Here is a 44,879-nt window from a genome sequence, read left to right on the forward strand (position 1 = left end):
AGAAGATCCGCCGCCGCCGGGTCAAGATGCTCTACCACTACGCCGCGGCGACCGGGAAGCAGGGCCAGTCGGTGCCCGGCCTCTTCAAGCGCTCCAAGGACGGCATCTCCTTCACCGGGTTCCAGCGCTTCCAGATCAAGGCCTTCAGCAACTACCTCAACGCCAAGCCGCGCTGACGGTCCGTCAGTTCACACGCCACCCGTTCCCAGAGAGAGTGACACCCGCCATGAAGATCATCCGTCAGCACGCCTACGGCGGCCCCGAGGTGCTGGAGCTGGAGGACCTCGAACTGCCCGAGCCCGGCCCGGGCCAGGTGCTGCTGCGCACCCACGCCGCGGCCGTCACCTTCTTCGACATCCTCAACCGGCGCGGCGACCTCGCCAAGCGCGACTACTACCGGGCCGACGCCGCGCTCCCGCTGGAGCCCGGCTACCAGGGCTCCGGCTACGTCGAGGCGCTCGGCCCGGACGTGACCGGCGTGCGGGTCGGCGACCGGGTCGCCTGGGCCCTGGCGGCCGGCTCGTACGCGAGCCATGTCATCGCCCCCGCCGCGCAGTTGATCCCGGTGCCGGAGGACATCGACCTCGGCGAGGCGGCCGGCCTGCCGGTGCAGGGCCTGCTCGCGTACAAGCTGACCCACGAGGCGTACCCGCTGGCCGAGGGCGACTGGGCCCTGGTGCAGTCGGCGGCCGGCGGCGTGGGCACGCTGATCACCCAGTTCGCCCGGATGCGCGGCGCGCGGGTCATCGGCGTGGTCTCCGCCGAGGAGAAGGCCGTCGTCGCCAAGGAGGCCGGCGCCGAGGCGGTGATCGTCTCCGGCGGCACCGAGGACGTGGCCGCCGAGGTCAAGCGGATCACCGGCGGCGAGGGCGTCCGGGTGGTCTACGACGCGGTCGGCAAGGACACCTTCGAGGCGAACCTCGACAGCCTGGCCCCGCGCGGCTACCTGATCAACTTCGGCCAGGCGAGCGGCTTCGTCCCGCCGCTGGACCTGATGACGCTGAACGACAAGGGCTCGCTGTTCGTCACCCGCTTCTGCCTGCCGCACTTCTTCGACGAGTCGTGGCCGCCGCTGAACTTCCTGGAGCGCTGCTTCCAGTGGATGCGCGAGGGGAAGCTGACCGTCCGGATCGACTCCCGCTTCCCGCTCGGCCAGGCCGCCGAGGCGCACGCCGCCGTCGAGGAGCGCCGCACCAGCGGCCGCGTCCTGCTCATCCCCTAACACCCCCCTACACCCCCTGAATTCCCCTCAGAACACGCTTCTCGCACCATATTCGGATCTGCCTCGCAGACCGGGACGGGTAGGCTCCGCACCATGAGTGACACGAGCGCGATTTCGGTCGCGCGCGCCACGATCGACGAATTCACCGGCTCGACCCCCGCCGAACTCGACGGCGTATTCCGCCGGCTCGCCGCGGAATTCCAGGCGGACGGTTCCCTCCGCCCGGACGCGCTCGCCGGAATTCCGGCCCTGCTGGACGCGCTGGACACCGTCCCGCCCGCACACCAGGCCAGGCTCGCCCTGCTGCTCGGGCTGCTGGCCGAGGCCGCCGGCCCGGACGGCGGCTTCCCCGCCCACGAGGCCGTCCGGGCCGGCCTGGACCGCTACCTCCGGCTGCTGTCGGACGGCGGGACGGACGCCGGCCGCGGCGCCGCCCTGTTCTTCCTGCTGGGCCACTTCCCCGAGGACGGCGAGCGGATCCTCGCCGCCCTCCCCGGCACCGGGGTGGACCGGGACGACCTGTCCCGGCTGGCCCGCTGCCTCCAGCCGTGGGAGACCGCGGACGCCGCGACCCGGTGGAACCTCGGCCGGGTCTTCCCCTCCCCCGCCGTCTGGGGCCTGACCGAGCAGGAGCGGGCCACCGCCCCCGCGCTCGACCAGTGGCTCGGCCTGCCCGCCGAGCGCACCGCCGAGCTGTGGGCGACCGAGACCCGGGCGCTGCTGGCCTACTCCGGCGCCAAGGCGGTCTGGGCCTGCGAGCACGGCGCCACGGTGTCCCCGTTCGTGGTGCCCGCCCCCGAGGAGGAGCGGACCGCCGAGCCGTCCCCGGCCGCGGACGTCCTGCGGGGCCACGCCCGGGCCGTCCGCTGCCCGCGCTGCCGGCAGCCGCTGACCGGCGGCGCCGAGGCCGCCGTCTGCACCGGCTGCGAGGCCGTATTCCCGTCGGTGGACGGGCTGTTGGACTTCCACGACCAGCCGTCCGGCCCGAGCGACCCGCTGCTGGCCGGCCGGTACGAGCGCGGCCTGCGGGCCGGGTTCGTCCGGATCATGGGCGCCAACTGGGGCGGCTGGGTGTCGCTCGACGACGAGGACGCCTACCTCAGCGAGCACGTCCGGCCGGTCGAGGGCCCGGTGCTCGACCTGGCGGCCGGCGCCGGCCGCTGGACCAGGGTGCTGGCCCGTTCGCTCGGCGAGGAGCGGGTGATCGCGCTGGACCTCTCCGCCGAGATGCTGGCCCAGCTGCGGGCCAAGCTGGACCGGGTCCTCACCGTCCGCGGCAGCGCCCTGGAGCTGCCGTTCGAGGACGCCTCGCTGGGCGGGGTGAACTGCTGGAACGCGCTGCAGGCCATCCCCGACCCGGAGCGGGCGATCCGCGAGGTCGGCCGCTGCCTGCGCCCGGGCGGCACCTTCACGGTCATGACCTTCCGTCAGGCCGCCGACCCGCTCTACCGACAGTTCCAGAGCCGGCTGGAGCGCCAGGCGCACCGCGGCTCCTTCGACCCGGAGCAGCTCACCGGCTGGCTGGCCGGCGCCGGGATGACCGTGCGCGACCTGTCCGGCCCCGGAAACTTCCTGTTCGTCACCGCCGTCAAGGCATAGTCCCGCACGAGGAGAGGCCATGCCCGTCAGCCCCGACCCTTCCCAGACGTACCTTCCGGGAATGGACAACAAGGTGGTGTTCCTGAAGAACCTGATCAGCTCGCCGCTGATCGAGGTGGGGGAATTCACCTACTACGCCGACATCGACGACCCGGCGGCGTTCGAGACCCGGAACGTGCTCTACAACTTCGGGCCCGAGAAGCTGGTGATCGGCAAGTACTGCGCCATCGGCACCGGCACCCAGTTCATCATGCCGGCCGCCAACCACCCGATGATCGGCTCCACCACCTACCCGTTCTTCATGTTCGGCGGGGACTGGACCGCGCGGACGGTGGACGCGCTGGCTACCGTCGCCAGCCGCGGCGACACCGTCATCGGCAACGACGTGTGGATCGGCCGGGAGGCCGTGATCATGCCGGGCGTGACGATCGGCGACGGCGCGATCATCGGCACCCGGGCCGTGGTCACCTCCGACGTGCCGGCCTACGGCGTGGTCGGCGGCAACCCCGGCAAGCTGATCAAGAAGCGCTTCGAGGACGCGGACATCGACCGGCTCACCCGGATCGCCTGGTGGGACTGGCCGGTCGAGGCCGTCACCGAGCACGTCCGCACCATCTTCACCGGCTCCCCCGCCGAGCTCGAACTGGCGGCCAAGGAAGCCGGTCTGATCAACTGATGTTTTCCCCGGTCCCCGGCCGCCCTCGGCCGGGGACCGGCGTACGTTCGGCCCGATCACCTGTGAATGGAGTAGCACCATGGACGCCGCAGTCCTCCACACGCTCGGCAAGCCGCCCCGCTTCGAGCGGTTCCCCGAGCCGACCGCGGGCGAGGGCGAGGTGCTCGTCCAGGTCCTGGCGGCCGCGCTCAACCCCTCCACCAAGGCGGTGGCCGGCGGCGGCCACTTCGCCAGCTCCGACAACCTGCCCGCGGTGGTCGGCCTGGACGGCGTCGGCCGACTGGAGGACGGCAGCCGGGTGTTCTTCGGCGGGGCCCGCAAGCCGTACGGCTCGATGGCGCAACTGACCGTCGCCCGCGCCCCGTTCACCTGGCCGGTGCCGGACGGCGTGGACGACCTCACCGCCGCCGCGCTGCCCAACCCGGCGCTCTCCTCGTGGATACCGCTGGAGCACGCCGCCAAGCTGCAGCCCGGCGAGACCGTCCTGGTGCTGGGCGCCACCGGCGCCGCCGGCAAGCTCGCCATCCAGATCGCCAAGCACCTGGGCGCCGGACGGGTCGTCGCCGCCGGCCGCAACCAGGAGGTCCTGGACACCCTGGGCTCGTACGGCGCGGACGCCACCGTCCCGCTGAACGGCACCCAGGAGGAGATGGCCGAGGCCTTCGCCGCCGCGGCCGGCGACACCGGGTACGACGTGATCCTGGACTACCTGTGGGGCAAGCCGACCGAGGCGCTGCTGACCGCGATGACCCGCAAGGACTTCCACCTGAAGAGCTCCGGCCCCCGGCTGGTGCAGATCGGCGAGTCGGCGGGCGCCACCATCGAGCTGTCGGCCGGCACGATCCGCAGCGCGGGCCTGACCATCGTGGGCGGCGGCTTCCCGCCGCCGCAGGCGTTCCTGGACATGTTCAACCGCCTGATGGCGGGCGCCGCCGCCGGTGAGATCCGGATCGACACCCGGGCGGTGCCGCTGGCGGAGATCGAGCAGGCCTGGCAGGCCGAGGACACCGGGCACAAGCGCCTGGTCGTCGTCCCGTAGTCGACGCGGTCACCGCACGACGACCGAGGCCGCCGCCGGATTCCCGGCGGCGGCCTCGTCGTTGCCGTCACTGTCGCGTCAGGTGCCGGTCCACTCCGGTTCGCGCTTCTCCAGGAAGGCCAGCGGGCCCTCCTCGGCGTCCCGGCTGTGCATCCGGCGCTCCTCCCAGACGTAGCGGGTGGCGAAGGACTGCTCCAGCGGCGTGGTGAGGGCCTTGGCCGCCGCCTCCTTGACCGCGCGGACGGACAGCGGGGCGCAGCGCAGGATGTCGCGCACCCAGCCGTCCACGCAGTCGTCCAGCTCCCCGGCCGGCACCACGTCGTTGACCAGCCCGTACTCCAGCGCGCGCCGGGCGCTCAGCCGGCGGCCCGTCATCAGGTGGCCCAGCGCGGCCCGGTAGGGCAGCTGCTGGGCCAGCCGGAACACCCCGCCGGCGCCGGCGATCAGGCCGAGCTTCGCCTCGGGCAGCGCGAAGACGGCGTCCTCGGCGGCGACGATGATGTCGCAGGCCAGCGCCAGCTCGAAGCCGCCGCCCATGGCGAAGCCCTGGACCCGGGCGACGACCGGCTTGGAGAGCGCGAACCGCTCGGTGAGCCGGGGGTAGCCCGGCTTGCCCCGGCTGCCGAAGGTGGAGGTGGCGGTGCCGGCCCTGACCCGTTCGGCCAGCTCCTTGAGGTCCTGGCCGACCGAGAAGGCCCGGTCCCCGGCGCCGGCCAGCACCACCACCCAGACCTCGGGGTCGGCCTCGACCTCGTCCCAGATCCCGCACAGCTCCTCGTGCATGCGCAGGTCCATCGCGTTCAGCACCTCGGGCCGGTCGAGGGTGACGTACCCGACCCGGCCCTTCCTCTCGTACCGCACCCGTGTCGGCTCGGCCATCAGAACGGGTACCTCGCCGGGGTCTCGCGGACGGTCAGCCACTGCCACTGGGTGTACTCGTCCCAGCTGTGCTCGGAGCCGTGCCGGGTGCCGTTGCCGGAGGCGCCGCGGCCGCCGTGCGGCACGTGGGCCTCGTCGTTGATGGTCTGGTCGTTGACGTGGACCATGCCGGTGCGCAGCCGGTCGGCGATCGCCCGGCCGCGCCGCACCGAGCCGGTCTGGACGGCGGCGGTGAGCCCGTACGCGGTCCGGTTGGCCAGTTCGACGGCCTCGTCGTCGTCGGCGACCACGGTGACCGGGGCGACCGGCCCGAACACCTCCTCGGTGAAGGCGGGCATGTCGGGGGTGACGCCGGCCAGCACGGTCGGCTCGAAGAACGGGCCGCGCCGGGCGCCGCCGGCCAGCACCACGGCGCCGGCCGCCACCGACTCGCGGACGATCCGCTCGACCCGGTCGAGCTGCCGCTCGCCGATGACCGGGCCGAGGTCGACCTCCTCGCGGAAGGGGTCGCCGAGGCGCAGCTTGCGGGCGCGGTCGGCGAGCAGCTCCAGGTACCGGTCGGCGACGGCGCGGTGCACCAGGTGGCGCCCGGCGGCCATGCAGATCTGGCCCTGGTGGAAGAAGGAGCCCCAGGCCCCGGACGAGGCCGCGGCGTCGAGGTCGGCGTCGTCGAGGACGATCAGGGCGTTGTTGCCGCCGAGTTCGAGCGAGACGCGCTTGAGCATGCCGCCGGCGACCGCGCCGATCCTGGCCCCGACCTCGCTGGAGCCGGTGAAGGCGATCATCGGCACGTCGGGGTGGCGGACCAGGGCCTCGCCGACCTCGGCGTCGCCGGGCAGGACCTGGAGCAGCCCGGCGGGCAGGCCCGCCTCCTCGAAGAGCCGGGTGATCACCCGGCCGCCGGAGACCGGGGTGTGCACGTCGGGCTTGACCACCACGGCGTTGCCGAGGGCCAGCGCGGGGGCGACCGCGCGCATCGCCAGCACCAGCGGCACGTTCCACGGGCTGATCACGCCGACCACCCCGAGCGGCACCCGGCGGGCGAAGCTCTCCCGGCCCGGCTCGGAGGCCAGCAGGTGGCCGTTGGGGCGGGTGGGCAGCGCCGCGGCGGACCACAGCTCGTCCAGGACGGCGCCGACCTCGAAGTCGGCCTTGCCGCGCACCGATCCGCCCTCGCGGACCAGCAGGTCGACGATCTCCTCGCGGTGGCGCTCCAGCACGGCGGCGGCGCGGCGCATGACGGCGGCGCGCCCGGTCGGCGGGGTCGCCGCCCAGCCGGGCTGGGCCTGCGCGGCGGCGGCCACGGCGGGGTCCACGTCCGCGGCCGCGGCCAGCGAGACCACGGCGATCGGGCGCCCGGTGGCGGGCTCCCGTACCTGGAGCTCGCCACCGGAGAGTGCCGGGTCGAGCCCGGCGTCCAGCTGAATGAGACCGCTCATCGCGGCCACCTCCCTTGTCAGTGGTTCGGCCCCGACGAACGGCGTACCGGGGCGTGTCCGTCGGGCACGCCCCCGGTTCAACGAGGCGGGGTGTGCCCGGTGATGGGCACGTCGACCAGGAGCGGCGCGGTCGCGGACGCCGACTTGGCGACGATCTCGGTGAGTTCGGCGGGGTGGGAGACCCGGACGGCCTCGATGCCGAAGAACTCGGCGGCGGCCCGGAAGTCCAGCCGGTGGCGGCCGCTGTCCGGGCCGAAGGCCAGGTCCAGGCCGAGGTAGCGCCCGCCCCGGGTGGAGCGGCTGTCCCAGGTGTCCAGGGTCTCCTTGAGGGTGCGGTACTCGCCGTTGTTCATCACCACGAAGGTCACCGGGACGCGGTAGTGGCCGGCCGCCCACAGGCCCTGGAGGCCGAACATCGCGCAGCCGTCGCCGAGCACGGCGACCACCGGGCGGCTGTCGTCGCCCATCCGGCGGCCGACGGCGGCGCCGATGCCGTGGCCGAGGCCGCCGCCGACGGTGTGCAGGTACGAGCCCGGGCGGTCCTGGCGGAGCACCTGGCGCAGCCGCAGGCCGGTGGTGATGGCCTCCTCGACCACCACGGCGTCCTCGGGCAGTCCGGCGGCCACGGCGTGGGCGGCGGCCAGCGGGTCGAGCGGGCCCGGTCCGTACGCGGCGAGCGCGGCGCGGTCGGTGGCGGCCCACCCGGCCGCCGCCCGCCGGCCGGCGGCGGCGGTCCGCTCGGCGGCCCGCGGGACGCGTCCGGCGAGCTGCTCCGCGAGGGCGGCCAGGGAGGGCCGAAGCGCGCCGTGCAGGCCCAGTCGGACGCCGAAGTTGCGGCCCAGTTCGGCGGCGTCGGCGTCCAGTTGGAGGACGGTGGTGGTCTCCGGGATCGGCGAGCCGGGGGTGTAGTGGTGGGCCATGAAGGCGTGGGTGCCGACGATCAGGACGGTGTCGTGGGCCGCCAGGGTCTCCCGGATCGCGGCGTGGGTGGCGCCCAGCATGCCGCCGTACAGCGGGTGCGAGGTGGGGAAGTCCAGGTTGTCGTTCATCGGCTGGTGGTACGTCACCGCGCCGAGCGCCTCGGCGAGCGCGGTCAGTTCGGCCACCGCGCCGTCGCGGCCGACGGCGTCCCCGGCCACCAGGGCGGGGCGCTCGGCGGCGGCCAGCAGCCCGGCGGCGGCGGCGAGTTCGGTGGCCGGGCCCTGCGGGGCGAGGGTGGAGCGGCCGGGCACCTCGACGTCGACGTCCTCGGTGAGCAGGTCCATCGGGATGGACAGGAACACCGGCCCGGCGGGGGCGCGCCGGGCGGCGGCGAAGGCCCGGGTGAGCATCAGCGGCAGGTCGTGGGCGTGCTGGACGTCGAAGGTCTGCTTGACCGCCGCCGAGGCCAGGCCGATCAGGTCGCCCGAGAGCATCGGGTCGCAGGCCAGGTGGCGGCGGTCCTGCTGGCCCGCGGTGACGACCATCGGGGTGCGCGAGCGGCTGGCGTTGAGCAACCCGACCAGGCCGTTGGCGAGGCCGGCCGCGATGTGCAGGCTGACGAAGGCGGTGCGGCCGGTGGCCCGGGCGTAGCCGTCCGCCATGGCGACCACCGAGCCCTCGTGGGCGCCGAGCACGTAGTCGATGTCCCCGGCCGCGCTGAGCGCGTCGGTGAAGGGCAGTTCGCTGGTGCCGGGGTTGCCGAAGACGGTGGTGACGCCCTCGGCCCGGAGGATCTCCAGCATCGCCTCGACCGGGCGCATCAGGCGTCCTTCGCCGGGCGGCGGGTCCACGACGCGCCGACCTTGGCGATCACGTCCAGCCCGTACAGCCGCAGGGCCTGCTGGAGGGCGAACTCGGCGAGGTAGTGGCGGAAGGTCTCGACGGGCTCCTCGGCGTGGTGGAGCATGTGCCGGTTGGCGACCACCGCGGGGCTGGCCAGCCGGGCGGCGGCGGCCTCCACGGCCGCGTCCATCGCCTTGGGCTCGACCACCTCGTCGAACAGCGCGGCGGCGTCGGGCTCGCGGGCCCAGATCTTGCGCCCGCCGAGGATGACCTGGCGGGAGACCCGGCCGCCGGCGAGCCGGGTGAGGCGCAGGTTGCCGAGGCCGGGGACGATGCCCTCCTGGGCGGCGGGCAGGCTGAAGTAGCTGTCGGCGGCGGCGATCACGTGGTCGAAGACCATCAGCAGCTGCGCCCCGCCGCCGATCGCGAAGGTGTCCACGGCGGCCACCCAGGGCTTCTCCAGCGTGCGCTGCGGCCAGGCGCGGTCGTCGTCGACCAGCAGGCCGCGGTAGATCTTGCTGATGTAGCCGATCTCGCGGCGCATCAGGAAGTCCGCGTACGAGATGGTGCCCTCGTGCAGCTCGGTGAGGTTGATCCCGGCGCTGAACACCCGGCGGCCGAGGTAGCGCCGGTGGGTCATCTCGCCGCCGCGCAGGACGCCGACCTCGGTGGCCGGGTCGAGCAGGACGAGGTCCACCGCGGTCTCCATGTCCTCGACATGGGCGTTGGTCTCGGCGTTCAGGCAGTGGTCGTTGTGGACGGTCACGTGGGCGGTGCCGTCGCGGCGCTCGATCCGGACCACGCCGAGGTCGGCGCTGCCGGTGCGGCTGAACTCCGGGAGCAGGGCCAGCGCCCGCTCGGTGGGGCGCAGCATCGCGTCGATCAGGTGCCGGCCGCACTCGGGGTGGGCGAGGACGGCCTGGAGGAAGATGCCCTGGTCGATCTCCAGGCCCTCCTTGTCGGCCTGCCGCAGCCCGTGCTCGGCGGCCAGCTGCGCCTCGCCGGGCACCAGGCCGGGGTGGCGTTCCCCGGCCCGGCGCAGCAGCTCGTCCAGTCGCAGGTGGACGGTGCGCTCCTCGGTGAGCGCACCGTAGACCTCTGCGACGTGCTCCCGCAGGAAGCGCTGCCGGGACAGCCTGGCCTCCGGGGCGGTGTCCACGCTGCGCGCGGTGTCCAGGGTGAAGACTGGGACGGTCATGACAGCTGTTTCCCTCGGTGGATCGGGTACGGGTCGGGTCGGGCGCCGGCCGGCCCGGGCGCGGGACGGTCGGGCGCCGGACGGGTCAGGCCCGGTCGGCGGACTGGTTGCGGAGCGTCCGGTCGCAGGCCGCCAGGTGGGCGCCGAGCGACTCCTCGAAGCTGGTGGTGGTGGCGTCCAGCAGCAGCCGGCGGCGGATCGCCAGTTCGCCGCCGACCAGCCCGCCGAGCAGCGCGCCGGCGCTCTCGACGGCGGCGGCGACGCCCGCGCGGTCCTCGACGACCCGGTCGAACAGGCCCAGCTCGGCGCCCTCCGCCGCGGTGACCTCGGTGCCGAACAGCACCAGGCGGCGGGCGCGGGCGACGCCCAGCTGCTGGACCAGGCGGTGGACGGCCATGCCGGGCCACAGCCGGCCGGCGGTGACCGCCGGGCTCAGCCGGGTGTCCGCCGTGGCGATCCGGTGGTCGGCGGCCAGCAGCAGGTCCAGCGCCGGGCCCGCGCACTCGCCGGCCGCGACGGCGAGGACGCCGGCCGGGACGCGCTCCAGGCGGCGCAGCGCGCGCTCCCACTTGTTGACCAGGTGGATGCCGACCTCGCCGGGCCAGGCCTGCTCGCGGACGCCGGCCGTCCCCTCGACGTGCAGCACGGCGAAGGTCGCCCGGTCGGCGTCCTCCAGTTCGTCGCAGACCTCGACGACCTGGCCGATCAGCTGCTCGGTCAGCGGCGCGGAGCAGTCGATCAGGACGTGGCGCCCGGCCGACCCGGTGCGTTCGGGAAGCAGTTCGCTGACGGACATGGGAATTCCTCTTTCGGAAGGTGCGGGCTGTGTCTGGTGCATTCCGGTCAGTACCGGACGAGGGCCGTCTCGATGGTCGATCCGGGGCCCATCGTCATGAAGACCCCGAGGTCGCCGGGCCGGACCTGCCCCTCGGCCATCAGCCGCTCGTAGGAGAACAGGAACGAGCCGCTGGAGAGGTTCCCGTAGTCCCGCAGCACCCCGGTGGTGTGCCGGACGTCGTGCCGGGTCAGTCCGAGGTTGATCTGGACCGAGTCGATGACCTTCTTGCCGCCGGAGTGGACGATCCAGTGGGCGATGTCGCTGCGCCGCAGGCCGGTGTCCTCCAGCAGCCTGTCGACGACGAGTTCGGCGTGCGCGCCGACCACGTACGGCACGTCGCGGTCCAGGAAGAAGCTGAACTTGCCCTGGTCGTCGTCCCAGTCGTAGCGCATCGCGTCGACGGCCTCGGGGATGATGCGGCTGGAGAACTTGAGGACGGTCGGGCCCTCGGCCCGCACGCCGCTCTCCGGGCGGTCCAGCTGGCCGTCCGGGTCGGCCATCAGGATCACCGCCGCGGCGCCGTCGCCGAACAGGCTGTTGACCACCGCGGTGCGCATGGTGCCGTCGAAGACGTAGGCCGCCGAGCAGGTCTCGACGCAGACCATCAGGGCCGGTCGCCCGGGGTTGGCGGCGGCCCAACCGGCCACCGCGGTCAGGCCGTTGAGCCCGGCGTTGCAGCCCATGCCGACCACGTCGAGCCGGCTGGTCCGGACGTCGAGGCCCAGTTCCTTGATCAGGTGGGCGGAGAGTCCGGGGGTGAGCAGTCCGGTGGTGGTGACGCAGCAGATGTAGCCGATCTCGGAGAGGTCGAGGCCGGTGCGGGCCACGCACTCGCGCACCGCCCGCGCGCCCGTCTCCACGCCCGACGCCCGGTGCTTGCGGAGGAGTTCGCCCTGGGTCTCCATCCGGCGCCCGCCGTCCGGCCCCTCCGGCGGGAGAATGAGGAAACGGCGGTCGATCGCGCTGTTCATGAAAAGCGACCGAATGCGCTGGTCGGTTATCCCGAATATGTCGAGGATATCGCTCTGCGCATAGGAGTCCGGCGGGTTCGCGGTGGCGATGCCGATGATCCGGGGCAATGCCCCGTCCTGTTCCGCGAGCGGTGGCACGTCCTTCTCTGACAAGGTCAGCGCCATGTCGCCCCCCTTTCTGGAAAATTCCGGCCATGGACGACTGACAGACGCATTCCAGCAGGGGCGGACCCGCTCGAACACCCCGGTCCGCCCCTTAGGGCCCCCTGTCCCGGCGGGGCCCCCTGCCCGGCCCCGCCGGGGCTCGACCAGGGGCCCGCCGGGGGCCCGGCCGGGGCTCAGCCGGCCCGGGTCAGCGCGCCCATCGCCGTGGGCAGGTCGACCCGGGAGCTGACCCGCAGCTTCCGGTAGGCCCGGGTCAGGTGCTGCTCCACGGTGCTGACCGTCACGTACAGCCGCTTGGCGATCTCCCGGTTGGTGTAGCCGTGCGCGGCCAGCTCGGCGACCCGGCACTCGGCGTCGCTGAGCACCGCGTCGGACACCGCCGGGGCGCTCTCCCGGGCCGACTGGTCGCCGCCGCTGCTCCAGCCGAACTCCACGCCCAGCAGCCGGGTGAGCGGCTGGGCCTGGCACTCCTCGGCCAGCATCCAGGCGCGGCGGGCGGTGAGCCTGGCCCGGCGCAGCTCGCCCAGGTCGTGGTAGGTCCTGGCCAGGTCGGCGAGCGCCCGGGCCAGCTCGTACCGGTCGCCGGCCTCCTGGAGCACGTCCGCGGCCTTGCGCAGCAGGGCCGGGCGCTGGCGCAGGTCGCCGGTGGCGGCGAGCTGGCGCATCGCCACGCCCCGCGCCCGCGGCGCGCACTGGTCGACCATCGCGAGCTGCTCCTCCAGCAGGCGCCGGGCCCCGTCGCGGTCGCCCAGCTGGAGCATCGCCTCGGCGGCCTCGCCGCGCCAGGCGACCAGGCCGGGCACGTCCAGCCCCCACTGGCGCATCAGCTCGCCGCAGGCGAGGAAGTCGCCGAGCGCGGCGTTCAGGTGGCCGGTGGCCAGCTGGTACCGGCCGCGGGCCTGGAGGTAGTGGAGGCCGTAGCGGCTCTGCAGCATCGCCTCCGGGACGGGCAGGTTGAGCTGGTCGGCGGCCTCGTCGTGGCGGCCCATCGCGGTCAGCGCGGTCAGCAGGCTGGCCAGCGCGCCGCCGACCGCCACCCCCCAGCTGCCGGCCGGGATGATCTCCAGCGCCTGCCGGGCGTACCGCTCGGCGCCGGGCAGGTCGCCCTGCCGTACGGCGATCTCGGCCCGGATGGTCGCCAACCGGGCCTGGCGCCCCGGGGACTGGCGGGCGGCCGCCTCCGCGATCAGGCCGTCGCACCAGGGCGCGGCCCGGTCGGCCCGGTCGCCGTAGGTCAGCGCGAGCAGCGCCGACTCGACGGTGTCCATGCCCGTCTCGTCCAGCCGGGAGGTGCGCAGGATCCGCTCGGCCTCGGCGACCGCCTGCTCGGACGGGCCGCGGCTGAGCACCGAGTCCAGCGCGGTGGCCGCCTCCAGCCGCCAGCTGACCGCGGTGGACGGCGCCGGGCGCGGGTCCGGCTCCTCCTCGGCGGACGGCACGTGCGCCAGCAGCGGCGCGTACCAGCAGCGCAGCCACGGCCGGGTGGTCCGCAGCTCGGCCGCGGTCTCCGGGTCGTGCGGACCGCTCTCCAGGCCGAGCCGGGACAGCACGTCCCTGGCCTCCTCGAAACGGCCGTGCCACAGCAGGGCCTTGGCGAGCACCAGGCCGTCGCTGGGGCGCAGGTGGCCGCGGTGCAGGGCGGTGGTGAGCTCGGTGAGGTGCGGGGTCGGGGCGCCCGGGTTGATCCGCCACTCGGCGCGGACCAGGGCGGTCCTGATCCGGGCCAGCCGGGGCCCGTCCGCGCAGACCCGGCAGGCCAGCCGCAGGTACTCGACGGCCTGGCCGACCCGGCCCTCGGCCAGCGCCAGCGTGGCGGCCTCCTCCAGTACGGGGACCGTCCAGGCCTCCTCGACCCGCCCGGAGGCGAGCAGGTGCTCGGCCGTCGCGGCCGCGGCGCCCCCGCCCGCGTGCAGCAGTCCGGCGGCCCTGCCGTGCAGTTCGGCCCTGCGCTCGGAGCCGGTGTCGAGCAGCACGGCGGCCCGGGCGGCCGGGTGGCGGAAGCCGTCGGGGGCCAGCAGGCCGCAGTCCGCCAGCTCGCGCAGGCCGCGCGCCGCCTCCGCGCCGTCCACGCCGAGCAGCCGGCCGACCCCGTCCGGGGCGCCGAGCACGGCGAGGGCCTGGACGAGCGGGAGCAGCCCGGGGGCGCTCCGGTGCAGCAGGTCGCGCACCGCCTGCCCGTAGCCGTCGGCGACGGCCAGCCCGCCGTCGTCGGTGCCGGCCCGCACCGCCGCGAGCTGGCCGTCGAGCAGGGCGGTGAGCAGCAGCGGGTTGCCGCCGCTGATCCGGTGGCAGTCGGCGGCGAGCCGGTCGGCGGCCTCCCGGCCCAGGCGCTCGGCGACCAGCCGCTCCACGCCGTCGGGGGTGAGCAGGGGCAGGACCAGGCTGTGGCAGCCGGGGCGGCGCAGCAGCTCCTGGTGGAACTCGGCGGTGCGGTGGGCGGCCCGGCCGGTCCGGCCGAGGACGGCCATGATCCGGGAGCGGCCGAGCCGGCGGGTCAGGTGGGAGAGGCAGGCCAGCGAGTCCGGGTCGGCGTGCTGGACGTCGTCCACCACCAGGGCGAGCGGCTGCCGTTCGGCCAGGTCGAGCAGCAGCGCGCTCAGTTCCCGGGCGGCCGGCTCCCGCCGGTCCGGGCCGGCCGCGAGCAGTTCGCGGACGGCGGCCCGCTGCTCGGCCGGCACCGGGGCGCCGCGCAGCAACTGGCCCAGCACGCCGAGCGGCAGGCCGGTCTCGGCGGCCGACCCCACCGCCGTCAGCGGCAGGACGCCCGCCCCGGCCGCCTGCTCGACGAACTCGTCCAGCAGGGCGCTCGTTCCGGTGGCCGCCGGGCCGCTCACCACGGCGATCCGTCCCCTGCCCCCGACCGCCTCGGTCAGCAGACCGGCCAGGAAGGCCAGGTGCTCATCGCGTTCGACCAGCATCATTGCTCAGACTTTCTCTCGTGCGTACGTGCGGTGTGGGTGGGGGAACCGGCTGCGTGGGACTCAGCGGTGCTCGGTGCTGCTCGGGTGGTGCTGGGTGGTGCTCGGTGCTGCTCCGGGGCTCCCGGTGGTGCCCCGTCGGTGGGTCTGTGGTGGGCCCAGCTGGTGTTCGGGCTCAGCGGTGCTCAGCGGCGCTCGGCGGGGAGCGGGGCGGCGCCCTGGGCCCGGGCCCGCTCCGGTGCGGGCGGGTCCGGTTCGGCCGGGCCCTGGCCGGCCCGGGCGGCGGCGGCCCGGATCGCGGAGAAGGCGGCGGCGTGCAGGCCCGGGCCCCGGCCGAAGCCCCAGGCCGGCCCGTCGGGAAAGGCGCAGCGGGCGTAGACGGCGGCCTCCCGCCCCGGGTCCGCGGACTTGCCCTCGGGGCCGGTGTGCCGGACGTCCCGGACCTCGACGCCCCAGGGCGCCAGGGTCGCGCCGAGGCTGCGCACCTCCTCCGCGCGGACCGTGCCGTCCGCGCTGGCGGGGCCGGCCCCGTCGACGAACAGCTCGGTGGGGACCGGCGCGTGGCGTACGGCCAGCGGCTTGGTCTCGTCCGCGGTGGACCGGTACTCCCGCTCGAAGAGCCGGCCGATCCGGTCCGGCGCGACCTCGGCGCCGGTGGCCTCGGCGACCGCCTGCACGGTGCGGGCGAACTCGATCTGCAGCCCGCGCGGCAGGTCCAGGCCGTGCCGGGCGCTCATGACGTGGGCGACGCCGCCCTTGCCGGACTGGCTGTTCACCCGGACCACCGCCTCGTAGCCGAGGCCGAGGTCCTGCGGGTCGATCGGCAGGTACGGCATCCGCCAGGCGCGGTCGCGCGGGCTCTCGCCGGCGGCGGCGGCCTCGGCCTCCAGGGCGGCGAAGCCCTTCCTGATGGCGTCCTGGTGCGTGCCGGAGAAGGCGGTGTGGACCAGTTCGCCGCCGTAGGGGTGGCGGGGGGAGACCGGCAGTCCGGAGCAGTGCTCGACGGTGCGGCGCACCCGGTCGATGTCGGAGAAGTCGATGCCCGGGTCGACGCCCTGGGTCAGCAGGTTGAGGCCGAGGGTGACCAGGCAGACGTTGCCGGCCCGCTCCCCGCCGCCGAACAGGCAGCCCTCGACCCGCTTCGCCCCGGCCAGCAGGGCCAGTTCGGTGGCGGCCACCCCGGTGCCCCGGTCGTTGTGCGGGTGGATCGACAGGCAGCGGTGCTCGGGACGGGAGAGGGTGCGGTCCAGCCACTCGATCTGGTCGGCGAACACGTGCGGCATCGAACGCTCGACCGTGGCCGGGAAGTTCAGCACGATCTCGCGGCCCGGGCCGGGCTCCCAGAGGTCCATCACCGCCTCGCAGACCTCGACGGCGAACTCCGGCTCGGTCTCGTTGAACAGCTCCGGGGAGTACTGGTAGCCGACCTCGCAGTCGCCCAGCAGCCGCTCGGTGTGCCGCATCATCGACCGGGTGCCGCGCAGGGCGAGGTCGACGCACTCCGGCCGGCCGATCCCGAGGACGAGGTCGCGGAAGAGCGGCGCGGTCGCGTTGTACACGTGGACGGTGGCGGCGCGGGCGCCGCGCAGGCTCTCCACGGTCCGTTCGATCAGCTCGTCGCGGGCCGGCACCAGCACCGAGACGCGGACGTCCTCGGGTATCCGGTCCTGCTCGATCAGCATCCTGACGAAGTCGTACTCGTCCTGGCTGGCGACCGGGAAGCCGACCTCGATCTCCCGGTAGCCCATCGCCACCAGGAGGTCGAACATGGCGAGCTTGCGGGCCGGCGTCATCGGGCGGGCCAGCGCCTGGTTCCCGTCCCGCAGGTCCGTGGAGAGCCAGCGCGGCGCCGCCGTGGGGGTCCGGTCCGGCCAGGTGCGGTCGGGCAGGGTCATCGGGACGAACGCCTGGTAGCGCCGGGGCAGCCGGTCAGCCTTCACGGTCTGGTTCCTCACAACTGTTTCTTGTTGCGAACATGCGGGAAGTACTGGTCTTGTTGCGGACATGCACGGAGTGATGCTCTTGTTGCGGACATGCAGGAAGTACCGGTCGATTGCGGACGTCCTGTGAACGTCACGCTAGAGAGCCGCCGTAGTCCCGGACAACGGTCTCGCCGGCGCTGTCGGCCCATCCGCGCCGGAGGGATGAGCGGGGGGTATCGAAGGGAGTAGTGGCCACTCCACCCCCGGGCCACTCCGCTCCGGCCCCGGTACCACCGGCGGTCCCTCCGCCCGCGCCCGGCCGGGTGGCGGCCGGCACGACGGGACGACTTCCGGCCACTCCGCCGTCCACTTCTTCACGGCGCGGCCGACCCCCCCTTTGTCACCGGTCCCGGCATTCCGGCCACGCCTTTGAACTAGTTGAAGATTCGAACACGCTCGACCGGCGAGGGGTGCTCCCGGAGGCCATCTTCACGCCCTCGAATTCGCACGGCGTTCTGGTATCTTGACCCCGCTTGGCCAAGGCGACACGGGGGCCGGCACGTGACCGGTTTGGAGAAGGCAGCCTTGACGACTCGCCAACAGGTGGCGGACCTGATCGAACAACGCACGCCCGAGATAGTCGAGGCCTACGAGGCCTCGCTCCGGGCGGCCGGCAACGCCATCGCGCAGAGCCCGGCCTCGCTGGACCAGGCCCTGGCCACCGCCCGTCAGATCGTCGCCGACGTGGTCACCAGCCTGCGCGTGGGGCAGGTCGAGGTCGACCAGACGTGCAAGCTGCTGGCCTGGGACGTCGGCGCGACACGCGCGGCGGACGGGGTCCACCCCCGGGAATCCGTCCAGGCCTCCTCGGCCTTCTTCCACGCGGCGCTGTCGACGATATTCAGCCACCTTCCGCCCGGATCGAGACAAGTCGACACCCTCACCCTGATCACCCTCGCGCTGGAGCGCGGTGTCGCCCTGCGGATCCGCGAGTCGGTGGCCGCGTACACCGGGTTACTCGTCGACAAGATCCACGAGGCGCAGCTCGACGAGCGGCGCCGGATCGCCCGCGAGCTCCACGACCGGATCGGGCACGGCATGAGCGTGACCCACCGCCAGCTGGAGCTCTACACCCTCTACCTGGACAAGCAGCCGGACCGGGCGAGCGTCAAGCTGGCCACCGCCCAGCAGGCCATCCAGGAGTCGATGCACCACCTGCGCGCGGTCACCTCCGACCTGCACACCCGCCAGCCGTTGAAGAGCCTGGAGAAGGCCCTGCTCAACGACCTGGAGTCGCTGGGCCCCGACGGCGTGGCCGCCCGGCTCCGGGTGAACGGGGACGAGGCCTGGGCTCCGCCGGAGGTGCTCGACGAGGTGTTCCTGATCCTCCGCGAGGGCGTCCGCAACTCCCTGCGCCACGCCCGGGCCACGGTGCTGCTGGTGAACGTCGAGATCACCCCCAACGAGCTCCGCGCCACCGTCGAGGACGACGGCTGCGGGCTGCCGCAGGAGCGGCCGGCCGACGCCGGCGTCGGCCTGTCCTCGATGCGCGAGCGGGCCGAACTGCTCGGCGGCCGACTGCTGGTCAACGGCCGTCCGGACAACGGCACCAGGGTGGATCTCTCGGTACCTCTCAAAGGACGGCTCCTCGATGAACCCGCGCGACGCCGTAGCTGCTGACCCCGCGTCCGCCACCACCCGCGTCGCCTTGGTCGACGACCACGCGCTGGTCCGCGAGGGGGTGCGCGAGATCCTGGAGTCGCAGGACGACATGGTGGTGGTGAGCGAGGCCGCCAACAGCGGCGACGCCATCGCCCAGGTCGCCCGGCACCGGCCGGACGTCGTCCTGCTGGACGTCGAACTCCCCGACGGCGAGCCCACCGACACCGTCACCAGGATGCGGGCGCTCTCGCCGTCCTCGCAGATCATCATGCTGTCCATGTACGACGGCCCCCAGTTGCTCCGACGGCTCATCAACGCCGGCATCCGGGGCTACCTGCTGAAGAGCGTGTGCGGCGACGAACTGCTCGCGGCGGTCCGCAGCGTCCACCGCGGCTCGGACCGGATGGTCCTGGCCGTCTCCCGGGACAGCCTGGCCCGGATGCAGGGCATCACCGAGAACGTGCTGTCCGCCCGGGAGCTGGAGATCCTGGAGCTGGTCGCGCAGGCGCTGAGCAACGGCCAGATCTCCACCCGGCTGACGATCACCGAAGCCACCGTCAAACGCCATCTGCGCAACGTCTTCGCCAAGCTCGGCGCGGTCTCCCGGATCGACGCCGTGAACAAGGCGATCGCCGCCTCCCTGATCGCGCCCCCGCACGACCAGTCCTGCCACCGCCACCGGGCGGGCTGAGACCTCCTCCGCACGCTCCTTCCCGACTCCCCCGCGCGGCCGGCCGGCACCCCGCCCGGCGCGCCGCCCCGCGCAACCGGTCGGCCCGGGCGCACCGGTCGGCCCGGTCGGCCCGGTTCCAAGCCTCGCCGCGGCCGGCCGGGGCCTCAACCCCTGCCGACCACCTACCGCCCCTGCACCCCGACGGCCGGACCCGCGCCCCACCCCACCGGTGCTCCCGCCCTTCGCCGCCGAAGCGCCGGTCCGTACCGGCATGCGGAGGCCGGGGAAACGGGGGGGGAATTCAGGGCCGGAGCGGATTCGACGGCCATGAGGAACTTCTCCCCGCATCCACCGCCAGTGGTGGCCACCACCCGCCCGTGCGACGGCAGGTGACGACGCCTCAAGGTCAAGGACAGCCCTTCGGGGGCCAAAGCCGGCACCAAGGTACGGAACTTCCGCCCGCCCGGCAATGTCGACGGCCACCACACCGCCGGGCGGGCAGATGGTGCCGGCCCCCGGGGGCGGGACGGCCGGGGCCGTCCCGCCGTTCCCACGGCCCCCGCTACAGGCCGCGCAGGGCATGGCGCACCGTCCTCACGTCGAAGCAGTCGTCGCGGACGACGTGGGCCTCGTGGAAGATCCGGCCGGCGAGGAACTCGAGGTCCCCGTCGCCCGTCGGCACGCCCAGCAGGCGGCGCACGTCCTGGCCGATCAGCCGGTCGGCCAGCTCGTTCACCAGGGAGTTGGCCTCGTGCAGCGGGGTGGTCGCGGTGATCCGCGTCCGCGTCCGCGCGATCCTGGCCAGGACGCCCCGCACGGCGGCCCCGGTCGGGTCCGGCAGGGCGGAGACGGCGTCCCGCAGGCCGTCCAGGGACCGCTCGACCGCGGCCGGGTCCGGTGCGGGGTCGCGGAGCGGCTCCAGCAGGTCCAGCAGGGCGGCGGCCAGCTCGGCCCGGGCCTGCTCCGCCAGGGCGGCCTCCTCCCCCGGGTCCGCCGAGGAGCCGTGGAGGACGTACCCGGCCCGGAGCAGCAGTCGGGCGTCCTCCTCGTGCGGGAGCCCGGCGAACAGCTCCGACGGCAGGGCCGCCACCAGCGCGTCCGCCTCGGCCAGCAGGTCCGCCGCCACGTGCTCGGGGGCGAGCCACTCCCGCAGCATCGGCAGCAGCCGGCCGCGCTCCTGGCGGTAGGCGCGGTTGAGCAGTGCGCGGACGGTGTCCCAGGGGATCCGGGACTCCCGCGGGTCCGACGGCGAACCGGCCCGGACGGCCGAACTCGCGTACGGGGGGCGGCCGGTGAGGCCGGTCCCGTCGAACCGCAGGCCCCCCAGCGCGGGCAGCGGCGGCGGCCCGGCGGGGACCACCGGCGGCGGGGTCGCGGACACCGGGGCGGAGCCGGTGCTGGCCGGGTCGGCCTGGACGGCCGGGGCCGCACCGAAGGCCGCCGGCGGCCGCACCGGCGGCGCCGCGGCCGGGGTGACCGGGGCGACCGGGGCCGCCTCCACGACGGCCGGCTGCTCCTGCTCGACGGCCTCGTGCGGCCCGTCGTTCCCGGGCTCCCGGAGCTGCCGCCCGGTGGCCGGGCGCAGCGCCATGAGTGCCGGAGGCTGCTGCCCGGCGAGGCGCGGTCGGCGCTGGTTCTCGAAGGTCTGGCCCGGCGTGCCCGCGAAGCGGACGATCCGGCCGTCCTCCAGCGTCACCCGGAGTTCCACCCCGGCGAACCGCCCGGTGACCGTGCCTGTCCGCCCGTCCCCGAGCTCGGCCAGGTGCTCCCGCGCGACCATGCGCGCCGCGTGCCCGCCCTCGGCGGCCGTCCACGCGGCGGGCAGTCCCCCGGGCCTCTCGGCTCCCTCGGCCCGCTCGTCCGCGAGGGCGAGCGCGCGAGCGAGGGCCGGGTCGAGGGCCGGCGCGTCGATGCCCGCCGCCTCCAGGTCCTGGAGGCGGGTACGGGTGGCCGGGCGCTCGCCCGTGCCCGGGGTCACCGGGGTGAGCAGCGGCGGCTCCGGCGCGGGTGCGCCGTGCAGTCCGGCGACCAGTTCCTCGGCCTCCTCCAGCCGCGACCGCAGCTGCCGCACGAAGGCGCTCGGGAAGGACGAGACCGGCGGCATCGCCTCCGGATCGTCCGCCTCGGGGACGAACCGGAGCCGGATGCGAACCGGCCGGCCGCCGGGCTGAGCCGTGGCCGGGAACAGCTCCGCGGCCTGCTCGTCGGCGAGCCGCTGGAGCCCGGCCCGCTCCTCGGCGGTCAGGTCGCCGTGGTCCCGCACCTGGACGACCAGTTCGGTGTCCGGCAGGCCGGCCCCGCCCGGCCGTACGCGGCGGTAGCCGATGGAGTAGTCGACGTCGTCCCGCACCAGGGGACGCTCCCAGACCGGGACCGCCCCGGCCCCGGTCTCCCGACGGGACCGCTGCCAGTCGGTGGGCCGGTGGACGAGGTGCCGCCCGTCCCGGGTGACGCCCTCGATCCACACGTCGTGGGCCACCCCGACCCAGCGCACGGCGCCGTCCGGCAGCACCTCCTCGAACAGCCTTTCCTGGTAGGCCCGGTCGACCCGCTCCAGGACGTCCTCGGACACCCAGGACTCGGGGTAGAAGGTCCGGGCCTCCTGGTTCTCGGGGCGGCGCCACCGGGACGGGAACTCGCTCAGCGGCGCGCCCGGCGCGATCCCCGGGTCCAGGAAGTACACCGGCGCCCGGTAGGTGCCGTTGGCCCGCGGCGGCCGGACCGGCCCGAGGTGCAGGCCGTGGTCCGCCGGGTCCACCGCGAGGGCCCCGCGGAGCCGGGCGCGGTGGTGGAAGCCGGTGAGGGTGTGCCGGTCCCCGTAGCGGTTGAGGTCCTCGACCCGGTGGCCGAAGGGCAGCGTGGCGGGCTCGGGCGCGGGGGCCGTCGCGGTGAGCCCGGACTGGTCCTCGGCGGGGCGGAAGGAGATGAACTCCCCCGACCGGATCCGGCCTTCGATGCGCACGCCGTCGTACTCGCCGACCCAGCGCTGCGCGAGGTCTCCGCGCCCGCTGATCCCGCCGGTGCGGCGGGCGTGCAGGTAGGCCTGCCGCGCCGCGTACACCGCGTCCTCGGCCGTCCAGTGCGCGGGGAACATCGTCCGGTACCGGTCCAGCGCCGCTTCGCCCGCGTCGGCGCGGTACGTGCCGTTGGGGTTCTCCGCGCCGACCCGGGGCAGCCTGCGCCGCCCCGACTCCGCCGGCGGGGTCAGGTACCCGCCCGTCCGGTCCGGCCCGTCGAAGAGCGCGGTCCGCAGCGCGTCCTCGCCGAAGGCGGCCCGCACCGGGAACTCCCCGGCCGGCACCGGCCGGAGGTCCGTCCGGAAGACCCGGTCGAGGACCGCGCCCAGCTCGTTCAGGTTGTGCGGCCGGAGCGAGACCGCCGGGTTCGTGACGCCCAGCTCCACCGGGTGCCCGGCGTCGTACCAGACCCGGCCGTAGATGTCGCTCCCGGGCGCGGTCATCAGACCGAACTCCGGGTGGACGGGCCGCGGGCCGGCCCCTTGGCGCCGGTACTCGTCGGCCAGGCCGAGCAGGTGGCCGACCTCGTGGCCGATCACCCTCGGCGGGGAGTCCACGCCCCAGTGCTGGGCGTGCTCCTGGGAGGTGTAGGAGCGCACCTCGACGACGTGGTGGGCGCTCTCCCGGTCGACGAACCGGATCGCGACCTCCAGCAGGCTGCCGTCGGGCAGCCGCAGCCCCTGGCCGAAGACGTCCCGGACGCCCGCCTCGGCGTTGAGCCGCACCCGGTCGAGGTCCCGCTCGGCCTCGGCGCGGCTGCCCACCAGGCCGTCGGCCTCCAGGTGGACCCGCACCGTCAGGACGGTGCGGGTGTCCCCGTCGGCGTCCACCACCCGCCGGACCTCGTACGACTGGATGAACTGGGCCTGCAGCGAGCGCAGGAACCGGCGGACCGGCGGACGCACCTCCGCCGTGGCCAGCACCCGTACCGGCTCGGCCGGTTCGGTCGCGTCGAAGCGCTGCCCCGGCTCGGCCCAGTAGTCGATGATCTGCCGGTTGCGGACCAGCAGCCTGATCCGGACGTCGCCGTACGCGCCGGTGACGATCTCGTCCCCGTTGCGTTCCCTCGCCGCGCGGTTCTGCTGCTCGTACACCCACAGGGCCGCGTGGCGGGTCTGCTCCCGGGTCCATTCCGGGGGCAGCCCGGTGCCGCCCTCCCGCCTGGCCTGCTCGTCGAACACGCGCAGCTGGTCCGGGGTGAGCACCGGGGCCCCGTCGAGCGACGGGACCTCGACCGCGCCGGCGCCCGGCGCGTGGGCGGGCGCCACCAGGCCGCGCTGGTCGGCGGCCGGGCGGAAGGCGGTGACCGTCCCGTCCTCGTCCGACCTGCCCTCGATCCGGACGCCCTCGTACACGCCCTGCCAGAAGATCCCGTCCTCGGTCACCTGGAAGGTCTCGTTGCGGACCGCGTCGACGGCCGCCTGCTCGACGGCGTACCGGGCCTCGGCGGCGGTCCAGTGCTCGGGGAACAGGGTGCGCCGGCCCGCGCCGGTCTCCACCAGCAGGGTGCCGTTGGCGTGACGGCGCACCAGCTCCAGCTGTTCGGCCCCCTCCTCGCCGATGGCCGACGGCAGGTGGCCGCCCCGCCTCCCGACGGCCGGGCCGAGTTCGGCCTCCAGGACGCCGTCGGCGAACTCCGTCCGGGGCGACTCGCCGTCCTCGGTGTCGTGCCCGAGGCGGCCCAGCCGGTCGTCCGCGAGCTCGCCGAGTTCGCGCAGGACGCGGACCGACGGCGCCGGGACGACGTGGGTCGTGCCGCCGCCCGCGTACTCCGTGACGGAGATGTCGAAGGCCCGGCCCAGCTGGTGGACCAGCGCGTCCCGGGAGATCTCCAGGTGCCAGTTCCCGGCGTCCTGGGCGACGCTCCGCTCGTGCAGGAGCACCGTCCGGTGCGGATCGCCGGTGGCGTCCACGAACTCCACCCGCACCAGCAGCGGGGTGCCGTCCGGGAGCCTGGTGCGGTTGTCGAACCGCGCGGCGGCGTCCCGGATCCGCGCGCCCAGCGCGGCGACCCTGGCCCGGGCGTCCTCCCCGGTCAGGCCGGAGCCGTCCAGGTGGACGCGCAGGACGAGGACGGTGACGTCCTCGCCGCCCGGTACGAGCGGGCCGCGCCGGAGCTCGAACGGCTGCGCCGCCGGGTCGTCCGGTACGGCCTCGGCCGAGGCGTGGCCCGGCAGCAGCGCCGTCGCCGGGTCCTGCGCCGGCTGCGGGATCGCGCCGGCGGGCGCGGAGGACGAGGACGACGACGAGGAGGAGGACTCGGGAGCGTGGCGCGGGCCGGTCGGGAAGACCAGGCCCTGGCCGGACGGCTCGGGGACGGCCTTGGTGAACTGGGCCGGGACACTCCGGTCCGGCAGGCCGCGGAAGTCCACGATCCGCCCGTTCTCGGTCCGGACCTCGATCGGGACGCCGTTGAAGCGGCCCTTCACGAGCTCGCGCCGCCGGCCGCGCCAGCCGGCGAGCACCTGGAGCGCCGCGTACCTGCCCTCGCCCGGCGTCCAGCCGGTCGGCAGTCCCCGCCCGGCGTTCCCCGCGAGCGTCGGGGCGAAGGCCCCGTCGATCATCCACTGCTGCCCCGCCATCTCGGTGACGGTGGCCGGGCGGGTGCCCGTTCCGGGCTCCGCGGGCTCGGTCAGCTCCGGTTCGACGAGCGCCTGCTGTCCGTACCCGGCCTGCGCCCTGGCGGTGGCCGTGGCCGGGCCCGCGCTGCCCGCGACCGTCACGGAGAACCCGGGCGTCAACGCCCCGGCCACACCGGGCAGGAGCACGTCCAGCCCGGCGCCGTCGGGGAGGGAGTCCGCCCCGGCCACCGCGCCCGGAAGGGCGTCCGCCTCCGTGTCGACGAAGTCGAGGGTCAGCAGGACCGGCGGGTCGCCGGCGGCGCGGTGCTGCCGGACGAAGTCGTCGGCGGCCCGCTGGAGCCGCTTGCGGGCGTCCGCGACCGCCGCGGGCGTGGTGCCCGCCGCGACCCTCAGGTGCACCGGTGCCGCGACCTCGATGCCCAGCTGTCCGTCCACCGTCCGGACGCGGCGGCCGCGCAGGCCGGGCCCGGTGGACCCGTCCGCCGCCGGGGGCGCGTACCAGTCGGTGAGCGGCTGCCGGGCGGTCGGACGGTGCGTCAGGTGCCGGCCGTCCCGGGTGATCCCCTCGATCCGCACGCCGTCGGCCTCGCCCACCCAGCGCTCGGCCCCGGAGTCCAGCGGCTCGGAGGTGTGCCGGGCCGCGTACGCCCGCTCCACGGCGGACAGGACGCGCGACGGCGTCCACGCCTTCGGGTAGAGGGTGTGGGTCTCCCCGTCCGCGTGCTGGTGCCACCGCGACGGGAACTTCGCCATCGGGGCGCCTGGGGTCACGGCCGCGTCGAGGAACCAGACGTCGGCCCGGTAGGTGCCGTTGTCGTTCTCCGCGAGCACCGAGCCCACCTTGACGCCGTGCGCCGTGGCGGCCGCCTTCTCCGGCTCGGCGTGGACGCCGGTGAGGGTCTGCCGGTCGCCGTACCGGACGAGGTCCTCGACCCGGGCGCCGAAGGCCCCACCGGTCGGGCGCCACGGCATGTACGCCGGGGTGTCCAGCCCGCTCTGGTCGTCGGAGGGACGGAAGGAGACGAACTCCCCCGCCCGGATCCGGCCCTCGATCCGCACCCCGCCGTACTCGCCGACCCAGTGGTGGGAGTGCAGGCCGGTCGCGGTGACCCGGCCGGTGCGCAGGGCGTGCTGGTACGCCTGCTCGGCGGCGTACACCGCGTCGTCCGCCGTCCAGTGCTCGGGGAACACCGTCCGGTTCCGGCGCGGCCCGGGCAGGTCGCCGGCCAGGGCGCCGACCTGCGTGGCCGCCGCGTCGGCGGGCCCGCCGACCACCTTGAACGTCCCGTTGCGCTCCTGCGACCCCGGCACCCGCTCCGGCCGGGGGCGCGTCGACCCCCGCGGCGGCACCAGGTGGCCGTCCCGCCCGCCCGGACCGCCGTACAGGGCGCGCCGCAGCACCTCCTCGCGGAACCGGGCCCGGGTCGGCGCGTCGCCGACCGGCGTCGGGCCGCGGTCCTCGCCGAAGGCCTCGTCCACCACCCCGCCGAGCTGCCGCAGGTTGCGGGCGGCCGGCGGCGCGAAGGGGGCGAGGACCTCCAGCGGGCCCTCGTGGAAGTGGTTCATGTCCAGCCAGGGGCGTCCGAACCGGTCGGTCTGCCGGCCGCCCATGATCCCGCTGTCGTCCGGATGGATCGGCCGGGGCGTGGAACCCGCCTCCCGGTACTCGTCGTCCAGGCCGAGCAGGTGGCCGATCTCGTGGGCGATCGTCCGCGCCCCGGTGTTCAGGCCCCAGGTCCGGTGGTTGGCCCGGTCCTGGCGCTCCCGGACGGCGACCGTGTGGTGCGCCGTGGAACGGTCGGGGACGAACTCGACCTCGACCCGCAGCAGATCGCCGCTGGGCAGCCGCTGCCCGGTGTTGTAGACCTTCTCGACCCCCTCCCGGCCCGCCTCCCGGAGAGCCTCCACGGCCGCGGCCGTCGGCCCGTCCGCGAGGTCCAGCCTCGCTTCGAGGTCCAGGTACAGCCGGACGGTCAGCACCGTCTCGGTGTCCCCGTCCGGCAGCCGGACCCGGCGGGCGTCGAAGGACTCCAGCTCCCGGGCGGTGATGGCCCGGATGAAGGCGTCCTGCGGCGGCCTGACCTCCTGCGCGGGGACCAGCACCGCCTCGGTGCCGGCCACCGGGGCGGTCAGCTGCGGCCGCAGCTTCTGGTGCGGCTCGCCCCAGACGTCGGTGATGACGCCGTCCTCGACCCGGACGTTCAGCCGCACCCCGGCGAACCGGCCGCGGCGGACCTCGGGGGCCGGACGGCCCGCGGCCGCCTCGCCGACGACCTCGGCCGTCCCCGTCCGCAGCACGTGGTGGGCGGCGTACCGGGCCTCGGCGGCGCCCCACTCCGGGGGCAGCCCCCGGCCGGGGCGGTCCCAGGCCGGAGCCGTGAACGACGGGCGCAGCCCGGCCGTCCAGTCCCCGCCGACGTGGACCTCCCGCACCGGCGGGGACTTGCGCAGCTGCGTCCCCGTCACGAACTCCAGGTCGACCGTTCCGGCCGCCTCCCTGAACTGCCGCGGCAGCACCTGCGCCAGGGTCGGCACCGCGCCCGGCGCGACCGGGAGCGTGGTGACGCCGTCGCCCGCCTCCTCGGTGAACTCCACGCCCACGTTCAGCAGCCGGTCGAAGGCCCCGACCTGCTGCCCGGCCGTGAAGTCGGCCATGAGCGTCCGCACCTGCCGCCGCACCGCGTCCAGCTCGGCGGGCGTCATGCCCACGGACGGCTCCAGGTGCAGCCGGACGGTGAACTCGAAGCCGTCCTGCCCGCTGTCGAACCGCACCCGCTGGAGCAGTACGCCCGGGTACCCGAACAGGTCGACCCGGTCGCCCCGGCCGACCACCGCCTCCTCCTGCCACGCCGCGTACGGCGCGGGGGAGTTGGGGAGCGGGTGGTGGTACAGGATGTAGCCCTGCTGGTCCAGGACCGCCTCGACCCACAGGCTCCCGGACCAGCCGACCGCCCGGTCCAGGCCGTCCGGCCCCGGCGCGACGCTCGGATTGTTCCGCATCGCCGCCTGGACGTGCCGCAGGACCGTGTCGGCGCTCCAGTCCTCCGGGTAGTACGTCCACTCCGGCGCCGCCACCGGCCGCTGCCAGGCACCCGGGAACCGCGTGATCGGCGCCCCCGGGACCGCCGTCGGCTTCAGCTGCCAGCCGCCGTGGTCCCGCACGACCCCGTTGGGGTCGGTCTGCGGGCCCGGGCCGGGGCGCGGCGTACGGTCGGGGCGGAGCGGCTCGGCCGCCGTCCCCTGGGCGGTCGTGAAGGGCTGCCAGCCGGGGAAGTTCGCCGGGTCCGTCGCCGCGGGCGGCTGCGGCACGGCCTGCTGCTGGGGTGTGCCGCGGGTCGGCGCGGTGGTGCCGGCCGTCGTGCCGTCGGTGCCGTCGGTGCCGCCGGTCGGCGCGTGGAACTGCCGGCCGGGTGCCTGACCGGCCTGGCCGTCGGCCGTCTCCTCCTGTCCGGTCGCCTCCTCCTCTTCGGTCACCTGCTGCTGCCCCGCCGGTGCCGCGGTGGGCACCGTCGCGGCGGGCGGCGGCACGTCCTCGGGCCGCAGCATGCGCACCCGTTCGACGCCCGGCCTGGGCTTGGCCTCCTCCACCCTGACCAGCAGGCTGTCGGACCACGGCGGGAGGGCGACCGGAGTGCCGACCGGCTTCGTCGCCCCGTCGTACTTCTGGACGGTGCGCCACTGCACCCGTTCCCGCAGCTCGGGATGCCGGGCCAGGAAGCCGATCACCGTGTCCCAGAGCAGGTCGGGCCGCGGGTGCCGGGCGACCCGCGCGGCCACCTCGCTCAGCGCCAGCTTCCCGCTCTGGTAGGAGAGTTCGCGGATCAGCGTGTTGATGATGCGACGGGCCGCCAGCAGCGTGGCCTCGCGGTCGGGCACCTCGGGCAACTGGACGGCCGCCGCCGGCCGCTCCCGCGGCACCCAGGTGTTCCCGGTGCCGATCTCGAAGATCTCCGAGGGGACCAGCGGGAGCGCTTCAGGGCCGTCGAGCCCCAGGCCGTGCGCCAGGTCCGCCCAGATGTTGACACCGGTCCCGCTCAGGTAGAGGACCGCGTTCTTCTCCCCGTCGTCCGTGTGGCGCTGCGCCTCGGCGGGGACCTTCCCCACCCACTCCTCCGCCTCCTCGAACTCCTCGGCGGTGATGTGCGCCCGGTCGCGGGACTGGAAGTACATCCCGCGGACGGTGTTCTCGTGCGAGCTGCGCAGGTAGTTACGGCGCAGAACCTCCAGGTGCTGCTCCACACCCGGGTGCCTGGCCGGGGCGATCAGCACCGCGTTCGCCATGCCCGCGTTGCCGACCTTCGCGACGGCGAAGCTCCGCCGGGCGTTGACGATCCGCTCGACCACCGGGGCGGGGTCGGCCTGGAGCCGGTTGTCGCCGTCGGTGTAGATCCCGCCGAACCGGTCCAGGACCTCCAGTCGCAGGATGTCGCTCGCCGAGGCGTACCCCTGCCCCAGGCCCTTGGCGGTCTCCATCTTGTAGGCCGCTTCGAGGCTCATCGGCGCCTCGGCCGAGAAGACCTCGTCGACGTTGACCAGCACCACGTTCCCGTGCGGTCGGGTCGCCGCCCACTCCACCATGGCGCGTACGGTGGCGAGTTCGGGCGTGTCCCGGTCCGTCTCCGCGGCCGCACTGGCCTCGGCGACCCGCGCACGGGTGACATCCGTCCAGATCACATGGGTGAACCCCCGGCCCGGACCGTCCGCCGAGTCCTGCACATTGGTCATGAACGGACCGGTGTGCTCGTTGTCCATCGACAACGGGCCGCCCAGCCAGATCGAGTGCACCAGGCGGGGAATCCGCACCCGCTTCCGCAGAAATGCCGAACCGGTACTCCGCGACATCGTCTGGAACCGTCCGGACTCGACGACCGAACCCTGCTCCAGGCCCAGGGCCTCCGGGGCGAGGCTCTCGGCCGTCGGCGCCGTTCCGCTCGCCAGGTCCAGTACCCGGAAGAACGCCACCCGGGACTCGGACTTCAACTTCCGGTAGTCGTAGCCCTGGAGGAACTCCGGGGCGGCCGGGACGACCCGGTCACCGAACACGTCCGGACCCAGCAGACCCACCGGCGCCACCGACGCCTGCGGAACCCCGGGCATCAGGCCGATCAGCTCGTCGATCAAATCCTGGGCCGAGAAACGGAGTTCCGGCTGCACGACGACCTGAACCGGCACCGACGGCTGGGCAGATCCCGATCCCGATCCCTCTCCCTGGTTCCCGGGGTACTGGGGCCGCCGCGAACGCGCGATCGCCTCCTCCAGATCAAGCCGCTCCAGGTTGTCCAGGTCCTCCTCGGCGGCCTCGTCGACCCTGCCCTTGCCCTTGTCCGTACGGGAGTTCGCGGCCGGTAGCTCGTCCTCCTCCTCGCCCTCGACGTCCGTCTCCTCGACGCCCGTCATCGCGACGTCCGTCGAACTCTGCGACGGCACCAGGGGAACGCTGGCACGCGGCGCCGGGCCCGCCTCGGAGGCGCCCATCGACTCGTCCGAGGCCTGGGCGGACTCAACGCCGTTCGGGGTGAAGCGGATCCAGGCACCCGGCCTACCGTCGGCGGCCGGGTACATCAGGAACCCGGCGTCCGCGTCCAGGTCGGTCGACAGCGCCGCGATCCTCCCGGTCGGCGCCCACACCACCCGGCCCGTCGCATCCGCAACCTCCTGCGCCAGCGACAACCCGCCGTCCGAAGCGGGCAGCGCCGCGTCGCACGCGGCCAGCACGATCTCGTCACCCGCCGCCAACTGCTGAATGCTGGGCCTGCGCCGCAGCGTCCGGGCCAGCCCCGTAGCAGTGACCTTCACCGTACCGACCGGGCCGGACAACGGCAGCACCGCGAAGTCCCGGTTGCCGTGCAGCAGCGCGAGATAGCGCCGCCCACCGCCAGTGCCCCACGGCACCTTCCGGTACCCCGTGACCTCACGCCCCTGCCCGTCGACCTCCAGCAGCCACCGCCGCCCCAGGTCGAAGTTCCTCAACACCTCACGCCGCTGCGCGAGTTCGTCCTCCGTGTGGAACGCCCGACCCTGCGGAAGGCCCGAACCCGGCGCCGCGATCGTCAGACTCCGGACATCACCCAACCGCACACTGCCGCCACCGACCAGCGGCAGCTCCAGGTCCACATCCCACAACTCACCCGGCTCGACCGTGTCCGGCACCTCCGGCACACCGACCACCGGCGTCTCGGAGTCCGACGCCGAGCCCCCGGACTGGTCCGCCATCGGACGGGAACGCCCGAACAGGTTCTTCCAGCGCGACGGAGCCGAGGACTTGACCTTGGACCACAGGGCGTCGAGGCCCCCCTGCACCTCGCGCAGGGCCCCGAGCGCGGCGGCCAACTGCTCCTGCTCCTCCGGCAGCAGTCGCTCCAGCCCGTTCGGCGGCTCGGCCACCTGCGCGGTCGCGACCTTGTCCCGTTCGCCCCCGTACGCCCGGTGCAAGCGCTGCCGCAGGCTCAGGGCCAACTCGTAGGCGTCCACCAGCCTCCGCCCGAGGCTCGGCGACAGCACCTTCCCCTCGATCAGCTCCTGCAACCGATCGCCGGTGCTGAGCCGCCACGGCGTCTCCGGCTTCGCCACCGCCCGGTACGCGGCATAGAGGTGACGCGTGGCGACCGTCAACTGCCGCATGAAGTCGGCCTTGACGTCCACGCTGGTCACCTGCGCCAGCGCCTCCGGGCGCTGGAGGTCGGCGAACGCCTCCCGCAGGGCGAGCCACTCCACCTCGGGGGCGATGCGGCCGCCGCGCTCCTCCGTGAACCTCCGGAAGAGCTCCCGCTGGCCCTCGCTCGACGTGACGGCGGCGAGGGCCCCGGTGAGCTGCGCCAGCTCGATCAGCCGGGTGTCGTGCATGACACCGTGCTTGGGCCCCGGCTCATCTCCCGGAGCGGCGAGCGAGAACTCCAGGACGGCCTCCGGGTCGAAGACCGCCAGATTGGGGTTGAACCACATGGTGTCGGCCTGGAACGGTGCCGGCACCGTCCCGTTCACCGGCAGGAACGCGCGCGCCAGGTCCAGCCAGCCCGCCGCCAGGTTGGTCAGCGACCCCAGCCACACCGCGTCCGCCTGGGAGCCGAGCAGCCCGAAGTCCAGGTCGGCGGCCGGCGTCAGGTCCGTGCGACCGTAGCCCGCCACCGCCACCACCGCGTACGGCGCCGTCGGAACGCCCCGCATCGACTCACGGGCCCACACGACCGCATCCGTGAGGATCCCGTCGGCGAAGGCGGTCAACCGCCGGGCGAGGTCACGCGGAGACTCCCCCGCGGCCGCCACCGGCACCTCGTCCCGGATCTGCTGCGCCGCGAGGAGGGCCGTCAGCAGCAGCGCCACCATCGGCTGCTCACCCGGCCGCAGACCGTCCCGCAACGCCTGCGCCAGCAACCGGAGCACATCCAGACGCTGCGCCTGCGCCAGGCCGGCGAACGGCTGCTGGAAAGCACCCATCTGCAACGCCCGGCCGACGCCCTGCCGGTCCTCCGCACTCGCACCACTCGCGTCCAGCGCAGCAGCCAGGTCGTCCAGGCGCGCACCGATCGCGGCCCGCTCCCCCTCGTCCGCACCCACGGCGACCACCTGCTCGCGAGCCTGGTCCAGATCGGTCACCACCGGCACGACACCGTCGACGGACTGGACGGGGACCTGGAGCACCCCCGCCACTGCCCCCGTCAGGGCGGGCGGCGGCACCTCCTCGGGCGCCAGCATGCGCACCCGCTCGACGTCCGACCCGGCGGTGAACCCCGCCACCGGCTCGGACGCGGGCACCAGGAGACCGGCGGACCACGGCGGGAGCGCCACCGGCTGGTCGGCCGGCCCGGTTCCCGCGCCGACCTTCCGGACGGTGCGCCACCGCACCAGGTCCCGCAGCTCGGGGTGCCGGGCCAGGAACCCGATCACCGTGTCCCACAGCAGCTCGGGCCGCGGGTGCCGGGCGACTCTCGCCGCCACCTCGCTCAGCGCCAGCTTCCCGTTCTGGTACACCAGTTCACGGATCAGCGTGTTGATGATGCGACGGGCCGCCAGCAGCGTCGCCGCGCGGTCGGGCACCTCGGGCAGCTGGACGCCCGCCACCGCCGACGGCCTCGGCGGCACCCAGGTGTTCCCGACCCCGATCTCGAACACGCCCCGCTCGACCACGGGAAGCGCACCGGGGCCGCTGAGCCCCAGGCCGTGCGCCAGGTCCGCCCAGATGTTGACACCGGTCCCGCTCAGGTGGAGGACCGCGTTCTTCTCGTTCTCCTCCGTGTGGTTCTGGACCCAGACCGGGGGCCCCGCCACCACGTCCGCCTGCTGGAAGTTGGCCTCGGTGTTGTCCTCCTGCCCCCGGGGCCGGAAGTACTCCCCGCGGAAGGTGTTCTGGTGCGAGCTGCGCTGGTAGTTGCTTCGCAGCACCCTGAGGTGCTCCTGCACGGCCGTGTTCCCGGCCGGGGCGATCAGCACCGCGTTCGCCAGACCGCCCCTGGCGGTCGTGCCGGCCCTGGCGCCCGGCGCATCCGCCAGGCTGGCCGTGGCGACGGCGAAGTGCCGCTTGGAGTCGGCGATCCTCCTGACCTCGGGAACGGGGTTCTTCAACAGCCGGTTGTCGCCGTCGGTGTAGACCCCGCCGAACCGGTCCAGGACCTCCAGTCGCAGGATGTCGCTCGCCGAGGCGTACCCCTGCCCCAGACCCTTGGCGGTCTCCATCTTGTAGGCCGCTTCGAGGCTCATCGGCGCCTCGGCCGAGAAGACCTCGTCGACGTTGACCAGCACCACGTTCCGGTGCGTCCGGCTCCTCGCCCACGCCACCATCGCCCGTACGGTGGCGAGTTCGGGCGTGTCATCGCCCGTCCCAGCGGCCGCCGCGGCCTCGGCGACCCGCGCACGGGTGACGTCCGTCCAGATCACATGGGTGAACTCCCGGCCGAGACCGTCGGCCGATTCCTGCACGTTCGCCATGAAGGGGCCGGTGTGCGCGTTGCCCGCCGACAACGGGCCGCCCAGCCAGATCGAGTGCACCAGCTGCGGAATGCGCACCCGCTTCGGCAGGTGCATCGACCCCGACCTGCGACGCACCGTCTGGAGCGCCCCGGACTCGATGACGGACTCCGGGTCCTGGCCCAGGGCCTTCGGGGCGAGCCCCTCGGCCGTCGGCGTCGCCGCCTCGCTCGCCAGGTCCAGCGCCCGGAAGAACGCCGTCCGGGACTCCGACTTCAACTGGCCGTAGCCGTACCCCTGGAGGAACTCCGGGGCGGGCGGGACCACCCGGTCGCCGAACAGGTCCGGCCCCAGCATGGCCTCCAGCGGATCCGCGGGCGCCGCCGGCGCCTGCGGGCCGCCGGGCATCAGGCTGACCAGCTCGTCGATCAACTCCTGTGCGGTGAAGGGCGGTTCCGGCGCCTGCGCCTGCGCCTGCGCCTGGGTCGACCCTTCTCCCTGATTCTCGGGGAGCTGGGGCTGATCCTCCACGACGTCCGTCGTCGCGACGCCCGTCGAGCTCTGGGACGGCACCTGGGGAGCCGTGCCACGCGACACCGGGCCCGCCTCGGAAGCGCCCACCGGCTCGCCCGAGGCCTGGGCGGACTCAACGCCGTTCGGGGTGAAGCGGATCCAGGCACCCGGTGTACCGTCGGCGGCCGGATACATCAGGAACCCGGCGTCCGCGTCCAGGTCGGTCGACAGCGCCGCGATCTTCCCCGTCGGCGCCCACACCACCCGGCCGGTAGCGTTCGCCACCTCCTGCGCCAACGACGGCCCACCGTCCGAGGCCGGCAGCGCCGCGTCACACGCGGCCAGCACGATCTCGTCGCCCGCCGCCAGTTGCTGGACACTCGGCCGGCGCCGCAGCGTCCGGGCCAGCCCGGTAGCAGTGACCTTCACCGTACCGACCGGGCCGGACAGCGGCAGGACCGCGAAGTCCCGGTTCCCGTGCACCAACGCGAGGTAACGCCGCCCACCCGTTCCCCACGGCACCTTCCGGTACCCGGTGACCTCCTGGCCCTGCCCGTCGACCTCCAGCAGCCACCGCCGCCCCAGGTCGAAACTCCTCAACACCTCACGCCGCTGCGTGAGTTCGTCCTCCGTGTGGAACGCCCGACCCTGCGGAAGGCCCGTCCCCGGTGCCACGATGGTCAAGCTCTGGATGTCACCGAGGCGCACACTGCCGCCACCGACCAGCGGCAGCTCCAGCTCCGCGTCCCACAACTCGGCCGGCTCGACCGTGTCCGGCACCAGGCCGACGGACTGGTCCGCCACCGGACGGCGCCCGAACAGGTTCTTCCAGCGCGACGGAGCCTGGGCCGGGGGCCTGACCTTGACCCACAGGGCGTCGAGGCTCCCCTCCAGATCACGCAGGGCCCCGAGCGCGACGGCCAACTGCTCCTGCTCCTGCGGCAGCAGGCGCTCCAGCCCGTTCAGCGGCCCGGCCGCCGCCACCGTCGCGACCTTGTCCTGCTCACCCCCGTACGCCCGGTGCAGCCGCTGCCGCAGACTCAGGGCCAACCTGTAGGCGTCCACCAGCCTCTGGCCGAGCGCCGCCGGCAGCACCCGCGCCGTGATCAGCTCCTCCAGCCGCTCGCCGGTGCTGAGCCGCCACTCCGTCTCCGGCTTCGCCACCGCCCGGTAAGCGGCATAGAGGTGCCGCGTGGCGACCGTCAACTGCCGCATGAAGTCGGCCTTGACGTCGACGGTGTTCGCCTGCGCCAGCGTCTCCGGACGCCGGAGACGGTCGAACGCCTCCCGCAGGGCGATCCACTCCACCTCGGGGTCGAGGCGCTGGCCCCGCTCCTCCGTGAACGTCCGGAAGAGCTCCCGCTGGCCCTCCCGCGACGTGACGGCCGCGAGGGCACCGGGCAGCTGCGCCAGCTCGATCAGCCGCGTGTCGTGCATGACACCGTGTGTGGGCCCCGGCTCACCTCCCGGACCGGCGAGCGCGAACTCCAGCACGGCCTCCGGGTCGAAGACCACCAGGTTGGGGTTGAACCACAGGATGTCGGCCTGGAACGGCGCCGACACCGTCCCGTTCACCGGCAGGAACTGGCGGGCCAGGTCCAGCCAGCCCGCCGCCAGCTTGGTCAGCGACTCCAGCCACACCGCGTCCTGCTGGGAACCGAGCAGACCGAAGTCCAGGTCGGCGGCCGGCGTCAGGTCGGTACGGCCGTAACCGGCCACCGCCACCACCGCGTACGGCGCGGTGGCCTCACCCCGCATCGACTCACGGGCCCAGGCGACCGCATCCGCCATGATCCCGTCGGCGAACGTGGTCAACCGCCTGGCGAGGTCACGCGGAGACTCCCCCGCGGCCGCCACCGGCACCTCGTCCCGGATCTGCTGAGCCGCGAGGAGCACCGTCAGCAGCAGCGCCACCATCGGCTGCGCCCCGGGCCGCAGACCGTCCAGCAGGGCCTGGGCCAGCAGCTGGAGCACGCCCAGACGCTGCGTCTGCCCCAGGTCGGTGAAGGCCTGCCGGAAGGGCCCCATCTGCAAGGCCGTGCCGACGCCCTGCCGGTCCTCCGCGCTCGCGCCGCTCCCGTCCAAGGCCGCGACCAGCCGGTCCAGGCCCGCACCGATCGCGGCCCGCTCCCCCGCATCCGCACCCACGGCGACCAGCAGTTCACGGGCACGGTCCAGCTCGGACTGCTCCTGAACGACGGTCTCCACCACTGTGGCGACGCCGTCGACGGACTGGGTGGGAACCTGGAGCAGCCCCGCCGCGGGTACCGTCGAGGCGGGCGGCGCCACAGTCTCGGGCGCCACCATGCGCACCCGCTCGACGCCCGCCCTGGGCTTGGCCTCCTCCACCCTGACCAGCAGGCTGTCGGACCACGGCGGGAGGACGACCGGACTGCCGGTCGGCTTCGTCGCCCCGTCAAGCTTCTGGACGGTGCGCCACTGCACCCGTTCCCGCAGCTCGGGGTGGTGCGCCAGGAAGCCGATCACCGTGTCCCAGAGCAGATCGGGCCGCGGGTGCCGGGCGACCCGCGCGGCCACCTCGCTCAGCGCCAACTTACCGCTCTGGTAGGAGAGTTCGCGGATCAGCGTGTTGATGATGTTCCGGGCCGCCAGCAGCGTGGCCTCGCGGTCGGGCACCTCGGGCAACTGGACGGCCGCCGCTGGCTGCTCCCGCGGCACCCAGGTGTTCCCGGTGCCGATCTCGAAGATCTCCGAGGTGACCAGCGGGAGTGCGTCGGGGCCCTTGAGCCCCAGCGCCCAGATGTTGACACCGGTCCCGCTCAGGTACAGGACCGCGTTCTTCTCCCCGTCGTCCGTGTGGCGCGTCGGCTCGCCAGGGTCCGTCTTCACCCACGTCTTCGCCTCCCGGAAGTCGGCACCGGAAATGTGCGACGGCTTCCGGGACTGGAAGTACACCCCGCGGACGGTGTTCTCGTTCGAGCGGCGCAGGTAGTTACGGCGCAGTACCTCCAGGTGCTGCCGCACGGCCCGGTGTCCGGCCGGGGCGATCAGCACCGCGTTCGCCAGGCCGCCCTTGGAGGTCCTGGTGGTCTTTGTGAACCCGGTGGTCGTACCGATCGTGCTGGTCGTGGCGCTCGGCACCGTGGTCGCGGCACTGGCCCTGGCGACGGCGAAGCCCTGCTCGGACTCGACGATCCGCCGGACCTCGGAGTCCAGGTCCTTCAACAGCCGGTTGTCGCCGTCGGTGTAGACCCCGCCGAACCGGTTCAGGACCTCCAGTCGCAGGATGTCGCTCGCCGAGGCGTACCCCTGCCCGAGACCCTTGGCGGTCTCCATCTTGTAGGCCGCCTCCAGGCCCATCGGAGCCTCGGCCGAGAACACCTCGTCGACGTTGACCAGCACCACGTTCCGGTTCGGCCGGCTCCTCGCCCACTCCACCATGGCCCACACGGTGGCGAGTTCGGCCGGACCGTCGTCCGTCCCCGCGGCCGCCGCGGCCTTGGCCTCGGCGACCCGCGCACGGGTGACGTCCGTCCAGATCACATGGGTGAACCCCTCGCCGAGACCGTCCGCCGAGTGCTGCACATTGGTCATGAAGGGACCGGTGTGCTCGTTGTCCATCGACAGCGGGCCGCCCAGCCAGATCGAGTGCACCAGCCGCGGAATGCGCACCGGCTTCGGCAGGTGAATCGGGCCCGACCTGCGCGGCATCGTCTGGGACTGGTCGGACTCGACGACCGACCCCGAGTGCAGGCCCAGGGTATCCGGGGTGAGCTCCTGGGCGGTCGGCGCGGTCTCGCGCGCCAGGTCCAGCGCCCGGAGGAACCCCACCCGGGACCGCGACTTCAACTTCCGGTAGTCGTAACCCCGGAGGAACTCCGGCGCGACCGGAACGATCCGGTCGCCGAACACGTCCGGACCCAGCAGACCCACCGGCGCCACCGACGCCTGCGGAGCCCCGGGCATCAGGTCGATCAGCTCGTTGATCAACTCCTGTGCCGTGAAGGGCGCCTCCGGTTGCATGACGGTCGACACCTGGGCCTGGACAGACCCCGACCCCTCGCCCTGGTTCCCGGGGTGCTGGGGCTGCTGCGACCATGCGAACCCCTCCGCCGGATCCAGCTCTTCCAGGTCGTCCAGTTCCTCCAGGTCGTCCGCGTCCTCCTCGGACTCGGACTGTTCCTCCTCGGTGTCCTCGACGCCCGTCATCACGACGCCCGTCGAACTCTGCGACGGTGCCAGCGGAGCCGTGCCACGCGGCACCGGGCCCACCTCGGACACGCCCGCCGGGTGCGACTCCTCCGAGTCCTGGGAGGGATTGACACCGTTGGGCGTGAAGCGGATCCAGGCACCCGGCGTACCGTCGGCCGCCGGATACATCAGGAACCCGGCATCAGCGTCCAGGTCGGTCGACAGCGCCGCGATCTTCCCCGTCGGCGCCCACACCACCCGACCGGTAGCGTTCGCCACCTCCTGCGCCAGCGACGGCCCGCCATCCGAAGCGGGCAGCGCCGCGTCACATGCGGCCAGCACGATCTCGTCACCCGCCGCCAACTGCTGGATACTCGGCCTGCGCCGCAGCGTCCGGGCCAGCCCGGTAGCGGTCACCTTCACCGTACCGACCGGGCCGGACAGCGGCAGCACCGCGAAGTCCCGGTTGCCGTGCAGCAGGGCGAGGTAACGCCGACCGCCCGTCCCCCACGGCACCTTCCGGTACCCCGTCACCACACGTCCCTGCCCGTCGACCTCCAGCAGCCACCGCCGCCCCAGGTCGAAGTTCCGCAACACCTCACGCCGCTGCGCGAGTTCGTCCTCCGTGTGGAACGCCCGACCCTGCGGCAGACCCGTCTCCGGCGCCACGATGGTCAGACTCTGCACATCACCGAGGCGCACACTGCCGCCACCGACCAGCGGCAGCTCCAGATCCGCGTCCCACAACTCACCCGGCTCGACCGTGTCCGGCACCAGGCCGACGGACTGGTCCGCCACCGGACGGCGCCCGAACAGGGTCTTCCAGCGCGACGGCGCCGAGGACTGAACCTTGGACCACAGGGCGCCGAGGCTCCCCTGCACCTCGTGCAGCACCCCGATCGCGGCCGCCAACTGCTCCTGCTCCTCCGGCAGCAGACGCTCCAGCCCGTTCGGCGGCTCGGCCACCTGGGCCGTCGCGACCTCGTCCCGCTCACCCCCGTACGCCTGGTGCAACCGCTGCCGCAGACTCAGGCCGAGCACATAGGCGTCCACCAGCTGTCGGCCGAGCGGCCCCGACAGCACCTTCCCCGCGATCAGCTCCTCCAGCCGCTCGCCGGTGCTGAGCCGCCACGGCGTCTCCGGCTTCGCCACCGCCCGGTACGCGGCATACAGGTGCCGTGTGGCGACGGTCAGTTGGCGCATCAAGGCGGTCTTGACGTTGACGCTGTTCACCTGCGCCAGAGTCTCCGGACGCGGGAGGCCGGCGAGCGACTCCCGCAGGGCGGCCCACTCCACCTCGGCGTCCCCGCGCCCGCTCCGCTCCTGGGCGAACCTCCGGAAGAGCTCCCGCTGGCCCTCGTGCGACGTGACGGCGGCAAAGGCGCCGGTGAGCGGCGCCAGCTCGATCAGCCGGGTGTCGTGCATGACACCGTGCTTGGGCGTCAGCTCGTCCGCCGAAGCGGCGAGCGCGTGCTCCAGCACGGCCTCCGGGTCGAAGACCGCCAGGTTGGGGTTGAACCACATGATGTCGGCCTGGAACGGCGCCGCCGCCGACCCGTTCACCGGCAGGAACTGGCGGGCCAGGTCCAGCCAGCCGGCCGCCAGGTTGGTCAGCGACCGCAGCCAGGCCGCGTCCGCCTGAGCGCCGAGCAGACCGAAGTCCAGGTCGGCGGCCGGCGTCAGATCGGTACGGCCGTAGCCGGCCACCGCCACCACCGCGTACGGCGCAGTGGGCTCACCCCGCATCGACTCACGGGCCCAGGCGACCGCGCCCGCGAGGATCCCGTCGGCGAACGTGGTCAACCGCCCGGCGAGGTCGCGCGGGGACTCCCCCGCGGCCGCCACCGGCACCTCGTCCCGGATCTGCTGCGCCGCGAGGAGCACCGTCACCAGCAGCGCCAGCATCGGCTGCGCGCCGGGCTCCAGCCCGTCCCGCAGCGCCTGCGCCAGCAGCCGGAGCACCTCCAGACGCTGCGCCTGGCCCAGCCCGGCGAACGCCTGCTGGAAGGAACCCATCTGCAAGGCCGTGCCGACACCCTGCCGGTCCTCCGCACCCGCACCGATCTCGTCCAGCGCCGCGACCAGGTCGTCCAGGCGCGCGCCGATCGCGGCCTGCTCCGCCTCACCCTCGCCCACGGCGGCCAGCTGTTCGCGGGCCAGGTCCAGGTCGGTCACCGCCGGGACCACACCGTCGACGGCCTGGGTGGGGACCTGGAGCACCCCCGTCGCGGCGGGCGGCGCCACAGTCTCGGGCGCCACCATGCGCACCCGCTCGACACCCCGCCCGGTCTTGATCCCCTCGACCTCCCCGGACTCGGGCACCAGGAGGCCGGCGGACCACGGCGGGAGCGGCACCGGGGCGCCGATCGGCCTCGTCCCCGCGTCGTACTTCTGGACGGTGCGCCACTGCACCCGCGTCCGCAGCTCGGGGTGGCCGGCCAGGAAGCCGATCACCGTGTCCCACAGCAACGCGGGCTGCGGGTGCCGGGCGACCCTCGCCGCCACCTCGCTCAGAGCCAACTTGCCGTTCTGGTAGGAGAGTTCGCGGATCAGCGTGTTGATGATGTTCCGGGCCGCCAGCAGTGTCGCCGCGCGGTCGGGCGCCTCGGGCTGCTGGTCGCCCTCCGCCGGCTCCGCCTCCGCGGCCGGCTGCTCGCGCGGCACCCAGGTGTTCCCGACCCCGATCTCGAACACACCCGGCTCGACCACCGGGAGCCTGCCGGGGCCCTTGAGCCCCAGGCCGTGCGCCAGATCCGCCCAGATGTTGATGCCGGTCCCGCTCAGGTAGAGGACCGCGTTCTTGTCCCGCTCCTCCGTGTGGCCCTGCACCCAGACGGGGTCCTCCCCCGCCATCTTGTCCGCCTCGCGGAAGTCGGTCTTGGACACGGACATCCGGTCCAGGTACTGGAAGTAGCCTCCGCGGACGGTGTTCTCGTGCGAGCTGCGCAGGTAGTTGCGGCGCAGCACCTCCAGGTGCTGCCGCACGGCGCGGTGCCCGGCCGGGGCGATCAGCACCGCGTTCGCCATGCCGGCGTTGCCGACCTTGGCGACGGCGAAGCCCTGGTCGGAATCGACGATCCTCCTGAGCTCCGGGGCGGGGTCGGTCCGGAGGCGGTTGTCCCCGTCGGTGTAGATCCCGCCGAACCGGCGGAGGACCTCCAGTCGCAGGATGTCGCTCGCCGAGGCGTACCCTTGTCCCAGGCGCTTCGCCGTCTCCATCTTGTAGGCCGCTTCGAGGCTCATCGGCGCCTCGGCCGAGAAGACCTCGTCGACGTTGACCAGCACCACGTTCGGTCGGGTCCCCGCCCACGCCACCATGGCGCGAACGGTGGCGAGTTCGGGCGAGTCGTCGCCCGTCCTCAGGGCCGCCGCGGCCTCGGCGACCCTCGCACGGGTGACGTCCGTCCAGATCACATGGGTGAACCCCCGACCCGGACCGTCCGCCGAGTCCTGCACATTGGTCATGAACGGACCCGTGTGCTCGTTGTGCATCGACAGCGGGCCGCCAAGCCAGATCGAGTGCACCAGGCGGGGGATGCGCACCCGCTTCGGCAGACGTACCGAACCGGTACTCCGCGGCATCGTCTGGAACCGTCCGGACTCGACGACCGAATCCTGCTCCAGGCCAAGGGCCTCCGGGGCAAGGCCCTCGGCCGTCGGCGCCGTTCCGCTCGCCAGGTCCAGCGCCCGGAAGAACGCCACCCGGGACTCCGACTTCAAGTTCCCGTAGTCGTAACCCCGGAGGAACTCCGGCGCGGGCGGAACGACCCGGTCACCGAACACGTCCGGACCCAGCAGGGGCTCCAGCGGATCCAGCAGCACCGCCGGCGCCTGCGGCGCCCCGGGCATCAGGCCGACCAGCTCGTCGATCAACTGCTGCGCCGTGAACGGCGCCTCCGGCTGCACGGCAACCGGCGCCGGCAGCTGAGTCGGCACCTGAGCCGACGCCGACCCCTCCGCCGGGGAGACCTCGTCGAGAGCCTGCGTGGGGACCTGGAGGAGCTTCGCCTCGGCCTCGGGCGTCAGCGCCGCCCCGGTCCGACTCCCGGACGCGGCCGACGCCGAGGTGATCGGACCCCCGCCCCCGCTCGACTCCTGCCGGAGCCGCGTCGACAGCTCGATCGCCGCCGCCAGCTCGCGGGCCTCCCGGGCCTCCATCTGCGCCCAGGTCTCGTCCGGGTTCGGAGCCCGCAGAACCGTGATCTCCTCCTCGGGCTCCTTCACGACGGGCTTGCCGGGCTTGCCGGCCTCGACAGTCTCAACCGGCTCGACGGCCAGGCCCTTGCCCTTGTCCCCGACCGGTCCGGTCTTCGAGACGGCGGACGCCTCTGCCTCGAAGGCGACCCTCCCGCCGGGCCGCTCCGGAAGGTTCCGGGGGAACGTCGGCATGAGGCCCTGCCGAGCCAACGAGCCCACGTTGATGCCGAGTTCGCGCGCCAGCTCGTGCCAGGCCTCGGCCTCGGCGGCCACCAGGTGGGGTGCCAGGTAGCGGTCCATCGCCTCGAAGTCCGCCGGCCCCGTGTACTCGCGCATGGGCTTGCGCAACGCGGCATCGGCCCGCTGGGTGATCCGGGCCCTGGCCTCGGCGAAGGAGATCTCCCCGATCGTCCCGGAGTTCCCACCCGACTTGTCCCGCAGGTCCTGCAACAGCTCCCGCCACCGGGCGTCCTCGGCGGCCGCCGCCTCCGCTCGCCGGCGGTCGGCCCGGGCCTCGGCCTCCGCGACCTGCGCCTTCGTCCGCTCGGACGCCTCCCGCTCGGCAGCGGCCCGCTCCCGCCGCTCCGCGGCCAGCTCCGCCCGCCGCTCCGCCTGCTTCTCCGCCGCCTGGCGCGCCTCCTCGGCACGCTGCTCCGCCAGCTTCCGGGTCTCCGGATCCTGCCGCTTGTGCTCCAGCCAGCGGTCCATGACCTCCGCGTGCTTCTGCGCCGTCAGCCGGGCCTCCTCGCCCCGCACCTCCGGCGTAGGCTTCTCCGGCACCCGGGGCCGGGCAGCCGATCCGGCGCCGGGCTTCTCCACCGCCGCCGCATCGGCCTCGGCCTTGGGCGTCACCCAAGCCTTCCCGGCGGCCTCCCGCTTCGTCGCGGCCTCCCGCATCTCCGACGGCGACTTGACCCGCTCCGACGAAGCCGAACCCCCCACCGCCGCACCGGACTTCTCGGACGCCCCAGCAGGCTCCTCACCCTTGGGCGTCACCCAATCCTTCCCCGCAGCCTCCCGCTTCGCCGCGGCCTCCCGCATCTCCGACGACTCCGCCGACTCCGACGGCGACTTGACCCGCTCCGACGAAGCCGAACCCCCCACCGCCGCACCGGACTTCTCGGACACCCCAGCAGGCTCCTCACCCTTGGGCGTCACCCAAGCCTTCCCCGCAGCCTCCCGCTTCGCCGCGGCCTCCCGCTTGTCCGTCAACTCCGCCGACGACTTGACCCGCTCCGACGAACCCGAACCCTCAACCCCCGCACCGGACTTCACCTTCGCCCCAGCAGGCGCCTCACCCTTGGGCTCCGTCGCCCAGGCATTCCCCGCGGCCTCCCGCCTCGCCGCGGCCTCCCGCTTGTCCGTCAACTCCGCCGACTCCGACGGCGACTTGACCCGCTCCGACGAACCCGAACCCTCCACCCCCGCACCGGGCTTCGCCTTCGCCCCCGCGTTGCCGGCCTCGGACCCCGCACCCGCCTTCGCCGCTGCCGCCGCATCGGCCTCGGCCTTGGCCTTGGCGATCCGGGCGTTCGCCGCGGTCTCCTGCTTCGCCGCCAGCTCCGACTGCGGACCCCGGCTGTTCGTCGATGTCTCCGCGTTCGGGAACTCCTGCTGGGATCCGCTCCGCGGGCCGGTTCGGTTCGACGCTCCGGCGTCCTCGGAGACCCGCGGACCCTCGCCGAGACGATCGCCCCGGCCGGAGAAGGGTTCCGTCTTGCTCACGGGCTTCTCGGTGGACGATCCGACCTTGGTCGAGCCGCCCGCCCCGGATTCGGTCGGCTTGGCCTCGGTGACGGTCTTCACGTTGGAGCCGCCGGGTCGCATCCCCGACTCCGAGGTGCTGCTCCTCGGCCCCGCCCCGTCCTGGGGGCCATCGGCGAGGGTCCTCACCTTCTCGGGACCGAACGGCCGCACGGTGGGCTTCTTCGGCGCCGAGCCCTCGGACTTCGTCGTCGTCCCGTCCTGCCGGCCGTTCTGCCGCGTCTGGTCCGGGGTGGGCCGGTCCCCCTTGCCCGGGGCCTCGCCCGCGGAGGGCTTCTGCTTCGACCCGTCGGTGCCGCCCTCGTGCTCCCTCGGCGAGGGGGTGTCCGCGTCCCCCGACTTCTTGAGGTCGTCCATGGTCGTCGACCTGCGGTCGCCCGAGTCCCGGGATACCCACTTCTCACCGGGCTTGCCGTCCAACGTGGACCCGGTGCCCCGGTCGACCAGCGGCTTCTCCTTCGGCGACCCGCCCTTCACCGGACCATCCGCCGGCAGGTCGCTCACAGTCATCAACCTGCGGTCACCCGAGTCCCGGGACACCCACTTCTCACCGGGCTTCCCGTCCAACGTGGACCCGGAACCCCGGTCGACCAGCGGCTTCTCCTTCGGCGACCCGCCCTTCACCGGACCATCCGCCGGCAGGTCGCTCACGGTCATCGACCTGCGGTCACCCGAGTCCCGGGACACCCACCTCTCACCGGGCTTCCCGTCCAACGTGGACCCGGAACCCCGGTCGACCAGCGGCTTCTCCTTCGGCGACCCGCCCTTCACCGGACCATCCGCCGGCA

The 44,879-nt window shown here is 74.0% G+C and carries 17 protein-coding genes (1 of these 17 running past the window's edge); 8 read left to right on the forward strand and 9 right to left on the reverse strand.

From position 1 onward, the window contains the following. The 5 genes from ACFY4B_RS09090 to ACFY4B_RS09110 form a co-directional block, all read left to right on the forward strand. Positions 1 to 176, forward strand: partial view of an FAD-dependent oxidoreductase gene (locus ACFY4B_RS09090; RefSeq protein ID WP_387967005.1) — the 3' end only. 1,030 nt of this gene lie to the left of the window's left edge; only the last 176 of its 1,206 coding nucleotides appear in the window; its start codon lies beyond the left edge, outside the window; it ends in the stop codon at positions 174 to 176. A 50-nt stretch (positions 177 to 226) separates the two neighbouring features. Then, positions 227 to 1,222 carry a quinone oxidoreductase gene (locus tag ACFY4B_RS09095; RefSeq protein ID WP_049652986.1) on the forward strand — a complete coding sequence of 332 codons (996 nt, stop codon included), beginning with the start codon at positions 227 to 229 and terminating at the stop codon, positions 1,220 to 1,222. Between the two features lie 93 nt (positions 1,223 to 1,315). Then, positions 1,316 to 2,821: a class I SAM-dependent methyltransferase gene (locus ACFY4B_RS09100; protein ID WP_387967006.1), complete on the forward strand. Its 1,506-nt coding sequence runs from the start codon at positions 1,316 to 1,318 to the stop codon at positions 2,819 to 2,821. A gap of 19 nt (positions 2,822 to 2,840) precedes the next feature. After that, positions 2,841 to 3,497, forward strand: a complete 657-nt coding sequence (locus ACFY4B_RS09105) for a CatB-related O-acetyltransferase (RefSeq protein WP_387967007.1) — start codon at positions 2,841 to 2,843, stop codon at positions 3,495 to 3,497. Between the two features lie 79 nt (positions 3,498 to 3,576). Next, positions 3,577 to 4,536, forward strand: a complete 960-nt coding sequence (locus ACFY4B_RS09110; protein WP_387967008.1) for a zinc-binding alcohol dehydrogenase family protein — start codon at positions 3,577 to 3,579, stop codon at positions 4,534 to 4,536. A gap of 78 nt (positions 4,537 to 4,614) precedes the next feature. Here ACFY4B_RS09110 and dpgD read toward each other — a convergent pair whose 3' ends face one another. The 8 genes from dpgD to ACFY4B_RS09150 all read right to left on the reverse strand — a co-directional run bounded on the left by dpgD (position 4,615) and on the right by ACFY4B_RS09150 (position 16,714). After that, a complete protein-coding gene (gene dpgD, locus ACFY4B_RS09115) occupies positions 4,615 to 5,415 on the reverse strand; it encodes an enoyl-CoA-hydratase DpgD (RefSeq protein WP_049652977.1) in 801 nt (266 codons plus the stop codon). Beyond that, positions 5,415 to 6,854 carry a benzaldehyde dehydrogenase gene (locus ACFY4B_RS09120; protein WP_375874433.1) on the reverse strand — a complete coding sequence of 480 codons (1,440 nt, stop codon included), beginning with the start codon at positions 6,852 to 6,854 and terminating at the stop codon, positions 5,415 to 5,417. Before ACFY4B_RS09120 ends, dpgD begins: the two co-directional genes overlap by 1 nt. Positions 6,855 to 6,931: 77 nt before the next feature. Then, positions 6,932 to 8,596 carry a thiamine pyrophosphate-binding protein gene (locus ACFY4B_RS09125; protein ID WP_387967009.1) on the reverse strand — a complete coding sequence of 555 codons (1,665 nt, stop codon included), beginning with the start codon at positions 8,594 to 8,596 and terminating at the stop codon, positions 6,932 to 6,934. Then, positions 8,596 to 9,816 carry a (3,5-dihydroxyphenyl)acetyl-CoA 1,2-dioxygenase DpgC gene (dpgC, locus tag ACFY4B_RS09130; protein WP_387967011.1) on the reverse strand — a complete coding sequence of 407 codons (1,221 nt, stop codon included), beginning with the start codon at positions 9,814 to 9,816 and terminating at the stop codon, positions 8,596 to 8,598. The genes ACFY4B_RS09125 and dpgC overlap by 1 nt, the downstream gene beginning before the upstream one ends. Positions 9,817 to 9,901: 85 nt before the next feature. Further along, positions 9,902 to 10,612: an enoyl-CoA-hydratase DpgB gene (dpgB, locus tag ACFY4B_RS09135; protein WP_049658312.1), complete on the reverse strand. Its 711-nt coding sequence runs from the start codon at positions 10,610 to 10,612 to the stop codon at positions 9,902 to 9,904. A gap of 47 nt (positions 10,613 to 10,659) precedes the next feature. Beyond that, on the reverse strand, positions 10,660 to 11,790 hold the full coding sequence (gene dpgA, locus ACFY4B_RS09140; protein WP_380739811.1) for a 3,5-dihydroxyphenylacetyl-CoA synthase DpgA: 1,131 nt from the start codon (positions 11,788 to 11,790) through the stop codon (positions 10,660 to 10,662). Between the two features lie 173 nt (positions 11,791 to 11,963). Continuing rightward, entirely contained in the window at positions 11,964 to 14,711 is a 2,748-nt protein-coding gene (locus ACFY4B_RS09145; protein ID WP_387826821.1) for an AAA family ATPase, read from the reverse strand. A gap of 182 nt (positions 14,712 to 14,893) precedes the next feature. Next, entirely contained in the window at positions 14,894 to 16,714 is a 1,821-nt protein-coding gene (locus tag ACFY4B_RS09150) for a 2-isopropylmalate synthase (RefSeq protein ID WP_387826818.1), read from the reverse strand. 501 nt (positions 16,715 to 17,215) lie between these two features. Here ACFY4B_RS09150 and ACFY4B_RS09155 point away from each other — a divergent pair. Both ACFY4B_RS09155 and ACFY4B_RS09160 read left to right on the forward strand, forming a co-directional pair. Then, complete coding sequence (locus ACFY4B_RS09155; protein ID WP_158077755.1) at positions 17,216 to 18,310, forward strand: sensor histidine kinase; 1,095 nt, start codon at positions 17,216 to 17,218, stop codon at positions 18,308 to 18,310. Then, the gene (locus ACFY4B_RS09160; protein WP_049659142.1) at positions 18,282 to 18,983 is read left to right on the forward strand and encodes a response regulator transcription factor; all 702 of its coding nucleotides are present in this window, start codon (positions 18,282 to 18,284) and stop codon (positions 18,981 to 18,983) included. Before ACFY4B_RS09155 ends, ACFY4B_RS09160 begins: the two co-directional genes overlap by 29 nt. Positions 18,984 to 19,527: 544 nt before the next feature. On the opposite strand, the gene ACFY4B_RS09165 is transcribed toward ACFY4B_RS09160, so the two are convergent. Further along, the gene (locus ACFY4B_RS09165; protein ID WP_387967012.1) at positions 19,528 to 44,448 is read right to left on the reverse strand and encodes an EndoU domain-containing protein; all 24,921 of its coding nucleotides are present in this window, start codon (positions 44,446 to 44,448) and stop codon (positions 19,528 to 19,530) included. 73 nt (positions 44,449 to 44,521) lie between these two features. On the opposite strand from ACFY4B_RS09165, the gene ACFY4B_RS09170 reads away from it, so the two are divergent. Further along, positions 44,522 to 44,879, forward strand: a 358-nt coding sequence (locus tag ACFY4B_RS09170) for a hypothetical protein (protein ID WP_387967013.1), incomplete at its 3' end; no start/stop codon positions are given.

Origin of the sequence: Kitasatospora sp. NPDC001261 (assembly GCF_042896795.1) — a bacterium.
In the GTDB taxonomy this organism is placed as follows: Bacteria; Actinomycetota; Actinomycetes; order Streptomycetales; family Streptomycetaceae; genus Kitasatospora.

Coding starts and splice junctions, on each gene's coding strand:
- ACFY4B_RS09095 (WP_049652986.1), top strand. CDS start 227: ATGAAGATCATCCGTCAGCACGCCTACGGCGGCCCCGAGGTGCTGGAG.
- ACFY4B_RS09100 (WP_387967006.1), top strand. CDS start 1,316: ATGAGTGACACGAGCGCGATTTCGGTCGCGCGCGCCACGATCGACGAA.
- ACFY4B_RS09105 (WP_387967007.1), top strand. CDS start 2,841: ATGCCCGTCAGCCCCGACCCTTCCCAGACGTACCTTCCGGGAATGGAC.
- ACFY4B_RS09110 (WP_387967008.1), top strand. CDS start 3,577: ATGGACGCCGCAGTCCTCCACACGCTCGGCAAGCCGCCCCGCTTCGAG.
- dpgD (WP_049652977.1), bottom strand. CDS start 5,415: ATGGCCGAGCCGACACGGGTGCGGTACGAGAGGAAGGGCCGGGTCGGG.
- ACFY4B_RS09120 (WP_375874433.1), bottom strand. CDS start 6,854: ATGAGCGGTCTCATTCAGCTGGACGCCGGGCTCGACCCGGCACTCTCC.
- ACFY4B_RS09125 (WP_387967009.1), bottom strand. CDS start 8,596: ATGCGCCCGGTCGAGGCGATGCTGGAGATCCTCCGGGCCGAGGGCGTC.
- dpgC (WP_387967011.1), bottom strand. CDS start 9,816: ATGACCGTCCCAGTCTTCACCCTGGACACCGCGCGCAGCGTGGACACC.
- dpgB (WP_049658312.1), bottom strand. CDS start 10,612: ATGTCCGTCAGCGAACTGCTTCCCGAACGCACCGGGTCGGCCGGGCGC.
- dpgA (WP_380739811.1), bottom strand. CDS start 11,790: ATGGCGCTGACCTTGTCAGAGAAGGACGTGCCACCGCTCGCGGAACAG.
- ACFY4B_RS09145 (WP_387826821.1), bottom strand. CDS start 14,711: ATGATGCTGGTCGAACGCGATGAGCACCTGGCCTTCCTGGCCGGTCTG.
- ACFY4B_RS09150 (WP_387826818.1), bottom strand. CDS start 16,714: ATGTCCGCAACAAGACCAGTACTTCCCGCATGTTCGCAACAAGAAACA.
- ACFY4B_RS09160 (WP_049659142.1), top strand. CDS start 18,282: ATGAACCCGCGCGACGCCGTAGCTGCTGACCCCGCGTCCGCCACCACC.
- ACFY4B_RS09165 (WP_387967012.1), bottom strand. CDS start 44,448: ATGGACGACCTCAAGAAGTCGGGGGACGCGGACACCCCCTCGCCGAGG.